The sequence below is a fragment of the Alkalimonas mucilaginosa genome (assembly GCF_036327005.1).
GTDB lineage: Bacteria > Pseudomonadota > Gammaproteobacteria > Enterobacterales > Alteromonadaceae > Alkalimonas > Alkalimonas mucilaginosa.
This window is the reverse complement of record NZ_JAUGZK010000001.1, coordinates 173,015-230,685: the sequence shown is the minus strand read 5'-3', so window position 1 is coordinate 230,685 and position 57,671 is coordinate 173,015. Positions and strand designations below refer to the sequence as shown.

Sequence of the window (57,671 nt, the reverse complement as noted above, 5' to 3'; positions counted from 1 at the left end):
CAACGACTGGCAAGATACAGCTAAAGATGCCTGGATTGTTGGTAAAGCCGAAACAACCTTGCTGCTAAACAGCAATTTAAATTCCTTTAAAATCAATACCAATGTCGAAGACGGGAACGTTATCTTAACCGGTCAGGTTGCCACTGAAGTGGATAAAGCCCTGGCTGGCGAACTGGTTGAAAATCTGGAAGGAGTAAAATCCGTCGACAATCAGTTAACCGTCATGCCAGCCGACCGGGCGCGCAGTGACGATGAACAGGATAGCAACAGACTAACGGATGCCAAAATTGCCACCGTGGTAAAAACCCGCCTGCTGCTCGAATCCGAAGTCAGCGGCACCGCCATCAAGGTTGATGTCAGTAATGGCGTTGTGACCCTGCAAGGTGAGGTAGATTCAGCTTCCGAACGCGACCTGGCTGAAGCCCTGGCCAAAAAGTCAAAAGATGTCACTCGGGTAGATAATCAACTGCGAGTAGCCAGTTCCTGATTTATCCGCACAACTTAATTTCGGTAAAACTATCTGGCCGGCTTGGCAACAAGCCGGCTTTATTTTAGTTGAAAAAGATTGATCTGCATCAAATCTTACTTATAATACTTTCAGAAATTTCTGAATACTCAAAAAGAGGCACCCATGCGGATGACACCGATGATCGAGTCTTTTGTATTTCATTTTGGCGAAATGGGCAGTCGCTGGGGCTTTAACCGCACTGTTGGTCAAATCTACGCGCTGCTGGTGATAAGCGAACAACCACTGAGTGCCAATGATATCGGCGAAATGCTGGGGATTTCCCGTGGCAATGTCAGCATGGGTCTAAAAGAGCTACACAGTTGGCAACTGGTGCACACCACCCACCGCCCCGGCGATCGCAAAGATTACTACCAAAGCCGTGGCAGTATTTGGGATATGGCCAACCGGGTGTTTGAAGAGCGCCGCAAACGCGAAATGGACCCAACACTGTCACTGCTGCGCGATATTCTGCTGGATGAAGCAGGCAATGCCGAAGAGGCTTATGCCCAGGAGCGCATCGCCGAAATTCACGACTTACTGGAAAACATCACCGAATGGACGCAAAGCCTGCAGTCCTTGTCGCCGGAAAAGCTCAATACCTTAATGAAGCTGGGCTCCGGTGTAGGCAAGGTGCTGGAATTTAAAGACAAACTGATGGCAAAAAAAGCCGACTAACGAGGTCATTATGTTGGACACTCTTATCCTGTCGCGGATCCAGTTTGCCGCCAATATCAGCTTTCATATCCTGTTCCCCACCATCACCATTGCGCTGGGCTGGTTGCTGTTTTACTTCAAAGTCCGCTTTGATATCTCCAAACACCCGGTCTGGATGCGGGCCTACCGCTTTTGGGTGAAAGTCTTTGCCCTGAGTTTTGCCCTGGGCGTGGTCAGCGGCATTACCATGTCGTTTCAGTTCGGCACCAACTGGCCCGGTTTTATGGAAACCGTCGGCAATATTGCCGGCCCTTTGCTGGCCTATGAAATCCTGACCGCTTTCTTTTTAGAAGCCACTTTGCTTGGCATTATGCTGTTTGGCTTTCAGCGGGTGCCGGGCTGGGCTCATACCGGCGCCACCTTTTTGGTGGCGCTGGCCACCACCTTGTCGGCCTTTTGGATCCTGGCGCTCAATTCCTGGATGCAAACGCCAGTCGGCTTCGAAATGCGCGATGGCGTGGCACATGCCACCGACTGGCTGGCGATTATCTTTAACCCCTCTTTCCCCTATCGGCTGGGTCATATGCTATTGGCTTCGGCATTGACGGTCTGTTTTTTGGTGGCTGGCCTGTCAGCTTATCGCCTTTTGCGCGGGGACAGCAAAAAAGCACCGCAACTCACCTTAAAAACCGCCTTGTTCAGTGCTGCCTTGCTGGTTCCACTGCAAGCCTTGGTAGGTGACTTGCATGGTCTGAATACGCTGGAGCATCAACCACAAAAAGTAGCTGCAATGGAGGGGCTTTGGCAAACCCAGCAAGGCGCCCCTTTTGTCCTCTTTGCCATTCCAGATGAAGACAGCCGCCAAAACCGCTTTGCGCTGGAAATACCCAAACTGGCCAGCCTGATTTTAACCCATGAACTCAATGGCGAGCTGCAAGGCTTAGATGACTTTGTCGGCAAACACCCACCGGTTGCACCGGTTTTCTTTAGCTTTCGTATTATGGTGGGCATCGGCCTGTTAATGCTGGCCATCGCCTGGTGGTGCAGCGCCCGTTTGTACCGCCATGGCAACCTGACACAGCTGCAACTCAAACTGCTTGTCGGTATGACCTTTTCTGGCTGGATTGCCACTCTGGCAGGATGGTATGTAACCGAAATTGGCCGCCAGCCATACCTGGTGTATGGCGTACTGAAAACCCGCGATGCAGTCACTACCATCGCCAGTGAGCAGGTGGCCATTACCCTTACGTTGTACCTGCTGCTGTATGCGGTGCTGCTGTTTGCCTACATCAAAACCCTCTTTGTACTGGCCAAACGGGCGGTTGATGTCGAAGAGTATGATCTAACTCAGCCTGGCCTGCCCGAGCGCAAAGCCTGTGCACCAGCAGAAGGAGCCTCCGCATGAGCTGGTTAACCGCAGACAATCTGGCACTGGCCTTTGCGGCTTTCACTGCCTTGTCGTTGTTGCTGTATGGAATATTGGATGGCTACGATCTGGGGGTAGGCATTACCCTGCCGATGGAAAATGAAGCCTGGCGCGATACCGCCATTGCGTCGATCGGTCCCTTCTGGGACGCCAACGAAACCTGGCTGGTAATGGCAGTTGGCTTGCTACTGGTGGCCTTTCCTGCGGCCCATAGTGCTATTTTAAAAGCCATGTACTTACCCGCAGCCTTTTTGCTGATTGGTTTGATCCTGCGCGGTGTGGCCTTTGACTTTCGTGCTAAAGTCAAACCAGCGCAAAAACGTAACTGGGACTGGACCTTCAAAGCCGGCTCCTTGCTGGCCACCTTCAGTCAGGGTTTTATGCTGGGCATTTACGTGATGGGCTTGAACTACCAACTGAGCAGTGTGCTCTTTGCCAGCTTCAGTGGCTTGTGCGTCACCGCCGCCTACGCCATGATTGGCAATGCCTGGCTGATTGGCAAAACCAGCGGTGAGCTGCAACGCCACGCCATCGCCACCTGCAAAAAAGCCGGCGTACTGACCTTTGGCGGTATTCTGGCAGTCAGTATGATTAATCCCCTGGTCAATGCCAATGTCTATGCCGTCTGGACCGAGCCACCATTGGCGTATTTTTATGCTGCCATCCCACTGCTCTGCTTTGGTATGTTTGCTTTGGGCTATCTGGTGTTAAAACGCCTGCCACTGCCGGATGACAAAGGCGCCTGGCTACCCTTTTGGCTAACACTGATTATTTTTATCTGCTGCTTTGCCGGCCTGGCACTTAGCTTCTACCCCTTTGTAGTGCCAAACGAAATGACGCTGTACGAAGCTGCCAGCTCGAAAGAATCCTTGCAGATTATTTTCTTTGGTGCTGTATTCGTATTGCCATTTTTGTTGGCTTACACGGCTGTGGCCTATTACGCCTTTCGTGGCAAGGCCGATGATTTGAAATACTACTGAGCTGACGTAGCTCCGAGTTTAACCGGGCGCTGCCATAAATTTTGATGCAGCGCCCATTCACCAATGTTATGATTCAGCCAATCAATGTCCAACCAAATAAGCATTGAACGGATGAATATCAACAAAGTCGATTTAAACCTGCTGGTCTATCTGGATGTGTTGTTGCGGGAGAAAAACGTCACCCGCGCTGCCAACCAGCTCAACATCACTCAGCCGGCGATGAGCAATGGCTTAAAGCGCTTACGCGATTTGCTAAACGATCCTATTTTGGTCCGTACCTCCGAGGGCATGGTGCCCACCGAGCGTGCTAAAGAGCTGGCACCCATTGTACGCGGTGTACTGCTGACGCTGGAAGAAAGCCTGCAGCCACACAAGGATTTTGACCCCAGCCAGAGCAGCCGGGTGTTTCGCATTATGGCCAGCGATTACGCAGCCTCCACTCTGATCCCGGCTCTGCTGAAAAAAATGCGCGAGCAGGCACCGGCCACCACGCTGGATATTATGACGCCGTCCGATGTCACTTTTCACGATGTGGAAAACGGCAAGGTGGATATGGCGATTAACCGCTTCGATCAACTGCCGCAGTCATTCCATCAGAAAACCGTCTGGCGCGACAGTTTTGCCTGTCTGGTCAACCGGCAGAACCCGGTATTAAAGCAGTTTAATCTGGAAAGCTACCTGAAAAGCCGTCATATCTGGGTTAGTAAAACCGGTTTTGGCGTTGGGGTTGGCATGGATCCCAAAGACATTCAAAAGCTCGGCTGGGTCGATGAAGCCCTGGCCAAGCTGGGCAAACAGCGCACCATCAGCGTTTTTACCCGTAATTACCATGTCGCCATGCATCTGGCGGTGGAAATGGACTTAATCGCCACCCTGCCGCTGCGGGCGGCCCGGCTGTACGAAAACGACGACAGCATGGCGATTTTAGACCCGCCCTTTGCCATCCCATCCATCGAGCTGAAAATGATCTGGAGCCCGTTGCTGCATCAGGATGCCAGCCATATCTGGCTGCGCCGGCTCATCACTGAAACAGCGGATGAGATTAACGCCTGAAAGAATACAATAGAACCAATAAGCGTCTACACACCCTCAAAAGATCCAAGGAGAATATCGTATGATCGAAGTGTCTTATTCACACAACAAGGACGGCACAGGTGAACTGGTTGAAAAAACAACTCAGGTTACAACCTATCAGGAGTTGTGCGACCTTATTGATGCTTACCCATGGGATACTGAGATCGCGTTATTTGAAAAATCAGGCGTAGGTGGTGGTATCACAGTGGTCAGCGGGGATGTCAAACAGCAATGTGCCAGCTATTTGCTGATCCCTGTTGAGACTGGCAAAGCTTTGCTCAATTTAGACATCCTTTTAAAGCCTGGCTTTTTGGCGATCTTCGGTCGCAAGGCAACAAGTACCGATTTTGGTGAAATGACCATTAAGGAGGCTAAACTCAAACTGAAAGAGCTGTTTGATCACTCCATCGCATCGCTTTATCAGAAGTATAAGTAGCGGCGACTGCTAACAAGAACCGATGTTCAGGTTATGTCACGGCTCTGCATTGGTTAGATCCAGACAAACCTCCTGCTTAAGCCGATAACACCAGCCTTGCGTTGTATACTCGGCTAATGCACCGTTGTATGGGTTTACTGGAAAATTTTCTGGCTTCAGCGCTTGCATCGCCGAATGATCGATCAGCAATAGGGTCTGAAGTATATACAGTTTACTATCCAATCGAATGCGATCATACAGGCTCCGATCAGGGAAGGATGCAAACAGCTCGACCAAGTGCCCTCCCAGATAATTTCGGTAGTAGCGTTTTAGCATCTCAACACTGCCCAACGAGACATAGTGCTGATCGGGCTGTTCATCCAACCATTGTTGGTACAACATCGCTTTACTGGACACCTGACTTGCATCGGCAATGCCACTGCGCAGGTACATTGCATTGAGCGTCATCTTGGGTTTGTAAAAAGTATTGCGGGTTGATTGAGTCAATATATCCGGGTCGATATGACTTAACAACTGGATCTGGTTGGTCAGTTCCGCCTTTTTCGCTGGTAAATTTGTCACTTCCGCCAACGAGAGCGGCTGCAATGCATCCACGAGTTGGGTTAAAGGTTCTGACTGCACTTTCTTGAGCGCCCATACCAAAGGCAGTACATGGTTATACCAATCGACATGGATCTGCATACTCTGCAGTAAGTCTGTAGGCTGCTGCAATTGCCGTCTTGTCAGGCGAATGTAGTCAGCGAGTCGCAGCTCCGCTTCAGCATGCCGCTGCTGCAAAATCAGTTGATAGATTGAAATGGCATACAACTGTTGCAGCGAACTAAGCTGCCTCCAGTTTAAAGACAAAGAGCCGCTTTTAAGTGGGGTAAGCTCCGTACTGCTGTGCAAGGCCTGATAAGAACTCAGCAAATCAGTATAAGACTGCAGTAGCAAGCCCAACTCTGTACTGTGTTGCTGCAATAGTTGCTGACATGCGGTTTCAGCAATCGAACACCAGAGTTCATGCTGATGGATATCTTCCAACTCAAACAGCCGCGGCAAACGTTCCGTTGAGAGATCATGCTGCCCTTGTTGATAGAGCCGCCACACCTTGGCCGGGTCCCCCCCTGATTCGGGCAACGACATCAGCTGAATGTAAAAATTATCCTGACGGACTTGCCGCTCAGACAGCTCTGCTATCAACGGCGGAATCCCAGGGTTTATTGGATCATCAGTAAGAAGCTTGTAACCTAAATAAGCGGCCAGTGGCGCAATAATGACATAACAAATAGCTCCGAAGACCACTAGGTACCGAGCGTACAACGGCATAACTCACTCAAGATGTGATGAAAACCCTACAATAATCACATACGGCAACAAAATCAATGTAATTGCAACAGTTTCGATAAAATTCAGCCGCTGCCAACATCAGCAAGATCAGCAGCGGCTGCAGTGGCTCCCAGCATCCCAGGTTAGGAAGAGCCAAAGTTTTTAAAGGTGTTTGGTGTTACGGCAGTAAGTCGTAAGCCGGTAAGGTTAAAAAGTCCACCAGTTCATCGGCGGTGGTAATATCCAGCAGCAGGCTTTTGGCCCGCTCAAAGTTCTGGCTGGCCCAGGCGTCGCTGCCCACCTCCCCTTTCACTACCTCCGCTTCTTCATCCAGCATACGGGCAAACAACTGCTTGGTGACCAGTTGGCCATTGCTCAGCGTTTTGCCATGCTGGATCCACTGCCAAATGGAGGCACGCGAAATTTCAGCGGTGGCGGCATCTTCCATCAGGCCATAAATCGGCACACAGCCTTTACCGCTGATCCAGGCCGCCAGGTACTGCAGCGCCACCCGAATATTGGTGCGCATCCCGGCTTCGGTGCGTTCGCCCTCGCACGGCGCCAGCAAGTCGGCAGCCGTGACCGGCGCGTCCTGCTCGCGCAGCACCTGCAATTGATTGGGTTTGTCCCCCAAGTGCTTGTTCAGCACAGCGCCAGCTGTCGCAGCCAGGCCTGGGTGCGCTATCCAGGTGCCATCGTGACCATTGCTGGCTTCAAGCTCTTTGTCAGCGGTGACTTTGGCCAAAATGGCTTTATTTTGCTCCGGATCTTTCGCAGGAATTAATGCGGCCATGCCGCCCATCGCCAAGGCACCGCGCTTGTGACAGGTTTTGATCAGCAAACGCGAATAAGCGCTTAAAAACGGCTTATCCATGGTGACCACCTGCCGATCAGGCAGCACCCGATCCGGGTGGTTTTTCAAGGTTTTAATGTAGCTGAAAATATAATCCCAACGGCCACAGTTCAGCGCTACGATGTGATCGCGCAGGCTATAAAGGATTTCATCCATCTCGAACACGGCGGGCAGGGTTTCAATCAATACGGTAGCGCGAATGGTACCGACCGGCACACCAAATTTTTGTTCAGTGTAACGAAACACATCATCCCACCATTTGGCTTCCTGGTGGCTTTGCAGCTTCGGCAGGTAAAAATAGACGCCGGTGCCCATCTTCTGACGCTGTGACAGATTGTGAATAAAGTACAGGGCAAAATCCATCAGCGCGCCCGGTATCACTTCGCCATCAACCTGCAGGTGCTTCTCCCAAAGATGCAGGCCCCGTACCCGGGCAATCAGCAAGGCAGGGTTTTCTTGCAGCGCATACTGCTTGCCACTGTGCGGATCGGTATAGCTGATGGTCCCCAGGTTGGCATCGCGCAAATTTATCTGGCCTTCGACCACCCCCTGCCAGGTCGGCGACTGCGCATCTTCAAAGTCGGCCATAAAGACTTTCACATCGGCATTGAGTGCATTGATCACCATTTTGCGATCAACCGGGCCGGTAATTTCCAGCCGGCGATCCTGCAGATCGGCTGGAATAGCAGCCACCTGCCAGACATCTTCCCGAATGGCCTTGGTCTCTGGTAAAAAATCTGGCAAAGCACCAGCATCAAAGCGCGCCTGCTTTTTCCCACGCTCGGTCAATAACTGCTGCAAACGGGGCCTAAACTCACGCGTTAGCTCCACCAGCAAAGCACAAGCCTCCTCCGTAAAAACCTGCTCCAATTGTTGTTGAAAGCCAGCATCGGCCGGATTGGTTTGAATAGACAGGTTTTGGCGTTCAATCATTGTGGTCGTCATGGGCGTCTCCTGCTCGGCCAGCAACACTGGCCAGATGATTAGTTTCTATCCTGAAATAAAGACTCAGGCGGCAACTTGTTAGCAATACCCCACTATAGGCTGCGGCACATCATAATTAAAATCAATGAGCGATATACTTGCGATTCATTTAGGAAATACACAGTACAAACAAAGCCATTAATGTTGGCACGCCTTATGCTTTATTCCGGTCAGAACAGGAAAGCACTTGTGTTTACGTCAATTTCTTGTCGGAGGAATCATGGAGTTTGTCTTGCTATTGCTGGTTGCCTTGGTGGTGGTTGCTGCACTTGTTGCCAGTCGCTTTGTTGAGCAGGGTAATCCATTCCCGTTTCAAAAGCGTGGGCCCATTTTCACTTCGGTAGAGCGCGGTTTTCTGCGTATGCTTGAACAGGCAGTAGACAACGAGTACAAAGTTTTAAGCCGGGTAAAGCTAGCCGATGTGCTGGAATTTAAGAAAAACACCAGCTCGAAAACCAGGCGCACAGCTTTGCTGAAAATGAACAACAAGTACCTGGATTTTGTGCTCTGTGATCCGAACGACATGAGCATTGTGGCGGTCATAGATTTGGTGAATCAGCACTCCAAACAGGGCCACAAAGCCAGCCACGACTGGTATGTCAGTGGAGCTCTGGAGGCGGCTGGTTTGCCATATCTACGGATGAAAATCAAACAAGGCTACAGTATTGGGGATATCCAGCAATGCCTGATTAGTCGCCTGGGTGCCACTATTAAAAAGACTGAGCCACTGATTAAAGGCCGGTTTAAAAAAGGCCCAACCCGTCCGGTCCGCCCCATGCGGCCAGTGATGCCTGCAGCCAATCCATCGGATACCATAGCAGCTCTGCCTTTAAAGCCAACCATGGCTCGAATTACTCCAGGTTTATCGCAGTCGCAAATTAAAGCGCAGTCGACGGCCCTGGTACAAGCTTCTTAACGCATTGGAGAAATGAGTCACTCCTGCGATAAGTCGGATGCCGCCTGCTGCAACAGGCGGCATCATTTTTCCTTTCATAACACCGAAACCGGCAAAAAAGTGCTAAAGTCACACTCCGGGCTGCCGATAACCTGATGACGTTTGACCCAACCCAAGGAGGTTTTATGAGTCAATCTGTTGGCGCTACGGCTTCGGCCCAGGCGTTTGAAGTACTGGGAGCTGTGATGGCAAAGAAGCAGCAAAACCAGGAAGCACAAATGGCGACTTTGTTGGTAGAAAGTGCGATGCAGACCAGCGCTGCAGTTCAAAGCCCTTCGCCTGTTGGCAATCTGGGGATGAACATCAACATCAAAGTCTGATGTGGCAAAGGCAGTTCAGTAACGTCCCTTCCGGGCCATACTGGCTGCCTTTTTTATGGCAGAATTATGGTAAAGCACTATACTGGAAATGCAGTGGTTTTATTGATATTCTATTAACACAGCAGCACAGCAAAAGGAAATTGCGATGGACACCAACACAGCTCTGATCATTGATGACAATGCCACCATTCGTGAATTGCTGCGCCAAACCCTGAAATTACTTGGTTTCTCACACATCGTGGATGCAGACACAGGTCATCAGGGATTGCTGCAACTTGAAAATCAAAACTATGATGTGATCTTTCTTGATCTTGAACTGCCAGATATTCATGGCACCAAGCTGCTGCACCAACTGAAAGCGCAAGCACCGACCAGCCCTGTGGTTGTGGTCACCGCCCATAATACCGTAGAAAACCTGAAGTTTAGTGTACAGGCAGGGGCCGCTGGCTTTATCGCCAAACCCTTTTCTGCCGGTAAAATTCAAAGCATTCTGCAAAAAAACCTCAGCAATACTCCGCGTCCGGCTACTGCTAAGGGCTTTGGCTGGGCCAGCCGTAGTTAATGCCGCACTGGCCGCTTACCGGTGAAGGCATGCACCAAGTGCTCACTGGCACCAATAATCAATAAATACAGCACAGGAACCAGTAATAAAGTCAGCAACATCGCTCCAAGCAAACCGCCAATCACGCTGATTGCAAGTGGCTGCATGATCTCGGCACCTTCACCCAACCCTATCGCCAGAGGGGTCATCCCCAGCACAGTGGTGAGCGTGGTCATCAAAATAGGCCGCAACCTGATTTGACCTGCTTCAACAATGGCTTGCTGCATGCCCTTACCTTCAGCACGACCAAACTCAATGTACTCTACCAGCAAGATGGCATTGTTCACGACAATGCCAATCAAGAGTACTACCCCAATCAGCACCGGGGCCGACAGCAAACTACCGGTCAGCCATAAAGCCAGCACCACGCCCATGAGTGACATAGGTGCCGCAGTAATTATCACCAGTGGATTACTCAGCTTTTCGTACTGCACCGCCAACACCACAAAGACCAGAAAAATTGACAGCACTATCACCAGGCCAAGCTCTCGCTGGGTTTCCTGCATGGTTTCCCATTGCCCCCCTAAAATCAGGCTAAACTGATCCGGCAACTCCAAGCTTTCCAGCCGCCGTTCCACTTCAGCCATCAGGCTGGCAACATCCGACTCGGCAGTGTTGATATCGGCATTCATCCGAAGTAAGCGACTTTGATTCTCACGCTCAATATGAGCCGGGCCATCGGTTAGCTCAAACTGGGCCAAATCGCGTAAAAACACCGTTTGCCCCTGTTTACGGAACAACAACAAATTACCCAGTTGCTCGGCATCCCGCACCTGAGAGCGGGGCAATTGCACCCGAATATCGTATTCACGGGTTTGATCGACAAAACGTGATGGCACAGCGCCATGCACCGCCTGTCGAATGGCCTGACCAACCTCTGCCACACCCAAACCAAAATCTGCTGCCCGCTCACGATCCACCCGGATTTGCAACAAGGGACTTTGCTCTTCACGGGCGGTTTCCAGCCCCTGCAACCCTGGCACATCCTGCAATAAAGCAGCGATTTGATTGGAGACACGGTGCAGGCCGGCTAAATCCTCGCCGACGATAGCCACAGAAAAGTCGGCCCCGGCCCGGCCAAAACGCAAACCACGGATGCTGGGTGGACGCACACTGATGCGGGCACCGGGCAAAGACAGCTGCTGCAATGCCTGCTGGGTATGACTCACCCACTGCCCTGCCGTCATCTCAGGTCGCTGACTGGCCAGGGTGAGCTGCATACGGAAGTTCGCCACCCCAGGGCGCTCATTGACAATGCCACCGCTTAAGTGCCCGCCGACTAAAGCAAACAAGGTTTCTACATGCGGCATGGAGGCCAGCAATGTTTCAACTTCACGACTTATGGCCTCTGTTTCCTGTGGTGGGGTCCCGGGCGGCAATGCAATACGTACTGACACACTGCCATCGTCAACCGGTGGTAAGAATTCGCCACCCAGTTGCTGAAACAGCTGGTAACTGCCCACAAAAGCCACAGCAGTAGCCGCCAGCACCCACCACCGTGCTTTAAGCACCCAGCCAAGCAGACGACCGTAGCTCAACCTGAGTGTGTCCAGTAATCGATGAAAGCTACGCACGGGCAGACTCTTGCTCAACCCACTTTGCCAACGCACCTTGCCCAGCAAAGCCGCCAACATCGGCACCAGCGTCAGGGCAGCAACTAAAGTAGCCAGGATCGCAAAGGAGATGGTCAAAATCATTTCCCGGAACACCAATGCCGCCATACCGGTGATCAACAGAAAAGGCACCACAGCCGCCAGATTGGTCATGGTTCCGGCAATCACTGCCGAGGCGACTTCCGCCGAGCCATCTTTAGCCGCCTGGTTTGGTGCTTTATGCAACTGCTCGTTATGACGAAAAATGTTCTCCAGCATCACAATGGCATTGTCCAGCAATAAGCCTATACCCAGCGCCAGACCGCCCAGACTGATGATGTTGATGGTCAACCCGCCTTGTCCCATCAGGGCAAAAGTCGCCATCAATGCAATCGGAATGGATAAGCCGATAACAAAGCTTTTGCGCAAACTGCCCAAAAACAGCCAGACCACCAGCATCGCCAGACTGCCGCCTAAAAGGGCGGCGCTGGAGACACTGGCGATGGCTCCGCGGATAAAAAAGGCCGGATCATTGATGGCCTGAACGGCCATATCCGCCGGAATAAACCCCGAGCGATCCAGCTGCGCGATAGCACTTTGTACTTGCTCAACCACTTCAACCGTATTGGCTTCCGGCAATTTAAAAACCGACAACTGCACCGCTGGTACGCCATTTAATCGGCTGAAGACCCGCTGCTCGCGAAAGCTATCGGAAACCGTTGCTACTTCACGCAAACGGATCCGATGGTCAGAGCCAGGCAGTGGCAGCATCAGTTGCTTAATGTCTTCAACGCTGCGAAAGCGGCCTTCGGTTTTGGACATCACATCAAAGCGATCCGAGGTGACCCAGCCGCCAGCGATATCGACATTTTCTGCGGCCAGCTGCTGTACCACATCCTGCATAGTCAGCTGATAAGCAGCCAATCGATGCTGATCCAGCACCACCTGCACTTCCCGCTCCAAACCGCCAGCGGCCTCAACCGAGGACACCCCTTCGATGGCGATCAAATGCGGTGTCAGGCGATTTTCTATCCAATCACGTACTTCAACTTCGGTTCGAATGGGTGAGCTAAAACCAGCCTGCCATATAGGGGCCTGGGAGGGATCAAACTTATACAGCCGGGGTGGCTCGATATCACGAGGTAACTGGGTGCGCGCCAGCTCCAGTGCCCGGGATGCATTTTGTAAGGCGACATCCAGATTGGTGCCATAACTAAAATGCAAATTAACATTGGTTCGCCCTTCCGATGCCCGGCTGTCGATATGCACCAGATTTTCAACCGAAGCCAGGTTGCGTTCCAGCACCCGGGTCACCTGCTCCTCCATCACCTCCGGCGCTACCCCGGAGTAATTCACCGTAACCCGAATTTGTGGGTACTCAATGTGCGGCAATAAATCCACCGGCAAGCGCTGAATGAAAAACAGCCCCAGCACCAAAATAACCGATGCCAGTGCTAGCGTGCCAACCGGGCGGTCAATGGCCCAACTGGTAATTGCGGACGTGCTGCTGGCTGTTGTTTTGCGCATAGGACTTACCCCCGCCAACCAACGATACGAACACGCTGGCCTTCGGTCATTTCACTGGCCAGCGCTGCCAATACCACTTCGCCAGCTTCAACCCCCTCGGTAATTTCCAGCCACTGACCGCGCTGCACCCCGGTTTGCACTGCACGTTTCTCCAGGCGTTCATTGGCAATGACCATCATAAAAGCACCTTCTTCCTGCTGTACCACAGCCGTGACGGGCACTGCCAAGGCATCCTGCCTGGGATCTATCATCAGATTCACCCGCCCCAGGAAGCCTGGCCGAACCCCTTGCTGCCAGGCCTCTTTAGGCAAAGCCACTTCCACAGTGATAAAACGACTGCTAAGTTCAGCCGTTGGGAAAATCCGGCGGATCTGAGCGGTCAGGCTGCGCCCCGGCATCGCATCCAACTGCACCTCAACCTGTTGCCCCAGGGTCAGATAAGCCACATCGAGTTCAGACACACCCAGGTGCAGTACCAGTTGCGATACATCGGTTAGCTCCAGCAAAGGGTCCTGTTCGCGAATGCTTTCACCAAGTTCAACCCAGCGCCGGCTCACCACTGCATCACGCGGTGCCAACACAGTGCCAAAAGCCACCCGAGTTTGCCACAATTGGTATTCGCTTTCAGCGACCCGCAAGGCCGCCGCCTGTGCCTGATACTCCGAAGAGCTTGTCAGCTCACGCTGATAAAGCTCGGCCTGACGCCGATACGCTAATCGTGCTTGCTCCAGCAAGGCCTCTGCCCGCGCCAGCTCAGCCCGTTGCTCTGCCTGATCCAGGCTAAGCAGCAATTGGCCACTGCGAACGTGATCGCCTTCTTCAACCAACAATTGCCGGACAATTCCGCGGGTTTGCGCTGAAATACGCACGGTTTCAAGCGGCCGAACGGTAGCAGAAAGCAGCAATCGACGGGACAAGTCCCGATGCTGTACTTCAGCGGCAGCCACCGCAATGGTCCTGGCTTCGGATGTGACACTGGATGAGCTGCCCACTTGCTCAGCAGATTCACAGCCAGTCAAGAGCATAAATAGCAGCAGCAATCCCCCTTGTTTCCAACCGGTGGCTCTGTGTAGCTTCACATCTTTCCCCTTCGAATCACGCTTCAATGACGGACTATCTACCCATAGGGTTACTGATAAACTATACCAGTGGTTTTTTACCAAGCAGACTGCTATCGGTTCTTTCCCCTTTCAAATACGACAGAACACAATAAAATTGTTCAAAAAACACTCAAGCCATCCCCCCCTTCAGCCGATAACCAGATATCATCCCCCAGCCGGAGCCTGTTATGGAACTTATGACAGCAACGCAACAACTCCGGGCGACGGAAGTCAGTGCAGTGTTTCAGGGTCGCCAGGAGCAACGAAGCCAAGTGCCTGCCAACCGGGCAGTTACACCTGTATTGCCTGCGCAAGCAACAGAGCGGGCGCAACAGGCACTGCAACGCAACCGCATTGAGCCAGCAGCAGAAGCCGTTGATAACCAACCGGCTGACGAAGAGCAAGCACTGGAAGAAAAAGCCTTCAATGCCTATCAGACTGTTGGCATGGTCAAGCGTATTCTGGAGCAGCTATCCAACCGCCAGATTGAACTCTACCAGCTCAGTCCAACTGGAGAAACACCTCAGATCAGAGCTGCAGAGCCAACCGGCAACGATGAGCTGATCCGCATTACCGAATGGGAGTTTGGCTATCAGGCAGTCTCTGCCAGTTTCAGTGGCTCGGCACAATTGGCTGATGGCCAGCAAATCAACTGGGACTTTTCGTTTCAGATGGAATACAGCTGGGCTACCATCAGCAGCCGTACTCTGCTGGCCAGCGAGCTGCAGGATCCTATCGTCATTAGCCTGAATGGCATGCCAGCGCAACTAAGCGGCGATACTTTTAGTTTTGATCTCTTTAATACCGGTGTGCCGGTGCAACTGCCCAACCTGGCAGCGCAGCAGTTTTATCTGGGGCTGGATAAAACCGGCAATGGCAGAATTGAGTCCGGTGCCGAACTCTTTGGCCCCAGCACCGGTGAAGGTTTTGCCGAACTAGCTGCTTACGACCTGGATGGCAATGGCTTTATCGACCAGCAAGATGCCATCTGGCAAGACCTGTACCTGTGGCGGCCGGATGGTCAGCAACTGAGTATGGCAGAGGCGCAAATCGGTGCCGTCTCGGTGCAGTCGGTCCCCACCCGGATGCCGCTGTTTTTTGACAACAGCGACCAGCTTGCTGGCATGCTGCAACGCAGTAGTGTCTTTTTAAACACCACAGGTAAAGCTGGACTGGTCCAACAAATCGACTTGCTGGTGTAAAACCAGCAAGGTGCCTTGCCATTCACTGCGCTACCAAGATGAGCTCTTGCTGGTAACACCGCTGCAGCTCGGTCAACGCATAAAAGAAACGTGTTCCCGGGTATGGCTGACAGCTGGCTTTAAAAGCTGTTTCAGCTTCATGATGCAGCATTCGGACCAGCAACTGGCCGGCAGCATTCTGGTAAATATCCCATTGCACATTGGCGGCCATTGGGGATACCAGCGCCGCACGCCAGGGATTGTTCTGATAGCTGTACAGCACTGTCTCAGGCATTTGCTGCGTTGCGCCAGCCACTCCAAGTAAAGTCGCAAAAGGGATCATCACTTGCGCATGGGTAAAACGCAGTTCCATCATGTACGGCTGCTCACCACGCTGCAGGGCCGCCACACTATCCAGCATGTCCAGCATCAACCTGGCTGCCATTTGAAAGGTCACATTCTCGCCAGCAAAAGCCGGGCCGCGCTGATAGAATGACTCCGCATCATCCAGATAAGCCATAAACTTTACTGCTTCTGGCTCCATAAAGTCGTGCAAGGTCCAGTCGCCTTCATAACTCAGGTTGGATGCGGTGACATACAGGCTGAACAAGGCCTGAGCTGCATCCATCACGCTGCGAAGCTCGGCATCATCCTCGCGGGCCTGAAAGCGATAATGACCCGCCGCCAACCGGGCGATGAAATCCTCCTGATAGACAGTAGCCAGTAACTGCCGGGCTTGCTGCTGTGCCTGTGGTGACTGATGCAAGCGCTCCAGCACCAAAGCCAGTCTCGGATCCGACTTACGGTAGGCACTGTAGGCTTCACTGCCAGCCGATTTATGAAAATACAGACTATCCGTTGCAACGGCCGGTGCATCCAATAAAGCTTCAAGCTCTGGTACCAGCTCAAGCAAACGATCCGCAAATGCCAGAGCACTATCGACCGCCCGCTCCCGGCCTGAGTGCTGTAAACGCACACGACGTTGTTGCGCCTTTCCCTCTGCCAGCAAAGCAGGATGGCGCTGAAGCAAACGCTCAGCCATCTGCCGATGCTCTTCTATCCCTAATGCCGACAAATTGCCATAGCCCAATTGGGCATTGGCCTGCTGGAAACGCCTGAGTTGCTCACCCAACTGCTGCCCCTTTGCGGTCAGTTGCTGCTCCTGCTGTGCCTGCTGCCACAACTGCAAGCTGAGATCATCATCATCCGGGCTGGATAAACCCCGCGAGCCATGCCGCGCCACATGCTGCACCATGACAGCAGTAAACCCTGCGGGCGCCACTTCGTAGCTTTGCCAATGCTGGCGCGGCTGATAGGGTGCTTTGCTGCCATATAGCTGCCACTGCTCACCCCAGGGCTCCCCCCATAATGTTACACTGCTGAGCGCACTGCTTTGCACAGTCGCCATGCATAGAGCGCTGCTGACACCAAGGACACACCCCAGGGCGAACCGTCTGGCCGCTGCTCCGGGCGCAACAAATTTCTTAAGTACCTGCATGTTATTCTCCTGCGCCAAACGCATCGCCCTGCCAGCAACGGCCGGCCTCTCTGGTGGCTTGATCCGGGTTTTCACAAAAACGTGGCGCAACCAAGGATGAACCTGGTTGCAAAATTTTACTGCCATCGGCCTGACGCTGCAGACTGAATGCATCGTACAAACGTCCGGTTGCAGTCAGCGCCTGATAGTGCAATTGGTTTTCTTCGACCGAGATCACCTGGAATAACTGAGTATCTTCAGCAACCGGCTGCATCTGCCGTTTGGCATCATCGGAAACCAGATACATCTTGGGGCCAGCTACCGACACCAGATAGACGGTGCCAGCCTGATGTGCATTCTTGCCTTCGCTGACATTGCGACCATAGACATGATCATGGCCCTGCAGCACCAGATCCACGCCATAGCGGGCAAACAGTGGCTGCCAATAGTGGCGCAGTCGTTCATTATCGCGCCCTTTTGATACAGAAAACATCGGGTGATGGTAGGTGACAACAGTCCAGCGGGCTTGATTCTGCTGCAGCACCTGCTCCAGCCATTCGGCCTGCAGCCTGGCCATCGCCTCGTTCATCAAGGCTTCGGTCGAATTCAAAGAAATAAAGCGCACGCCCTGATAGTCCACGTAAAAGACGGTATCCTGCAATGGGGTCGGGCCATTGCCGGGCACCGAAAACTGGGCAGGAAACTGTGGCACTAAAGTACGGCTATCCGATGCCGGGTCCAGCTGCACGTATTCATGGTTACCGGTCGTCACCAATTGATTGATCATCCTGGCCTGCCAGCCGCTGGCGTCAAACCACTCCCCCCACTCGTTATCCAGAATACCGTAGCGTGAATTGACCAGATCACCGGCATGCAGCATCAAGCTGGCATTCGGTGCCTGCAGCAATGCGGCCCGGGCGACTCTGGAAAAATGTGATTTCAACGCATTTTGTGCATCCCCAAAATAAATAAACTGAAAGGGCACAAAGTCTGCGTGCGCAGTGCGAAACTGCAACCATTCACTCCAGGTATGCTGCCCCCGAACCCTGTAAGCATAGAGCGTATCGGGCTGAAGGCCTGTGACCAGCACCTGATGGTGATGTGCCAGCCCATTGTCGGTTTGCAACGCCTGAGTATTGCCTTCAAAGCGTACAGCTGTTTGGTGCAGGCCCGGGCCATCCACCGCCTCGGTCAGTTCCAGCTCAGCAAGCACCACCGCATGATTGGTTCGCCAGTTGATAAATTGACTGTGCGCCGGTGTCTGAGTGGGCGTCAGTACAATACGATCGGGGAAGGCCGTGGCCTGATAGCGGCTTACTCCTGCCGGAACTAATGTATTTTGTGCCTGAACCAGGCCAGATACTAACAGCGCAAAAACTGCAACATATTGTCGTAACATCATTAATTTTTTTCCTGTCAAAAAAAGGCTTTCCTGGCAACGACTGACGGCCAGAATCTGACTGGCCGCAGAGGCTTTAGCTGGTCATCTTTATGCCAGCCAGAGTTCAGAACTGGCCTCGTACACCAAGTAGCCAGGTTCGTCCAAATTGCTCATGCTCATACACCCGACTCCGATCGCCCTGAAAACGTACAGCTTTGCTGTTCGTCAAGTTACTGGCTTCAACATAGGCGGTTAGCTTTGGCATCAAGCGGTAGCTTACCGATCCGTCGAGCGTGGCACGGCCATCCCACCAGATAGAAAAGTCAGGTTGCAGGGTGTTGAGTGAATCGATAAATTCAGAGCGATAGTTGTAAGCCAGCTGGCTGGAAAATGCCCCACGATCGTAACTTAAAGCCAGGTTGTAACTGGTGCGGCTGGTCCCCGGCAGTCTGGTTTTCACATCGGAATCCGGTAGCCTTGCTGCTGAGTCGGTCAGGGTCAGGTTGGCCAGTAAGCCAACCCCTGGCAGGGCAGTCAGTTGCTGCTGCCAGTTGAGTTCCAGTCCCAGCAGATAGCCTGAGCGGCCATTCTCCTGCTGCGAAGCGATAAAGCCGCTAAAGTCACCTTCGGTGATCAGACTGCGAGCGGTAAAAATAGGTTGGCGGATATGTTTGTAAAATAAACCAGCAGACACCAACCCCAAAGGTTCCATATAGTATTCAGCCATGGCATCCAGATTGTAGGCATAGGCTGGCTTGACCGACATATTGCCCTGGCTCAGGCGGCCGCCGGAGACGCCCCGCTCTTCAATCACCAGATAAGGCACCAACTCTTCAAAGTTAGGCCGGTTTAATCCGGTACTGAACGCAGAGCGTAACACCAGGCCAGAATCCAGCTCATAGCGCAGGTGCACACTTGGAAACAGCTGTTGCTGTCGGCGACTGGCCTGCTGCAACTCTGCCTCTTCGGTCTCGCTGTCAAAGCGAACAGCCTCGCCCCGGGTGTAGGAGTGCTCCAGTCGCACTCCATACAACAAGGTCAACTGCTCCCATTCCAGGGTATTCATGGCATAGACGGCATAAATATCTTCTGACACCTGGTAATCATTCACCAAAGAGGCTTCGATACGCTGTTGGTAGTCCATACCTTCCAGTGCAGCGCCATGCAAGGCCACAAAGTCACGCTCAAGCTTGGCGCCATTGTGGTAACGGCCGCCAAATGGTAAAGATTGCTCAGTACGAACCACGTCGGCATAGCCCGGAGCCAGCGAGGCATTGCTGTTACGAAAGCGATCTTCATCATTCCTTTTGTCTTTCAGGCGGGCTTTCAAGCCAAACGACAAAGTGCTGTATGCTTGCCCCCAATTTAGAGGTACCTCCAGATCCAACCCATAGGATTGCTCTTTCTCTTCCGACGCACCAAAGCGGCGCTCATAACGACGGAATCCCCAGTCATCACCCAGTAGATCAAAACGATTGACAGCCTGCACACTGCCATCCTGGATCAGGTGGTACGATGGCAAATCGGTATCGCTGAAGTCATAGTGCAAGGCCGGCCGCTCATTCGCCCGGTACAGCAAGTAGTCCCTGTTCGGGTAGGTCTGGGTCGCTTTAGACCAGGAGGCATGGTAATTCAGGTTAAAGCGCTCAAAGACGGAGTGTCCGCCAAACTGAGTCGCATCGATGGTGTTGACCACGGTACGGTGACGTAATTCCTTTTCAAAGGTTGCGCGACCGGCTTCGCCCTGCACCGCATTGGCGTCATCGTCAAAACGCTCCAGGCTTATCACCAGCGCGTCACGGTATTCGTCATCTTTGAAACGTGAATGATTGTGCAGCAGGTACAGGTGATGTTCAGGCGCAGGCCGCCAGTCCAGCCGGGCTGACAAACCATGACGGGTTCTGGTTAGCTGGTAATCTTTAAACACCGTTTCATCCACCAGGAAGCGACCATCGGGTAACACAATCCAGTCATGCTCGATGTTGTTGGTTACCCGCTCTGTCGTACTGTGACTGGCAGAAATCAAGACACCCGCCTGCTGCTGGCTACCAAAGCGGCTCCCCAGCGTCAGGCCGCCGCGATAGAGATCACCATTCCCAAGCTGGTTCTTACCGGCAGCCAGTTGGTAGCGGGCAATGCGTTCCAGGCTGTCCAAAGCACCCTGCGTGACGATATTGATGGTGCCGGCAATAGCATCAGCGTCCATTGCGGGTGTCAGTGCTTTGGTTAACTCGAGCGTGGCTATCACATCCGCCGGAATGGTATCCAGTTCAATCGCGCGGGTCCCACTGTCTGGCGATGGCAACGACATGCCATTTAAGGTGACATTGGCAAACTCCACCGGAGCGCCACGAACATTGACATAGCGGCCTTCCCCCTGATCCCGTTGAATGGATGCGCCTGGAAGGCGCTGCACCGATTCCGCCACATTGTTGTCTGGAAAGCGTCCCAGTACATCCGCAGAAATCACCGACTTGATGTTATCCGAAGCACGCTGCATGTTCAGTGCACGCGATTGGCCACTGCGACTTCCAAGCACCTGCATCACTTCGGTATCATCCCGTTGCAACCGTACCTGCAATAAGGTTCCCTGCTCCGCACTCAGTTCCACAGAGAGTTGATGCCGGCCATAGCCCAGATAACTGATTTCCAGTTGGTAGACCCCAGGCGTAAGTCCATCAAAGCGAAAACGTCCTTCACGATCTGTGCTGGTTTCCCGGTTTGTGCCCAGCACCCGCACTTGAGCGCCCTGTAAAAAAGAGTTTTGGCCATTTTGCAACTGACCACGCAAACCAGTTTGCGGAATTGGCGAAACAGCGACCTGTAACCGGCCATCGGCCACAACCTCGGCTTGAGCTGGCCCCATAGTGGCGCACAAGATCCCAATGGCCAGGGCGCTGAGCCGAAACTGAAAACGAGTGAGCATTCGCTGTTTTTTTATCGGTGTGCTGATCATGACATATCCTGTTGTAGAGACATTGAGTGACGTTTGAAAGTGGTATTGAATGGCGCTGAGTATGAGGCAGTTTTATGACAGCTCATGGTCAGGAAATGCAGCCAGTTGCTCCCAAATGACCCGGGTCCGGGCCGTTCACTTCAGCGGTGTTTGTGTCATTTTTTTGCAATAAATCTTTGCGACCATCATGCTTTTGCATCGGAACTCAACGCATGTGGCGTCTGCATCAAATCAAACTTGCACTGACAAGCCTCAGCCTGGTTATAGGAGCCTGGCTGGCGGTATGGCTCGGGCAGCCAAAACCAGCAGCCATCATTGACTGGTTCGATGTATTAGGCGAAGGGACCACCTTGCTGGTCTGCCTTGGCTGGTTACTGCTCATCGTCAGCCGCAGACCGAAAAGCCAGGTCACCAACTGGCTGTTTCTTGGCTGCAGCCTGCTGACATTTTCCTACCTGCTGGATGTGCTGGATGAGTTTTTCCGCTACCCGGAACACCTGCGGCTGATGAGCTGGCTGGAATCCATCCCAGCCCCCTTTGGCATGCTGGCGCTGACTCTGGGGGTACTTGGCTGGTTAAAAGAGCAGCGGGTGATTGAACGGCAGTTGCAAAGCCGAGAGCAGGTACTGCGTGAGCACCAATGGATAGATCCCCTTACCCAACTCTACAGTGCCGCCTACCTGCAGGCATTACTGCAGAGGGAGCAAGCTGCGCAGCAGCAGCTAAACCTGTTGGTGCTTGATTTAAAAGGTTTTAGCCATTACAACCGGCAACATGGTGTTGCCGCTGGTGATACCCTGCTGCGACACCTCAGTGAGCTGAGCCTGAGCCTGCTGCGACCAGCAGATGTACTATGCCGCTTCGCCGGCGATCGTTTTGTCGCCTTATTGCCAGCTACCGGGCCTACAGCAGCCGAACTGCTGGCTTTGCATCTGAAACATCAGTTGGATAAACACCTGACAACAGGCAGCGCAGTCCAACTGCAATATGCCGTGCTGCCCGTCTCGCCTTCCGAGCGGATAGATACCATCTTTACCAGGATTGAGCAGGTCCGCTTTCAGCCGTCTCAGCCGTCACCAGTCACGCAGCCAGCCTGATGCACTATTTTCTGCAGGATGATCCTTGCCTGCCAGCCCGCAGCAGCCTGATGGAATTATTGGCCCTGTGTGAGCGCCGTGGCCTGGCTGCGAATGAATTACTCTCCGGTACCTCCTTGTTTGCAGCAGATCTGCACAAACCCAATGCCAGATTGTCGCCCCGGCAACTGGATAAAGTCATCCAGCGCGCTTCGCGCATCAACTATGGCGACACCCTGCCATTGCTGCTGGCCAGTGCAACCTTGTACCAACAGGACTTGCCACTTGGCAAATTACTGTTGCAACAAAAAAATCTCGGCAAAGCACTCGCCTGTCTGTATTTTTTCCGTCAGCAGTTACAGCCCCTAGTATCGCTAAGTGTGCTATGCCATCAAGACCGTTTAAGCCTGTATTTCAGCGACAGCATCGGACTGGCACCATTGCACCAATTTACCATTGAACACAGCATCAGCCTGCTGTTGGTGCTGTTTAGTCACTATGGCCTTGATGCCAACAGCTGTCGTAAGCACGTGAGAATTGAACTGTGCCGGCCAGCCCCTGCACTGCTGCATGACTACCGGCATCACTGGCCAGCGGATATTCATTTTATGCAACGCCATAACCGGCTGAGCTTTCCGCTGGCCTTTTTACAGCAACCGGGCAGTACTGCAACAACAAAGGAAGTGCTCTGGCTGTGTCGCTTACAGCGCCATTACAGCCCCTCCGGCATGGGTCTGCTAAGTTACAGCCGGCGTTTCCTGCAGCGTTGCCTGCCGGTACAACCTACACCGGAACAACTGGCCAACGAACTTGGCTTAAGTCCTGCACAGCTAAAACGCCTGCTGCGCCAGCATCATAGCCACTTCAGCCAATTACTGGATGAAGCCAGGCAGCAACATGCTTTGCAGCTGATGCTAAAACCGAAACAGTCCAACCGCCAATTGGCATCCGAGCTGGGTTATTCCGACGAGCATAACTTCCGCCGGGCTTTTAAGCGCTGGACGGGTCTGCAACCAAGTGTTATCAAAGACTGGTTTCTGATCTGAAGACACTTTGGAGTTGCTTCAATACCACTCAAGCTAGCCAAGACTTTTCATTCAGTGCCGGATCCGGCCAGTATGGTCCTGATAAGTTGGTATACTGCATGTAATTTGATGATTGCAGGTGCCTGTGATGCTAAGTGCTGATGTATGCCAACAAGCCCGCCAAAGCCGCGACCCACGCTTTGATGGTGCCTTTTTTACCGCGGTAAAATCCACCGGCATTTTTTGCCGCTCTATCTGCCCAGCCAAAACACCGCTGGAAAGCAATGTCGAGTACTTTGCCAGTGCAGCTGCAGCCAGCGTGGCGGGCTATCGTCCTTGCCTGCGCTGCCGGCCGGACAGCGCGCCGGGCTCTCCGGCCTGGCAAGGCAGCCACACCAGCTTACAGCGGGCACTGCGCTTAATTGATGAGGGCGCCTTGCAACAAAGCAATCAGGCCCAATTGGCAGAGCGACTTGGCATCAGCGAGCGCTACTTACGGCGCTTGTTTCAACAACATCTGGGGATTGCCCCCAAGCAGTATGCGCTCCATCAGCAGGTACTGTTCGCCAAAAAGTTGCTGCACGAAACCCAGCTTCCGATCCAACACATTGCGGTAATGGCTGGTTTTCACAGCATTCGCCGTTTTAATGATGCTTTTGTCAAGCAGTTGCAGCTAAGTCCCAGCCAGATAAGGCGCAGCACTGTGCCAACATCAGATGGTTTACTCACGCTGGAGCTTAGTTACCGCCCGCCTTTGGCCTGGCCATCCTTGCTGGCGTTCTGGCAAGCACGAGCGCTGGACAAAGTAGAATGGTGCACGGCTACCGGCTATGGCCGCAGCTTTCACTGGCAAGGTCATACTGGTAGTTTTTATGTTGAGCCTGGCACGGCCAACCAGCTTCGACTGCAACTCCACTATCCGGCTGGCCACGAAATCTGGTCGCTTATCCGGCATATTCGGCGGCTACTCGATCTGGATGCCGACTGCACCCTGATTGAGCAGCAACTGCGTCAACATCCCTGGTTTCAACAGCACCTGATCAGCGGTCTGCGCATCCCTGGCGTCTGGAGTCTGTGGGAGGCCGGAATTAGGGCCATATTAGGCCAGCAAATCAGTGTTGCTGCCGCCAGAACCCAATTAAATCGATTGGTGGCAGCGCTGGGCGAGCCATTACCAGAACAACCGGATAAGCGCTTGTTCCCAACACCAGCCGCGGTCGCAGACAGTGAGCTACTAATGCTAAAACTGCCTCAGTCCCGCCGTCAGACGTTGCGTGATTTTGCCAGCCTGATGCTACAGCAACCAGAAGCCCCCCCTGAGCAATGGCTTGCGATCAAAGGCATAGGACCCTGGACCTGCCACTACGCCAGTCTGCGTGGTCTGCAAGACAGTGATATCTGGTTAGGGGGCGATTTAGGCATCAAAAAAGCCCTGCAACAACACGACAACGATATGAGCCACCAACAGTTAGCTCCCTGGCGCAGTTATGCCACCTTGCAACTTTGGTTTCAAACAGCGACGGTTGCAAACAACAGCCCCCAGACAGGACAACGCCATGATTGAATGCATGATCCAAGGCCCATTTGGTGCCATCTCAATCCGTACCAATCAGCAAGGGATCAGCGCCATCCACTTTATTAAGGAGGAAGCAGCTCTGATTGCCCCAACATCAGCCCTGCACAATGAAGCTGCCCGGCAGTTGACGCGTTACTTTGATGGCTCACTGCAAAGGTTCAGCCTGCCGCTCGCGCCAGCCGGCACCGCATTCCAACAAGCAGTCTGGCAAGCACTTCAGCAAATTCCCTTTGGTGAAACCCGCAGCTACCAGCAGATTGCCAATGCCATAGGTAACCCTAAAGCCGTCCGAGCCGTTGGTATGGCCAACAGCCGCAATCCGGTTGCGATAGTGATTCCGTGCCATAGAGTAATCGGTGCCAATGGGCATTTGACCGGTTACGCAGGCGGACTGGAAAAAAAAGCCTGGTTGCTGCAGCATGAACAACAACCAGGCCAGACGCGCTGCTGAAGGATGGGCAGCAGCACAGAACGAGGTGAAGTATCAGAACTGGTAAGATACACCCAGGCGAAACTCATTGGAGCGATTGCCACTGTTCAAAGCAACACTGGTCCGGGCTGCCCAATCCGGGCTAAAGTAAAAAGCAAGACCACCACCAAGGCTGGTATAATCACGACCAATAGTGTGGTAGCTCAGCTCAGTAAACCATTCCACTTCCGGCGTCAGCTTGTCGGTGATACCGACACCAGCATAAATACCGGTATCACTGGCATCTTCAAAAGCATGCTGCAGCCCACCGCGAATATAGGTTTGAATGGATGGTGCAAAATCCAGTTTAAATTCTGTGAGATAGTTGGCTCCCAAAGAAAACTGACTAACATCGACCGAGCGCTTCGACACCCGCTCTAAATCGGCACGCACTACCCAACGAGGCTCCAACTGATGGCTCAGGTTCAGGTAGGCACCAGAGCCAAAATGATCCACATAACCAACGCCAACATAATCCCAGTTCACAGCCGCAGCCTGCGCTGCAGCCATTGATAATGCTAACGCACAACTTATCCGGGTCAATTTTTTCATCTTAGATCCTCCTGGTCACTGCCTTGAAAATACCACCGTAATTCCGGCAGTTATTGATTTGTCTGATCTCAAGCTAACAAAAGCCAGCTTAACCAAGCCTGAACCCATACCATTCAATAAAATAGATTTATACATGCCAATATATGCAATTTTCTTTCGAATGATCTTGGTGTTTAATGCTACTACTTTCTCCTTAAGGAACACGCCATGAGCATTCGTACATTGCAACAACTGATCCCCGCCCGGCAGGTTTCCGATGGTGCCGGCGTGAAAATTAAACGCAGCCTGGGTCTGAGCCAACAGCTGCGGCTGGACCCATTTCTGATGCTGGATTGCTTTGGCTCAGACGAAGCGAGCGATTACATTGCCGGCTTTCCAGCTCACCCACACCGTGGCTTTGAAACCGTAACCTACATGCTGCATGGTCATATGTTGCATCAAGACCATATGGGCAATAAAGGCCACCTGAAAAGTGGAGGTGTGCAATGGATGACCGCAGGCCGTGGGATTATTCACTCGGAAATGCCGCAGCAGGAATCCGGTTTGATGCAAGGTTTTCAGCTGTGGCTGAATCTTCCTGCGGCAGAGAAGATGAAAGCAGCCGCCTATGTGGATATCGCCCCCGAGCTGATCCCGCATGCCGCCTTACCCGATGGTGGTGAGGTCAAAGTAATTGCTGGTCGTTTCCAAACAGCTGGGCTCAAACTGGATGGCGCCATTCGGGGCCTGAGCACGGATCCCCAGTTTTACGATTTACACTTGCTTGCTGGTCAGTCCATCGCGGTGCAGTTGCCGACAGAGCACAATGCCTTGCTGTATGTCTACGAAGGCAGTGTAGAACTGCCCGCAGGCCCGCAACCGGCAACCATCGGCCTTCACCATGCCGCCGTTCTTGGCCAGGGGGATGAAGTGCATGTCACAGCCCTGGTCGATACCAAGGTGATTGTGCTTGCTGGCAAGCCGATTGGTGAACCGATTGCGCAATACGGACCTTTCGTGATGAATACACCCGATGAAATTGAACAGGCCATACGCGATTATCAGGCTGGCAAACTGACCGGAGATCAACCCTTGCAAGCCATTCAAATCTGACAGGAAAAGCAGTATACCTAAGTAACTTCAAGATGCAGGATTCAGCGGGAGATAAAAGCACTTTAGGCAAGGCGGCTGTTGGAAGCTTTGGTGGTTCCAAAGCAAGAACAGCAAACGCGGCATAAAGTGCTTTTAGCCCCGCCCTACGGGAGCCGCTGGGCACTTCCACTGCGGTGTTACCCTGGCTAGCAAGGTGGTCGACATTGCGTCGCCAGTGTGCCTTGCATTGAAAGCGCCCAGCGACTCTGAAACTCGCATCTTGAAGTTACTTAGGTATATACTGCGGCTTTCCCCTTCAAGAAGACAAATGACGATGCAGCGGATTGGAATCATTGGTGCCATGGAACCAGAAGTGGCGCTGTTAAAACAGCAACTGACCGACGCCAGTACAGAACAACTTGGGCCGTATCAGTTTTATTGTGGTCAGTTGGCTGGCATGGCGGTAGTGCTGGTGCAATCAGGTATAGGCAAAGTCGCTTCGGCACTGGCAACCAGCCTGATGATTCAGCATTTTCAGGTCGATGCCGTGATCAATACGGGCTCGGCTGGTGGCTTTGATCCTGAATTACATGTTGGCGATATCGTGATTGGTACTGAGCTGTGCCATCACGATGTTGATGTGACGGCCTTTGGTTATGCGCCAGGCCAGGTTCCGCAAATGCCAGCGACCTTTAGCAGCGATACCCGCCTGGTAAAAGCAGCAGAACAGAGCATCCACCAATTGGGTTTTTGCCAGACCAAGCAAGGCCTGATTGCCACTGGTGACAGTTTCATGTGCGATCCGGTCCGGATTGAGCAAACCCGTCAAACCTTTCCCACCATGTTGGCGGTTGAAATGGAAGGCGCAGCCATTGCTCAGGTCTGTTACCAAATGCAGGTGCCCTGCGTGGTGATCCGCAGCCTGAGTGACATTGCAGGTAAGGAATCGCCGGACTCGTTTGAGGCCTATCTGGCAGTAGCATCGAAGAACAGCTCTGCCATGGTGGTGGGCTTGCTGCACCAGCTTAACGCCTGATACCTATGCCGGAGTTTGAGCTACTGCTATCTGGTCCGGTGTTGTTCTGGCTGACTCTGCTGATGGCAGCTTTGCTGCCACTGCCACAAAGTTATCAGCCACTGACCTTCTACCGTTTTTTTGCACAGAAACTGGCGCACAAGGTCAATCCCGATCCCAATCGCAGCAAGCAACAGCTCCGCTTATCCGGCACTCTGGCATTATTACTGGCTGTGGTGCCTTTTATTATCATTCTGGCTGCTTTTTCCTGGCTGATGGCCTGGCCGGAAGTGTATCAATTACTGCTGTTGTATCTGTGTCTTGATTTTGGTCCTGTGCGGCATCGCATCAGCCGACTGCAACAAGCACTACAAGGCCGGCAACTCAGTCTCGCCAAAGATCTGGCCAGCCATGTTTTGCTGCGCCAAACCCAGCCATTATCGGCAGTAGGCCTGAGCAAGGCTGGTATTGAAAGCCTGTGGTTGCAGTTTGCCCAAATCTGGCTAACGACCTTGTTCTGGTACCTGATAGGTGGCATCTGGCTGGCCATCACCATTCGACTGCTGTTAATCCTGCAGCAAGAGTGGAGCCCGAAATTAGAGCACAATCGTCACTTTGGTGCTACTACAGCCATCTTAGCTCGCTACCTGCTCTGGCCTGGCTACTGGCTGTGTTTTGCCCTGGTTTGTATTCGTTTGCGTTGCCGAAGTACCCTAAGCCACTTTCGTCACAGCCGAACTACCTACTTTGATATCGCGCAACGTGCTTGCCTAATCAGTGCCTGCACTAGCCTGCGCTGTCGCTTGGGAGGCCCGGCTATGTACAGCACCACTAACAAAATCAACCGGGATAAGCTGGCACCAGAGTACCCAGAGCCCAATCACTCACATTTACTGCATGCCCTGAGCGCACAACAACAATTGCTGCATTTTATGCTGGCTATTTTGCTGCTCTTTACCGCTGGCTGGTGGTTATTCACCATCTGAACTTGTTTCGCTTTAGAGGCTGGACTTATTTCTGCAGCTTAGTATAGTGAATGCCTGCTTGATTTACAGCAACAATGAGTGCGCGCAGATGGTTCAGCATAAAACAATAACAAGACTGTGGACTGAGGGGCGGCGGTGAATCTATTTAGCGTGGCTCTTGCCTTCGTTGTATGCCTGCTAGCTGGCATGCAAACAATACAGGCCCGGCCAGTGCTCCAGCCGTTAACACCTGAACATGGCCTGTCTCAGGGTACAGTGCCACATATGATGCTGGATGCTAAAGGTTTTTTATGGCTGGCCACCGACGGTGGTTTGAACCGTTTTGACAGTGCACGTATCAGCCAGTTAACCGATCCCCAGCAAACACTGCAAGATACCTACTTCTCCAAAACCGTGCAACTGACCGATGGCTCCATTTGGGCGGCAACACCAAGAGCCGGCATCTATCGTTATGATGCCACAGCTGGGGTGCTGGAACCCTACTTTTCACTGCCTGGCTTACATGAAGTCACCTCCTTGCAATATCTGACGGATCTGATTGAGCTGCCACAGCAACAACTGCTGGCATCAACTAATCTTGGTGTTTTTATACTGGATATCGAAAGCAAACAAAGTTCCTTGCTGTATCAGTTACCAGCAGCATCACATGCCAATGAGTTCATTCGAACCCTGCATCCTTATCGGGACTGGTTATTTATTGGAACCAACCGGCAATTGCTGTTGTTGGATCTTAGCAGCAGTCAGGTGCACTCTTTACCCTATTTGCCAGGCAATGCCAATGAGGACCAACGCCATGTCAAATTTTTCTCCATCCAGCAACAACAGCTTTGGGTTGGCACCGTAGAAGGCCTTTATTCGCTGCCGCTGGCTGGGATAGAAGCCTTTATCCGGCAAGGGACCACTTTAGCTGGCACTGTCCGTATTCAGGATCGCAATATCTGGCACCTTGAGTGGCAGCAAGATCATGCCCTGGTTGCCACGGAGCAAGGCTTGTTTCATTTTGAGCCCGAGCAAAACAGGCTGGAATTACTATGGCGCTTTAGTGACAGCGAGCATCAGCTAACAGATAACAACATCATCAGCATGGTCGCCGATCAGCATGGCGGTTTCTGGCTTGGTAGCCGTTTTGATGGCGCTTATTACTGGCATCCACGTACTCTGGCATTTCGCCATCTTGGCGCTGAGCCCGGAACCACAGAACAATTAAGCAGTATCCGGGTTCAGGTGGTGGCCGAAGAAAACCCCGAAACGCTCTGGATAGGCACCAACAATGGCCTCAATCGTTTAAACCTGCAAGATGGTAGTATGCAAGCTTACCTGCAAAACCCGGATCCAAAAGCAGTTTGGCATGACAGTACCATTTTGAATATTTTCCCGGATCCACAGTTCGGAATATTTTTTAGCTCCGCCACCGGACTGCACTTATTTGACCCACAGACAGAGCGATTATTAGCCTTGCCATTGAGCGAAGATGCGGACCCAAGCTTGCTAAAAGGAGGTGCCAGGCATTTTTGGCGCGATCAGCAAGGCACTTTCTGGTTTGTTACCAACCGCAGCTTTTATCATTATCAGCCAGCAAACGGCAGTATCCGGCCTGTGACCGCATTGAATCAGTTAGCTCTTGATCGTTTTGGTGGCTTTTTAGGGTATCTGCCAGGCTCGAACGAGCAGCTGCTTTTAACGACAGCTGATCGACTCTGGCTTTATCACCAAACGTCAGAGCAGCTGGAGCAGGTGTTCCATGCCGAACACCATAGCCCGGGTTTATTACGTATCGCTGAGAATACTTTACAAGATCAGTTTGGCCGGCTGTGGGTTGCTTTCAATGGCGTTGGCATTCTGGTATTTGATCAAAACTTTCAGCTGTTACAGCATTTTGATCAACGCAACGGCTTACTTAGTAATCTGGTATTCAGCCTGCAACAAGATCGTTATGGTTATATCTGGTTTGCTAATCACCACGGTTTGTTCCGTATGCATCCACAAAGCTTTCACCTGGAGCGTTTTAGCCGGGCCGATGGTTTGCTGACCCACGAGTACAATGGCAGAGCAGGAATCCGCTTAAGCGATGGCAGATTGGCTTATGGCAGCATGCGCGGCCTGACGTTAATTCAACCTGAACACTTGCAGGGCCACAGCGAAGAGAGCAGAGCCGTAATCACCGAGTTCAGTTTATTGGATGGCCGCTTTGCCACTCCCTATAGCCATCTGAATGACCAACATATTCAATTGCCGCACAATGCAGAAGGCTTAAAGCTTAACTTTAGCAGCATGAATTTTCGTGACAGTAAGAAAATGACCTTTCAGGTCTGGTTGGAAGGCAAACAAGCGTTTCGCTTTCCCAGACAGTCTGATCACCAACTAATTATCCCCAAATTGCCGGCTGGCGATTACATTTTTAATGTGGTGTCCATCTCGCCCTTAACAGGGGAAGAAAGTGAGCCTGCCAGGCTTTTCATCAGCATCGCAACCCCCTGGTGGGCCTCTGGCTGGGCCTATCTGGGTTACACGCTGTTTCTATTGCTGATGTTACTGCTCTGGCGCAACAATCGAAGACAGCATCAGCGGATATTAGCGCAAGCTCATAGCAAATTAAAAGCCAGTGAACAACGAATGAAGCAAGCTCTGGCCGCGGTCGATAGCGGAGCCTGGGAATGGCATGCCAGTAAAAACAGCCTGTTTGCCTCACGTATTCACAGCATGCTGGGCTATCGCGAGTCACTCAACCCGCTGACGCTGGAACAGCACCTGTCGTTGATCCACCCACAAGATAAAACACAATTTGAGCAAAAGTGGCAGCAGTTTATTGCCCAAAAAACGGGCAGCTTTGATCACACTTACCGCCTGCAACACAAAAACGGCCACTGGCTGTGGTTTCGCGATATTGGCAAGATCGCAGAGCTGGATGATGAGCAAGAAGTGATACGGGTGATGGGCACCTTTAGCAATATCACCGAAACCCGCGCCAGCCAGGAAAAAGCACGGCTCTTTGGTGAAGCTTTCCAGAAAACCCGTGACTGGGTGGTAATTCTGGACGAACAGCAACGTATGATTGCAGCCAACCAATCCTTTGCCGATGCTTTTGGTCCGGTCGAGCACTATCTTAGTAACCCGCAAACCCATCATCTGGGTATCAGTTTGGATCGGCGCCGTTATTACAGCAATTTATTGCGCGAATTTCGTATCAACCAACATTGGCAAGGTGAAGAGCTTGTTATCACTCCGGACGGACGAGAACGCCCTACCCTGATCAACATCAGTGCTGTCGGGGAGCAGGATAAAGTCGGTTTCTTCGTGCTGGTATTTACCGACATTACAGATCAAAAGCTGGCTGAAGACGAACTGCGCTATCTGGCCAATTACGATGCTCTGACCGGTTTGCCAAACCGGGCCTTGCTGATGGATCGTATTCATCACGGTATTGAAAATGCAAAACGCAGCAAACGCTCTCTGGCCTTGTGTTTTTTAGATTTGGATAAATTTAAACAGATCAACGACTCCCTGGGCCATGATATTGGCGATCTGCTATTAAGAGAAGTCGCCAGACGCCTCAACCTGGCCTTGCGTGAAAGCGATACCGTCGCACGTCTCGGCGGTGATGAGTTTGTCGTCCTGCTGGAGGGCTATAAAAGCAGCGACAATATCAGCCATGTGGCTCGGAAAATGTTGCAAATTATCGGTGAGCCAATGCAACTTGGGCCTCATACGGTTGGAGTCTCCCCCAGTATCGGCATTGCGGTCTATCCAAGCGACGCCTATACAGCCTTTGAGCTGATGAAGCATGCGGATGTCGCCATGTACCATGCCAAGGAAGCTGGCCGGAATAACTTCCAGTTTTTCACCAGGGAGATGAATGAAAAAGCTCACATGCAGCTGGCGCGTGAAACCCGGCTACGTAAAGCCTTTCAGCAACAGGAGTTTGTCAATTACTACCAACCCATTATCGACAGCGAACACAAATGCATGGTGGGTGCTGAAGTATTGCTGCGCTGGTACAGCAGCGACGGCGTGGTATCACCGGTAGAGTTTATTCCGCTGGCAGAAGATCTCAGTCTGATTATTCCAATGACCCAACAGTTATTAGAGCGGGCCCTGGCAGATCTGCAAGGCTGGCATCAGGCTGGGTATCCACTGTATCTTTCCGTCAACTTATCGGCCCGTCACCTGGAACATGACAACCTGGCCGAACAGGTAGAGCAGATGCTAAGAAAGTATCAGTTGCCACCACACTGTCTGCGTTTTGAAGTGACAGAAAGTGCCCTGATGCGCGATCATAGCAGTGCCATTGCTACCATGCATGCATTGAGTAAACTGGGCATTAAACTGGCGTTGGATGACTTTGGTACTGGCTACTCCTCATTGAAATATTTAAAAGAACTGCCGATTGATGCCATAAAGATCGATCGAAGTTTTGTCAAAGACATCGGCATAGACCAAAACGACGAAGCCATCATCGAAACCATGCTCAGCATGGCAGCCAGTCTGAGCATGTACTGTGTGGCCGAAGGGGTTGAGACAGAACAACAACTGCACTTCTTTACCGAGCGGCGCTGCACTTTGATTCAGGGCTACTTTTTTGCTCAGCCGATGCCTGCTAATCAGCTCAGGCAACTGTTAGAAAGCAAACGGTTTGCGACCTGCGGTACCACTGAACCGGAATCGTTGTAAAACAGCCTCAAGCTCCCCTGCACAAGCTTACAATCTGCTACAATGCCGGCTTTTGTAGACCGGGCCCATCATGCGAAATCCTCTCCTGCAAGGTGCTTTACTACTGTTATTGGCAGAAGCCTGTTTTGCTGGCATCGGTGCTTTGGTGAAATACAGCAGCGGCATGGCCACCGAGGCTCAGGTGGTATTTTTCCGCAATGCCTTTGCGTTGGTATTGATGTTGCCATTTTTGTACAGCAAAGGCTGGAGCCTGCTGAAAACAGAACGTTGGTACCTGCATGCCTTTCGTGCATTAACTGGCCTGGTATCCATGTACTGCTTTTTTTATGTGCTGGGCCAGCTGCCACTGGCACAAGCAATGGCGGTGCTGCTGCTCACTCCCTTTATCATCCCGGTTATTGCTCGTATCTGGTTAAAAGAGCGTCCCAGTCAGCTTACGCTGATTGCGATTGCGCTGGGCTTTGTAGGCGTCTTGCTAGCTCTGCCAGCACCGGCACCAGGCATGACTCTGGTCCTTTTGGTGGCACTGGCTGCAGCCACCTTGGTAGCTATCACCAAGACCACCATCCGTTATATGTCGAGTACTGAACCTGCCGTTCGTACGGTGTTTTATTTTTCCTTACTGACAGCGGTGTTTTCGGTCATTCCGCTACCGTTTTACTGGCAACCACTGCCACACGAAGCCTGGTTGGCTTTTATCGGCATGGGCATCCTGGCAGCCATCGGCCAGTTGGCAATGACCCGGGCCTATGCACTGGCACCTGCCAGCGCCATTGGTATCTGGACTTACAGTAGCGTTATCTTCGCCGGCCTCTTTGGCTACCTGTTCTGGCAGGAACCGGTCACCATGAGCTGGCTGGCCGGCGTGCTGGTGATTTTTTATGCCGGCTACGTCACTACCCGGCAACGTTTGCTTTAAGCAAACACCCAGCCGACAGGGCTGGCACTTCCGGTCTGGCTGGGCTAAAATATGCGCCCTTTATGCGCAGTAACGACACAGGGTCCATCAAAGCATGAGCAAAAAGCTACACATCAAAACCTGGGGCTGTCAGATGAATGAGTACGATTCGTCGAAAATGGCAGACCTGCTGGATGCCACCCATGGCTACAGCCTCACCGAACACGCTGAGGAAGCCGATGTGATCCTGCTGAACACCTGCTCAATTCGTGAAAAAGCGCAGGAAAAAGTCTTCCATCAGTTAGGTCGTTGGCGGCCACTGAAAGCCAAAAACCCCAATCTGGTGATTGGCGTGGGTGGCTGTGTCGCCTCGCAGGAAGGTGCTGCTATCCGTGAGCGTGCGCCCTATGTCGATATTGTCTTTGGTCCACAAACCCTGCACCGCCTGCCTGAAATGATCAAAGCGGTTACTGGCGATCGGGCGCCTGTGGTCGATGTATCCTTCCCGGAAATCGAAAAATTCGACCGTTTGCCAGAGCCCAAAGCCGATGGCCCAACGGCTTTTGTTTCCATTATGGAAGGCTGCTCCAAATACTGCAGCTTTTGTGTGGTACCTTATACCCGCGGCGAAGAAGTCAGCCGGCCGCTGGATGATGTATTGTTTGAAATCGCCCAACTGGCGGAGCAAGGCGTACGGGAAGTCAATTTGCTGGGCCAGAATGTCAATGCTTACCGTGGCAGCATGCACGACGGCAGTATTTGCAGCTTTGCTGAATTGCTGCGGCTGGTGGCCGCTATTGATGGCATCGATCGCATACGCTACACCACCTCGCATCCGGTTGAGTTTACCGACGACATCATTGAAGCCTATCGCGATATTCCGGAGCTGGTTGATCACCTGCACCTGCCGGTGCAATCCGGCTCGGATCGCATTTTAACCCTGATGAAGCGTGGCCATACAGCACTCGAGTTTAAATCGCAAATCCGTAAGCTGAAAAAAATCCGGCCCAATTTAAGCATGTCATCCGATTTTATCATCGGCTTTCCAGGCGAGACAGCCGAGGACTTTGCTGCCACCATGACCTTAATCCAGGCCATTGACTTTGATATGAGCTTTAGCTTTATCTACAGTGCCCGGCCAGGCACCCCAGCTGCCGACTTGCCGGATGATGTCAGCGAAGATGAAAAGAAACAACGACTCTATATTCTGCAGGATCGTATCAACCAGCAAGCACTGCGGATTGCCCGCGGTATGCTGAATACGGAGCAACGCATTCTGGTGGAAGGCCCATCGAAAAAGAACCTGATGGAGCTGTGCGGCCGCACGGAAAACAACCGGGTGGTCAATTTTGAGGGCGATCCAAAACTGATTGGTCAGTTTGTCGATGTGCTGATCACCGATGTCTATGCCAACTCCTTAAAAGGCACCTTAATCCGGACCGAACAGGATATGGGATTGCGCCGGGCGGTATCGCCGCAGCAAATTCTGGCGCGCCAACCCAAAGCCGATGAGCTGGGAGTGGCTCAGTTTGCCCCCTAAGCTCCCCTTCTTGCCAACAGGCTGGCGCTGCCAGCCTGAGCCATTGAGAATTTGCCATTGAGCACTGCAACCAGCCAGAAAACCTTTACCGCAGTCCCGGCCGAGCAGCAACGTCTGCTGTCTTTGTGCGGCCCTTTTGATGAGCACCTGCGTCTGCTTGAGCAACGTCTGCAGCTGAACATAGCGCATCGCGATGAAGTCTTTAAACTCAGTGGCTCTGCCAGTGCGGTGCAAGCGGGTCATTTTGTGCTGGATCAACTCTACCGTGAGACGTCACAACAAGGTAAAGTGATAGAACTTAGCATTGAGCAGGTGCATTTAATGATCCAACAGGCGCAAAATGCCAGTACCGACCAAGAGACCGCAGCGGACTTTAGCCTGAAAACCAAAAAAGGCTTGCTGACCCCGCGCAACCCGCATCAAAAGGCCTACGTCAAACATGTGCTGAAGCACGATGTGATCTTTGGCATAGGCCCGGCCGGTACCGGTAAAACCTACTTAGCCGTCGCGTGCGCCGTCGATGCGCTGGAAAAAAACCTGGTACGGCGTATCGTGCTGACCCGCCCGGCAGTGGAAGCCGGTGAAAAGCTGGGCTTTTTACCAGGCGATTTGTCGCAAAAAGTCGACCCTTACCTGCGCCCTTTGTACGACGCCCTGTTTGAGATGCTTGGCTACGACAAAGTAGAAAAGTACCTGGAACGCGGCATTATTGAAATTGCCCCGCTGGCTTACATGCGTGGCCGCACTTTAAATGATGCCTTTATTATTCTGGATGAAGGCCAGAACACCACCGTCGAACAGATGAAAATGTTCCTGACCCGCATCGGCTTTAACTCCAAAGCGGTGATCACCGGTGATGTCACCCAGGTCGACCTGCCACGCGGCCAGTATTCTGGCCTCAAGCATGCCATCGATGTGCTGTCCAATGTCGATGCCATCAGCATGAACTTTTTTGATGCCAAAGATGTGGTGCGTCACCCCATCGTGCAAAAAATTGTCCTGGCTTACGAAGCACACGAAGCCGAAAAACTGGCTGCCGAAGCCGACGCAACACCGGCAGAAAAACGCCCGCGCAGGCCCAACGCATGAAGCTGGAACTGGATCTGCAGCAAGCCAGCACGGCTTCCGACTTACCGACTGAAACGCAGTTTGCTCAGTGGGCAGAACTGGCATTGGCGGCTTATCGCAGTGAAGCGGAACTCACCATTCGCCTGGTCGATAGCCATGAAAGCCAGCAATTGAATTTGCAGTACCGCGGCAAAGATAAGCCAACCAATGTGCTGAGTTTTCCCTTTCAGTGCCCACCCGGCCTGAGCCTGCCTTTACTCGGCGACCTGGTGATTTGCAGCCAGGTGGTTGCTGAAGAAGCCAGCCTGCAAGGAAAAACACTACAGGCTCACTGGGCCCATATGGTGATCCATGGATGCTTGCATTTAGTGGGATTTGACCATATAAAGGAAGACGAAGCCGAGCAGATGGAGCAGCTGGAAATAGCGCTGCTGGCAGAGCTGGGTTTTACCAACCCTTACCTGACGGATGCAGAGTAAGATACCGATGATTAGCTGGAGCATACAGTTCATTAATGAGTGACGATAACCCCCACTCTAGCCGCGGCTCTGCGCCGAAATCCTGGCTGGATCGCATTGCCGGAATATTTAACGCAGAGCCCCAAGATGTCTCGGAACTTGAAAACGTGATCAGCGAGGCTGCCAATAACCTGCTGATCGACGAAGATACCAAAGGCATGCTGCATGGTGTGCTGGATGTATCCAAGATGCGCGCCAGGGATATTATGATCCCACGTTCACAAATGGCGACGCTGGATGTCGAACAATCCATTGCCGACATTCTGCCCATTTTATTGGAAAACAACCACAGCCGATATCCGGTGGTCAATGAAGACAAAGACCACATCGAAGGCATTCTGCTGGTAAAAGATCTGCTTAAATTCGCTTTTCAGCCCGATGCACCTCCATGTCATCTGCGTGATATCATGCGACCAGCGGTGATTATTCCCGAAAGCAAACGGGTGGACGCGCTGCTGAAGGAGTTTCGCCAAAAACGCTATCATATGGCGATGGTGGTCGATGAGTATGGCGGTGTTTCAGGCTTAGTCACCATAGAAGATATTCTGGAGCAAATCGTCGGTGAAATTGAAGATGAACACGATGATGCCGAAGATGCCGATATCAAAAAAATGGCCAGCAATGTGTTTCAGGTCAGTGCGCTGACGCCGCTGGATGAATTCAACAACCACTTTGGCAGCCACTTCAACGAAGAAGAAGCCGATACCATCGGTGGCATTGTGTTGCATGCTTTTGGTCATATGCCGGAGCGTGGTGAAACCATTGAGCTGGATGGGCTGTTGTTTAAAGTCAGTAAAGCCAACAGCCGGCGGTTATTGCAACTGCAAGTGATTAATGGCAAAGCACCGGTTAGTAGCGAGTCCGATTGAGGTGTTCAATCCGCCACAGCTGACAAGGGTGTTTGACTCACGCTGGCTTAGTGCCTGCTTGATGGCACTGACCGGTGCCATTAGCACCTTTGCCTTTGCGCCCTATAGCTTCACCTTACTCCCTGTGCTCACCATCGCCATACTGTGTTATGCCGCCTGTTGCAGCAGCCGCTGGCAGCAAGCCGCCTGGCTGGGTTTTAGCTGGGGGCTGGGTTACTTTGCGGCAGGCCTGAACTGGGTGCATATTCCGATTGAGCAATTCGGTGGTTTGCCCTTGCTGCTTAGCCTGGCGCTGCTGCTGCTGTTAAGTGCCTATCTGGCACTCTATCCCTTGCTGTTTGCCCTGCTGGCTTTTCGGCTGAAAGCACATTCGATGTTACCGCTTTATCTGGCCGCAGCCTGGATGCTGCTGGAGGCCCTGCGCTCCTGGTTTCTGACCGGCTTTCCCTGGCTCTCGCCGGGCTACAGCCAAACGGACAGCATTCTCAGGCACTGGGCCCCGCTGATTGGTGAAACCGGCCTGACCTTTGTTTTGGTGCTGAGTGCTGCTGCGCTGATGCAACTGCTTGCTAAGCGCCAGTTTTGGCCCACTGCACTGGCAGTACTGCTCTGGCTAAGCGCCCCATTGGTAAGTCACTGGCATGGGTGGCAAACTACCGGTGAAACGCTGGATGTTGCGCTGGTTCAGGGCAATATCAAACAAGAGCTACGCTGGGATCCGGCCCTTGAAGTCAGCACCATGCGCCTTTACCTGGAATTAACTCAGCCGCACCTGGGCACTCCCCTGATCATCTGGCCGGAAGCGGCTATCCCCAGGGTAGAAATTCTGGCAGAACCTTACTTATTTGAGCTCGATGCCATTCTGGCAGAGCATGGCAGCAGCCTGGTCACCGGTATCATCGAGTACAACTTTTACACGGAAGAGGCCTGGAACAGCCTGATCACCCTGGGGAAGCGCCGGCAAAGCGATGCTGGTGGCCATTATCAACCCAGACACAGCAACCGCTTTGAAAAGCATCACTTACTGCCCATTGGTGAATTTGTCCCTTTTGAAGACCTGCTGCGCCCCTTGGCACCGATTTTTGATTTGCCGATGAGCTCTTTTAGCCGGGGCAGCTTTGCGCAGCACAATCTGCTGGCCAATGATCACAAGTTACTGCCGGCCATTTGTTTTGAAATTGCTTTTCCACGGCAGCTGGCAGCGAATTTCCAGCAGGATACCGGCCTACTGCTTACCGTTAGCAACGATGCCTGGTTTGGTGACAGCATAGGGCCGCACCAGCACCTGCAAATCGCCCGGATGCGGGCACTGGAGTTTGGCCGGCCCTTGCTGCGCGCCACCAACAATGGCATTACCGCTACCATTGCGGCCAATGGCCGCATTCAACAGCAATTACCGCAGTTTGAAGCGGGTGTTTTGACCGACCAGATGCAACTTACCACTGGCCAAACGCCCTACAGCCGTTACCGGGATTGGCCGCTGTGGTATTGCTCTTTATTATTGTTACTGCTGGCAGGCTGGCAAAGCCGGCGCAAACCAGCTTAACGGATCACCCGGGTACCGACTTCCAGCTCCACCGGCTGAGCCAGCTTTTGCTCAATCAGGCTTTTGATGTCATCCATCTGGGTTTCATTAATGGTAGAGCGTGATACCAGCGTCAGCGAGATGCGGATTGGGTTGCCTGGCCTAACCTGCACCTGACGCAGCTGAATATCCTCCAGCACAATGCCTTCCAATTGCTGTTTAATGCGCCCTTCCTGCACCATATGGGAGAAACTAAGCGCCAGTGGAATACTCAGCAACACCACCAGCCCAAAGGTCAGGGCCAGGCCACGACGGGCACGGTGAAACGGGCTGTAGCCGAGGAACAAAAAGGTCAGCACAGCGGCTAAGATAATACCCACCAGGTTGGTCAGATAAAGCAAAAACGCGCCCCAAAACACGGTGAAATCGGCCCAGCCCAGGCCAATGCCTGCCACTGCCAGCGGCGGCACCAATGCCACGGCGATAGCCACCCCAGCTAAGCTTTTGGCCACTTCCGCCCTGGCATGGGCATAGGCACCGGCAATACCAGAAACCACCGCTACGCCTAAATCCAGTAAGGTGGGGCTGATACGGGCAGCAATCTCACTGTTGATGGTATTGAGCGGAATAAGCCAGGTGGCGATCACCGCGCAACTGATGGCTAACGCTGTGCCTACGCCGATACTGCGGGCACTGGTTAGCATCAGGCCTTCATCCTGTCGCAGGGTGCCAAGCGCCATCGAAATAATTGGCCCCATCAATGGAGCCAGGATCATGGCGCCAATAATCACCGGGGTGGAGTTGGCAAACAGGCCAAAAGTTGCCAGCAAAGTCGCCAACAGCATCAGCATCAAATACGACGGCGTAGCTTTGGCACTTTCCCGAAGCGCCAAAAATAAATCCTTAAACTCTTCGGTCGCAGCGTGATGGATCCAGGGCAGTGGATAGGTCACCAACTCGGTTTTTGCTTTACCGGCCGGCAAAGGCTGGGTTTTAAAGACTTCTTTTTGCTCGGGCAGTTTCTCCTCAACCGCCAGGTAACGGCCCGGCACCATCGTCAGACAACGCGGCTCGACCCTGAGCACCAGTTCTTTGCTTTTTTCAATCAAGCCATCGTGGGTGTAGCTGATGGTTTTCGGGCTTTGGATGCGTAAACTGCTGGTTTTTAAGTGCCCGACAAACGATGGGGTCCCTTTGTTCCAGTAATCCCGTAAAAACAAGGCGGCAAATAAAAAGCGCAACATCTCAAACACACTGCGTGGTACCAGCACCAGCGCATGCAGCATACCATCATTAGCGCTGGAGTCGGCTACCAGCCGACGCGATAGCACCGAGCTGCGGCCATGCTCTACCGCAACAATGCCAAGGGCTGCGGTATCCAGCTCTTTGCCTTTCTGGGTAGTCAGTTTAAAGGCACTGAAGGTGACCTGGCCCACTTTACTCAGCAAACGGAAAAAGCGCTTTAATCGCAATGCAAAACGCTCGGCCAGTGCTTCGCCCGGGATCAGTGAAAAGGTATCGCCCACTACTACCGAGTTAAATACCGGTGTTTCGTTGCACAACATCAGATCCAGCTGCTCAGCCTCGCGATAGATAGCATCTTCCAGCGCCGAGGCCAAATCACCACTGATACCAAAGCCATAGCGAGCATGGCGCATCTCCGGGTGCGGCAACAAGGCAAGCTGCCAGTGGTTTTGCCGTGCCTGCTGCACCAGTTCACGCAAGGCCTCATCGGGTAAATAGCAGAGCAAGCGTTGCTCTGCACTAAACAAATGGCTGAGCTTGCCAGTCCAGAGCAACAGCTCAGCTTGCTGGCCATGTTCATCAATAAGAGGCAGAATGTGCTGACGCACAAACTGCTCATCCATCGGCTGGCACAAGAGGACCAGTTGCATACTTACCGGCTGATTAGTCATCATCGCTGCAACCATTGACAATTTCGGCAATCTCCGCCAGGCGTTTCAATACCATCGCATTCAGCGTTTTCTTCGGGTAAGCCCCTCGTTTTGAGGGCTCACCAGCTTCAATGCCGGTCAGTAAATACAAGGCTTCATCGACATTTTTTACTACATAAATATGAAATTCACCGCGGCTTACCGCCTGCCGCACTTCCTCATTCAACACCAGGTTCAACTGATTGCTTGCCGGGATCACTACGCCCTGACTACCAGTCAAACCTCGCAGCTGACAAAGCCGGAAAAAACCCTCAATTTTTTCATTCACACCACCGATGGCCTGCACTTCACCATGCTGGTTGATGGAACCCGTCACTGCCAGACTTTGCTTAATCGGTACCTGGGTGATGGCTGAAATCAGCGCACAAATCTCTGCCAGCGAGGCACTGTCACCATCAATATGACCATAGGATTGCTCCATGGCAATATTGGCCGATAAGGTCAGAGGGAAGTCCAGCGCATAACGTGCTCCTAAAAAGCCGTTTAAAATCAATACGCCCTTTGAGTGAATGGCTTTACCAAGCTCGACTTCCCGCTCAATATCCACCACACCGGAAGCACCGGCAAACACCGTCGCACTGATGCGGGCCGGGGTACCGAAGGTGGTATCGCCAATTTCCAGCACCGTCAGGCCATTGACCTTACCGACCGCCAGCCCATCGCTGTCGATCAGAATCTGCCCTTGCTGGATGTCCTCCAAAAAGCTTTCACTAATGCGACCGGTTCGGTACTGCTTGCCAGCCAATGCCTGACGGACATGCTCAGCAGTCAGGCTATCGCTGCCAGCCTGAGTGGCGTAATAACACGCTTCACGCACCAGCTCCAGCACATCGGCAAAACGAGCCGACAATTTGTGTTGGTGCTCGGCCTGACGAAAACTAAACTGCAACAGCCGTTCAAAACCGCACTCGGATAGCTGCTCCAGCCCCAGCTCGCGCATTTGCAGACGAATTTGCCGCACCATGTAATTCATGGTTTGTTGCTGATACGGCAGGTAGTGTTCAAAATCCGCCAATACCCGAAACAGCTCATTAAACTCTTCATCCACTTCCTGGATCAGATAATACAGATCGCGTGAGCCCATCAGGATCACTTTGACCTGCAATGGCACGGCTTTGGGCGTAATGATGGTGGAGTTGGTAACGGCATGGTCACTGAGAGTATCTATCACCAGCTCGTTGCTTTTAAGCGCCTGCTTCAACGCTTCCCAAACCTGCGCCTGCGGCAGCAGTTTGTCCGCATCCAGAATCAAGTAGCCACCATTGGCACGATGCAAAGCACCCGGACGGATCATGCGATGATTGGTGTACAAGGATCCGCCGCTGGTAGCGTACTCGACCCGGCCAAATAAGTTCCCGTAAGTAGGTAGCGGTTCAAACACTACGGGTGCTCCATCCATAGCGGCATGATGCACCAGCACATTGGGCACAAACTCTTCAATAAATAAAGTCCGGATATCCAGCTCTTCGGCTTTTTCCGGTTCAGTTTCTTCCGGCAGCAGTTCCAATACCAGTTTTACCAGATGCGGCCGCATATCACGCAGATAACGCAGCACACCCAGCTCAGCCACATAATGATGCTCCAGCGCTTTAAACAGCGGCTTAAACACCTGCTCGATGGTGGCTTTTCTTAGCTCACGTAGTTGCTCAGACACCTCACGCTTCCACTGTGGCAATTCAATCAACTGCTCGTTTAAAATGGTTTCCAGCTCGCCGACCAGATCGTAGAAATACTGCCGCTCTTCGTCACTCAGCTTGTTAAACTCGCTGTCATCCAGTGGTTTGCCATCGATCAGTGGGGCGAAGGTAACGGTGCCGTTTTCTTCGTACAGCACCACTTTTTTCTCCAGCGCCTTTTGTTCAACCGCCTCTAATGCTGCTTCGTAGCGGGTATCAAAGGTACGCTGAATGGCTTTTTTCTGCCGCTGGTAACCAGGGTTATCAAACGCAGCCGGAAAGGTATCCAGCACTTCGTCCACCAAATCTTCGATACGTTTCGCCAGCGCTCTGCCCTCACCAGGCAAAAGCCGCAAGGTGGTTGGCAGGCGCTCATCATCAAAGTTTCTCAGGTAACACCACTCGTCTGGGGTCGCTTTTTCGGCCGCTGCATGCTGCAGAATGTCCTGCACCAAGGTAAAGCGCCCCAGCGCAGGCTCCCCCATCACATAGAGGTTGTAACCCGGCATGTCCATACCAATAGCAAACTGCAGGGCCGCTTTCGCACGCTCCTGACCAATAAAAGCTGGGGTTAACTCGGTTTGTGAGATGCTGTGTTTCAGCCAGTCATTGCGCAGTTGCGGCGCCAGTTGGTGAGGGGCAAGCGCCAGAGTCTCGAGAGTTTGGGTCATGAAGTTCCTTGCAATCCATGGGGCTCATGTTGAATGAAGGGTATTATACGCACAGACAGAATGCAGCGACCAGTGAATTACTGGCCGCTTCGAGCCTTGGTTATTTCAACTTTAATCGAGTGGTACCCCTTCCCGGTTAAAACTCACCCCACCACAGTTGGTGCAGGCCAGTAATTCCGCCGGATGGTAATAATTGGCCCGCTCGCCACAGTGTTCACAGCGATAGCAACCCATACCAACTCGCTCGCCCTGAAAATAAACGCCTTTGTGCCGGAAGTCTTCCAGAATTTCCTGCCACTCCACCTGGCTGCGATCGGTGATTTGTGCCAGCTCATACCACAAGGCCTCTGGCCACAAGGATGGCTGCTCTTCAGCATCTGTCTCGGTATCCTGCCACTGGCGTTTTAAGGTTTCGACAAAAAGCCGGGTTTCATGGGCGGTTAAGTCTTTACCCGCCTGAAAATAAGCGCGGACTTGCTTATTCAACGCCATCAACTGGTCGACCGAGTCTTTCTCAGCATTGCTGACCATATCCGCCAACTGCGTTAACCAAGCCTGGTATTTCTTTTTTAGTTCCATCGATACTCCTGCTGGCTGCATTTGACTTCAGTATAGCAAAGCTGTTTTCAAGTTGTTGTAAGTCAGTGGCTGCGGTATCCTATAGCGAATTTTTCGCGCCCTCGAAAAGCTGCACTTTTTGCAGCAGAGAGCCCTTCGTTGATGCTTAGTTTGGAAGACCTTAATGCACGAACAGTACAATCCGCACCAGATAGAAACTGCCTTGCAGCAGCAGTGGGACAACGACCAGGTTTTTAAAGTGGTTGAAGATGACAGTAAAGAAAAATTCTACTGTCTCTCCATGTTTCCTTATCCAAGCGGACGTCTGCATATGGGCCATGTCCGCAACTACACCATTGGCGATGTGATCAGCCGCTTTCAGCGTATGCAGGGCAAAAATGTGATGCAGCCGATGGGCTGGGATGCCTTTGGTTTGCCGGCAGAAAATGCCGCCATTAACCACAAAACGGCTCCTGCCAAATGGACCTACGAAAACATCGACTACATGCGCACCCAGTTAAAGCGCCTTGGCTTTGGTTACGATTGGTCGCGCGAACTGGCCACCTGCAAGCCCGAGTATTACCGCTGGGAGCAGTGGTTCTTTACCAAGCTGTACGAAAAAGGCCTGGTGTACAAAAAAATGTCGACGGTGAACTGGGATCCGATCGATCAGTGCGTTCTGGCCAACGAACAAGTGATTGATGGCCGCGGCTGGCGCTCTGGTGCCCTGGTCGAACAACGCGAGCTGGCGCAGTGGTTCATTAAAATCACCGATTACGCTGAAGAGTTGCTGGCCGACCTGGATCAACTGGACGAATGGCCAGAGCAGGTTCGCACCATGCAGAAAAACTGGATTGGCCGCTCGGAAGGGGTGGAAATCACCTTTGATGTGGCTGACTCTGATCAGCAGGTCTCGGTGTTCACTACCCGGCCAGATACGCTGTATGGTGTCACCTATATGGCAGTGGCTGCCCAGCACCCGCTGGCGCTGCAAGCCGCGGCAAACAATCCGGCGCTGGCTGCCTTTATCGAAGAATGCAAAGGCGGCAAGGTAGCCGAAGCCGAGCTTGCCACTATGGAGAAAAAAGGCATGGCAACCGGCATCTACGCGGTGCATCCGCTGACCGGAGCTAAACTGCCTATTTGGGTCGCTAACTTTGTATTGATGGATTATGGCTCTGGTGCCGTGATGTCGGTACCAGCCCATGACCAGCGCGACTACGAATTTGCCGGCAAGTACCAGTTGCCTATTCAGCAGGTGATAGCCCCGCTCGATGACAGCACAACACTGGATTTAACCAAAGCCGCTTTTACTGACAAAGGCAAACTGGTGAACTCGGCCGAGTTCAACGGTCTGGATTTTACGGCTGCCTTTAACGCCATTGCCGAAAAACTAGCAGCACTTGGCCGCGGTCAAGTGCGGGTCAACTACCGGCTGCGCGACTGGGGTGTGTCCCGTCAGCGTTACTGGGGTACCCCTATTCCAATGCTCACCCTGGAAGATGGCTCTCAGGTGCCGGTGCCGGCTGAGCAATTGCCGGTACGACTGCCGGAAGATGTAGTGATGGACGGCGTACAATCGCCAATCAAAGCGGATCCTGAATGGGCCAAAACCAGCTATCAGGGCCAGCCTGCTTTTCATGAAACCGATACCTTCGATACCTTTATGGAGTCGTCCTGGTACTATGCCCGCTACACCTGCCCGAACAACGACAGCAGCATGCTGGATCCGGCCAAGGCCAATTACTGGCTGCCGGTCGATCAGTACATAGGGGGCATTGAACACGCCATTTTGCATTTGCTGTATTCCCGCTTCTTCCATAAGCTGTTGCGTGACGTTGGTCTGGTGCAATCGGATGAACCCTTTAAACGCTTGCTGTGCCAGGGCATGGTGCTGGCCGAAACTTTCTACCGTGAACACGACAATGGCAGCAAGAGCTGGTTCTCACCGCAGGATGTCAGCGTCGAACGTGATGACAAAGGCCGCATCCTAAGTGCCACCTTAAATAGCGATGGTCAGCCGGTGTTGTCGGCGGGCATGAGCAAGATGTCAAAATCAAAAAATAATGGCATCGATCCGCAGCAAGTCATCGAGCAGTTTGGCGCGGATACCGTGCGGCTCTTTATGATGTTTACCGCGCCACCAGAGCAAACACTGGAGTGGTCGGACTCAGCTGTAGAGGGCGCTCACCGCTTCCTGAAACGGATTTATGCGCTGGTACATAACTACAGCCAGTATCAGGCAACCACAGCTTTGGATCTGGCTGCACTTACCAATGAACAAAAAGTGCTACGGCGTGAACTGCACAAAACCATTGCCAAAGTAACTGATGACCTGGCACGGCGTTATACCTTCAATACCGCCATTGCCGCCATTATGGAGCTAAGCAACAAACTGCAAAAAGCGCCGTTGGAGACTGAACAGGATAAAGCCGTAATGCAGGAGGCCGTGCTGGCCTTGCTGCAAATGCTGAATCCGATTACACCGCACCTTTGTCAATTCCTGTGGCGTGAGCTGGGTCAGCAAACCGCTTTGGAAGATGGCAACTGGCCACAAGTTGACAACAGCGCTCTGGTGGAAGACGAAAAGCTGATTGTAGTGCAGGTCAACGGCAAAGTGCGTGCCAAACTGACCGTCGCCGCCGATGCCAACCAGGAGCAGGTGCTGGAGCAAGCCAAAGCCGATGACAATGTGCAGCGCTACCTGGAAGGTGTCAGCATTCGCAAGGCTATTTATGTGCCGGGCAAACTGCTGAACCTGGTGGTGGGTTAAGTGAACACTACCAAAGCGCTACGACTACTGTTGTTCGTAGTACTGGCCTGGCAACTGACCGGCTGCGGCTTTCAGCTGCGTGGCCAGTTGCCATTGCAATTGTTTGATGGCGTCTATTTGCAGGCAGAGCGCCACTCAGAGCTGGCGACCATTTTGCGCCAGCGCCTGCAAAGCCATCAGATTGTGTTGCTGAACCAACCCGAGCAAGACAGCCCCAGTGTCTACTTGCTGCACGACTCGCTGGAGCGCCGCACCCTGTCGCTTTTCCCCAATGGACAAGTGGCGGAGTACGAGCTGATTTATCAGGTGCGCTACAGCATTCAGACACCGGGCGCAGAAGCTCAGGTATTTGAGTTTGAATTGTTCCGTGATTACCAGGACGATCCAAACCGGGCGCTGGCCAAAGCACGGGAGCTGGAACTGATGCTGGCCGAGCTGCGTGAGCAGGCCGCGCAGCGCATCCTACGTCAGTTAGGGCGTATTGGTACATGAATAAGCTGTATGCCAACCAGCTGTCGCAGTATCTGCAACAGCAACTGGCTGGCTGTTATCTGTTGTTTGGTGAAGAACCGCTGCAAAAACAAGAGGGCCTGGATCTAATTCGGGCCAAAGCACGCCAGCAAGGCTTTGATGAACGTCAGCAATTTCGTCTGGAAGCTCAGTTTGACTGGGAGCCGTTGTACAGCGCCATCCAGAGCTTGTCGTTATTTAGCCAACGGAAGATCATAGAGCTGGATTTTCAGAACCAGAAATTAACCGCAGCCATTGGCAAAGAGTTGAAACAGCTGCTGGGCCTACTGCACCCAGACGTCCTGTTGCTGCTGCACGGTGAACGCAGCCCGGCAGAAATCAACAAATTAAGCTGGGTTAAAGCCTTGCCCAAAGACAGTGTATTTGTCAGTATTTATCCACTGGATGACCAGCAGTTTCAGAAGTGGTTGCAACAGCAATTGCGCCAAAACGGACTGCAACTTACCCCAGATGCCTGTCAGCTGTTTTTGCACCATTGCAGCGGTAACCTGCTGGCAGCAAAACAAAACCTGGACAAGCTGCTGTTGACCTTTGGCCGCGGCAGCCTGGATGAACATGCACTGGCCGAGTTTTTATCGGACCAATCCAGCTTCTCGGTGTTTCAACTGTGCGATGCCTTGCTGGCAGGTCAGAGGCAGCAGGCATTTCACCGGCTAGAGCGACTGCTTGGCCAAGATGAAGAACCAACGTTGCTGTGCTGGCAATTGCATCGTGAAGTACAGCACTTAGTGCAGCTGCAACAAGCCTCATCTACAGAGCGGACTGGGCTATTCAAACAATTGGGTATTTGGCCGAAACGTCAACCACTGTACCAGCAAGCCATGCAACGCTTGCCATTGAACTGGTTGCACTACCTGTTGCAAGAGCTGGCCAGCTTTGATCGTCAATACAAAGGTGGTCAATTAACTCAATTGCCACTGGCCTTAACCCACTTGTGTAGTCTGTTTTTAGCACCCGTCCCCAAAACTTTTTCGTTGCAGCGCCATGAACACTACTAATCCCCTGCTTGGCATCTTTGGTGGCACCTTCGATCCCATTCATTACGGCCATCTGCGCACAGCACTGCATGTACAGCAAACCTGCCAATTGGAGCAGGTGCGACTGATGCCGTGCCATCTGCCAGCACACCGCGCTAGCCCGGGTGTGAGTGCTGTGCAACGCGCAGAGATGGTTCAATTAGCCATTGCACCCTACCCTCAACTGGCATTGGAGCCACTGGAGCTCAGGCAACACCGTCCCTCCTACAGTGCTATCAGCCTGGCACAGCTGAAGCAACAATACCCAAAGCATCAACTGGCATTTATACTGGGAATGGATGCCTTTAATCAGTTTACCCGCTGGCATCGCTGGCAACAGATCTTGCAACTGGCCGATTTGATTGTCTGCCAACGCCCCGACTATGAACAACTTTCTGCTGAAAGTCAGGCCTTGCTGGTAAAACGGCAACTGCAGCAGCCCCAGGATCTGCAACAACGCGGTCAGGGAAGGATTTTGGTACTGGAAAATCCATTGCTGGCTGTTTCGGCCAGTCAGTTGCGTGCAGAGCTGCCCAAGCTGGCAAGCTGCCCGGAGTGGTTACCATCAGCTGTATGGAACTATATCCGCCAGCATGAACTCTATACTAGCAGGGTAACCTCACAGCCATAAAGCTCACAGCTTGAGGCTATTTGGCTATAGTTACAGAGCCTGGAAGAAAGAGTCGGCTAAAGAGAGTACAAGTCGCGTTAAAAAGTGATAAAATTTAGTTTTTACCCCGTGATAAAGGAAAACAGGTGCAAAGTAGCGAATTACTTAGTTTTGTGCAGCAAAAAGTTGAAGATATGAAAGGCCGCGATATTGTCACACTGGATGTTCGCGGAAAATCCAGTATTACTGATTTCATGGTCATTTGTTCCGGTACCTCCAACCGCCATACCAAATCCATCGCCGATCATGTGGCTCTTGAAAGCAAGCAAGCTGGCATAGACATTATGGGTATTGAAGGCGACAAAGCCGGTGAATGGGTTCTGCTGGATTTAGGCGATGTGGTGGTGCATGTCATGCTGGACGATACCCGCAGCTTTTATCAGTTGGAAAAGCTCTGGAGCGCTTAAAAACCATGCAGATTAACGCTTTGCCACAGCAGGACTAGCACCAGCATGAAGCTGATACTGATTGCTGTGGGTAGCAAAATGCCAGCCTGGGTACAAAGTGGGTATCAGGAATATGCCCGGCGTTTTCCGCGTGATCTGCCATTGGAGCTGATTGAAATCCCTGCACAAAAACGCGGCAAAAATGCCGATATCAAACGTATTTTGCAGCAAGAAGGGGAAAAAATGCTGGCTGCTGTACCTAAAGGAGCTCGCATTGTCACACTGGAAGTAACCGGTAAGAACTGGGATAGCCCTACCCTGGCCAGCCAGCTTACCCAGTGGCAGCTGGATGGCCGCGATGTTTGTCTGCTGATCGGAGGCCCTGAAGGCTTGGCCCCCGAATGCATGGCAGCCAGTGAGGCCAAGTGGTCGCTATCGGCTCTGACCCTACCGCATCCCCTGGTGCGGGTAGTACTGGCTGAAAGCTTGTACCGGGCCTGGAGTATTTGTACCAATCACCCCTACCATCGCGAGTGACTATGCGCCGACAGCGAGAAGCCATCCAGGATCATGCCGCCGAAGCCTTGTTGTTCAAACGTCGCGCTTTGGTGGCTTTTTCCATCGTGGTGTTATCCTTCATGGTGGTGTTATTCAATCAGTATCATTTACAGATACGTTCGTACCATGAGTATCAAACCCGCTCAGAGGGGAACCGCATCAAGGTGGTGCCGGTAGCTCCCAATCGAGGGCTAATTTACGACAGAAACGGCATTTTGCTGGCGGAAAATACCCCGGTACATTCACTGGAGATCATCCCGGAGCAAGTGGCTGATATAGAGCAAACACTGGCGGAACTAGCTAAGCTCATTGATATCAGCCCGGAGCTGCAAGAAAGCTTTCTGCAGGATGTGCGTCGTCAACGCCGCTTCAATAGCATCGCTTTAAAAGAGCAACTCAGTGAGCAGGAAGTAGCCATCCTCGCCGTTAATCAACACCGCTTTCCAGGGGTTACTTTAGAGGCCCGTCTAAGCCGCACCTACCCTTTTGGTGATCTGTTCACCCACTCGATAGGTTACATTGGCCGTATCAATAGCAATGACCTGCAACGGCTTCGCGAGCAGGAGCTGGCGGCGAACTATGCTGCCAGCCGTCATATTGGCAAAATTGGCCTGGAGCGCTATTACGAGCGATTGCTGCACGGCAGTGTTGGTTATCAGGAAGTCGAAGTCAACAATCGTGGTCGGGTCATTCGTACCCTGCGCTCGGATCCAGCCATTTCAGGTCAGGATCTGATATTGAGTCTGGATGTTGGCTTGCAGTTGACCGCACAGCAGGCACTGGAAGGTCTGCGAGGTGCCGTGGTCGCACTGGATCCACGTACCGGAGCAGTGTTGGCTTTTTACAGCAACCCGGGTTACGATCCCAATTTGTTTGTACATGGTATCAGTAGTACCAACTACAACGCTCTGCTCAACTCTTTTGATCGGCCATTGATTAACCGGGTGACGCAAGGTATTTATCCCCCCGCATCGACCATTAAACCCCATCTGGCTTTAATTGGTTTGGATCAGGGCATCATCACGCCAAGCAGCCGCATCTGGGATCCTGGCTATTATCAGCTCCCAAACTATTCACGTCGCTTTCGTAATTGGCGCCGACATGGCCAAGGTTGGGTCAATGTGTACGGCGCCATTATCCAAAGTAATGACACCTACTTTTACGATATGGCTGTCCGGTTAGGTATTGATGCCATTTCGGATTCGATGAAGCAATTTGGTTTTGGCCAGCGCACTGGTATTGATATCCACGAAGAGTCTGCCGCCATTATGCCATCTCGTGGTTGGAAACGAGCTCGCTATAATCAGCCTTGGTTTCCCGGTGATACCGTCTCACTGGGAATTGGCCAGAGCTATTGGACTGCTACCCCACTGCAGTTAGCCACCAGTACCGCCATCCTGGTCAACCGTGGTGACAGTGTAGTGCCAACTTTATTGCAGGGCACGCGCTTTCAAGGCGAGTTTGAAGCTGTCTCCTATCAACGTGAGCAGGCGGTTCGTATCCAGGACCCACAGCATTGGCAAGTAATTCTGGATGCCATGGAACAAACGGTAAACACCAGAGAGGGCACCGCGTTTCGCGCTTTTCAGAGGACTAATTACAGCTCCGGTGGGAAAACAGGAACAGCCCAGATAGTAGGCATTGCCCAAGATGCTAAATACGATGCGGATGCCTTGCAGGAGCAGCACCGGGATAATGCCATGTATATTGGTTATGCGCCGGCAGAAGATCCCACCATTGTGGTTGCCATAGTGGTAGAAAATACCGGTGGTGGTGGCAGCACCGCAGCCCCTGTCGCCCGCCAACTTTTTGACTACTATTTCAGCGCTGGGGTGAATCAGTGAATGATGTAATCAGCGAATCTCAGCGGCCACGCGGCCTGGCTATTTTTCATATCGATGCACCTTTACTGCTCGGCTTATTGGCGTTGATGGGTTTTGGTCTGGTGGTATTGTACAGTGCCAGTGGCCAAAGCCAGGCGATGATGCAGGCACAACTGATCCGGCTTGGTTTGGCTTTAGCGGTGATGGTGGTGTTTGCCCAAATCAGTCCGTTAACCTATAAACGCTGGGGCTTGCCGGTTTTTATCCTCGGTTTATTGATGCTGATCGCCGTCTTGCTGGTTGGAGAAGTAGGCAAAGGTGCTCAGCGCTGGCTAAACCTTGGTTTTATCCGTTTTCAGCCATCTGAACTCATGAAGCTGGCCGTACCGCTGGCCATTGCCTGGTTTATTTCCAATCATAACCTGCCGCCCAAAATTTGGCGTTTACTGGTAGGCTTTGTGATGTGTGTGGTTCCCACCTTACTAATTGCCAAACAACCCGATCTGGGAACTGCGCTGCTGATAGCCACTTCAGGTATTATGGTGCTGTTTTTAGCCGGCATGAGCTGGCGCCTGATCGCATTTATCGGGCTGTTAATTTCTTCGTTTTTACCCGTCATGTGGTTTTTTGTGATGCATGACTACCAAAAGCGCCGGGTACTGACCTTTTTAAATCCGGAAACCGACCCGCTCGGCTCGGGCTATCACATCATTCAATCCAAAATTGCCATTGGCTCTGGTGGCTTGCAAGGTAAAGGCTGGTTGCAAGGCACTCAGTCCCAACTTGAGTTTTTGCCAGAGCGTCATACCGATTTTATTTTTTCCGTGTTAAGCGAAGAATTCGGCCTGATGGGAGTGGTCCTGCTGGTGAGCCTGTATCTGTTTGTGATTGGCCGCTGCATGCTGTTGGCTATCCGGGCACAGGACAGTTTTTCCAAGCTAGTCGCAGGTAGCTTAACCATGACCTTTTTTGTCTATGTATTTGTTAACATTGGTATGGTATCCGGGCTCTTACCGGTGGTTGGTGTGCCACTGCCCCTGATCAGCTACGGCGGTACCTCCATGGTTACATTGCTGGCGGCTTTTGGTATTCTGATGTCAATCAGTACTCACAAGCGTATTTTAGCATCCTCATAAACAGGAGTTTTTGTGATGCATCTTCGTTGTCTGACTCTGTCGCTTTGTTTACTCACCCTGGCTGCTTGTAGCCATCGCCCGGCAAATAATGACCATGTGTCTCCCAATGCCGGCCGCTATCAGTTTGAACAAGACCATAAACCGGATCGCTTGCCTTCACTGCTGGAAATGACCGATCCTGAACCCAGCATTCAACCACTAAGTCGGGGTGGAAATCACGCCTACCGGATTTTTGGTGTTGATTACCAGCCGAAAACTGATTTGACCGAGTACAAAGCAACTGGCATCGCCTCCTGGTATGGCATGAAGTTTCATGGCCATAAAACCTCTAATGGGGAGGTGTATGATATGTTCAGCATGAGTGCGGCCCATAAAACACTGCCCTTGCCCTCCTATGTCCGGGTCACGAACCTGGTCAACCAGCAAAGCGCCATCGTCCGGGTGAACGATCGCGGCCCTTTTCATCAGGAGCGTATTATTGATTTATCCTACGCCGCTGCCCATAAATTAGGCATGCTACAACAAGGTACAGCGCCAGTTCAGGTTGAGCTGATAGCATCGCCGGCAATGGTGAACCAAAGTGCTGATTCCGAAGTGTTGGTAGCTGCTGCCCGGCCAGAGTTTACTGAAAACCTGGTTGCTATCGAACCCGTAACGGCAACCACAGCACCAGCACAAGTTGCCGGCTCTTGCTACATTCAGGTCTTTGCCAGTCAAAACGACCAAAGAGCCAGTGAGCTCGGCCAGCAAATAGAGCAGCAACTGGCTTTTACCACCAAAATAAGTCACCATAACGGAATTTTCCGTTTGCTGGTGGGTCCTATTGCTGATCGCTCTCAGGCCCAGGACTGGTTGCAACAACTGCAAGCAGAGCTGTATCCATCGGCTTATTTTACCGACAGTCGCCTTTGCGGCTGATTCAGACAAGTTCCACTGTTAATAAAAGAAAAGGTGCTATGAAAACTGTTACCCGTTGTATTGCATTGATCATTGTTGCGCTGGCCTGTTCCCAGGTTCAGGCTGTATCCGTAGTGCCTGCACCTCCAGAAATCAATGCAAAAGGACATATTCTGCTGGACTATGATACCGGTAAAGTTCTATCAGAACACAATGCAGACATGTTGTTATCGCCGGCCAGTCTGACCAAAATGATGACTGCCTACATCATCGGCTCTGAACTAAAAAGTGGCAACATCGCCGATACCGATATGGTTACTATCAGTGAGCGAGCCTGGGCGCGAAACTTTCCGGGCTCTTCCCTGATGTTTATTGAGGTTGGCACCCAGGTAGCCGTGGCCGATCTCAATCGTGGTATTATGGTGCAATCAGGTAATGATGCCTGTGTCGCCATGGCAGAGCATATCGCCGGTAGCGAGAGTGCTTTTGTTGATTTGATGAATGCTCATGCTCAGCGCTTGGGCATGCACAGCACCACCTTTGGTAACAGCCATGGTCTGCAGCATCCGGACCAGCGCACCACCCCCCGCGATATGGCCATTTTATCCAAAGCCTTGATTCGCGATGTACCGGATATGTATGCACTCTATTCCGAACGTGAGTTTAGTTACAACAATATCCGCCAATACAACCGCAACTCGCTGTTATGGGACCGCAACCTGGCCGTGGATGGCATTAAAACCGGCTTCACCTCAGAGGCTGGCTATAGCCTGATTACTTCGGCAACCCGTGATGATATGCGACTGATATCGGTTGTTATGGGCTCACCAAGTGAACAGATCCGTGCCCAGGAAAACCGAAAGTTACTGAATTATGGCTTTCGCTTCTTTGAAACCATCACACCTTTTCCTGCCAGCCAGGTCTTTGCAGAGCCCCGTGTCTGGCAAGGTGAAGCCGATAGCGTTCGCTTAGGTGTTGGTCAGCAAAGCCTTATCACTATTCCTCGTGGTCAGCAGCGTAATTTGCACACTGAAGTAAAACTGGAGCAGTCATTGGTGGCGCCGATTGAGCGTGGCCAGGTCGTTGGCCGCCTGCAGCTTAGCCTGGACGGCGAAGCTATTGCCGAATACCCGTTGGTCACTCTGGATGCGGTAGAGCGCGGTGGCTTTTTCAAGCGCATGATGGATTACCTGAAGATGCAGTTTAACTGATTCCATCCGCTCGACCAGCTGCCTCTGTTACAACCCGGCGAAATGCAGTAAAATAGCCGGGTTGTTTGATCTGGAGGCCTGGCATGGTTACCCCTGTAAAAAATACCAACTTTGATGCACTGCTTGATTTCCCTTGCACCGTTCAGTTTCGTGTGATGGGTGTGGCTCATGAACGCCTGGTGGACGACATCATTGGTGTGCTGCAACAACACGCCGAAGCCGCTGATTACAGCCCCAGCGTCAAACCAAGTACCAAAGGCAACTATCACTCCGTATCCATCGGCGTACGTGTCGTCGACAAAGACCACATAGAGTTACTTTATACCGAATTAAGTAAACTGGAACTGGTGCGCTACGTACTCTAATGACAACAACCACCAATGCCCTGATCATCCGTCAGCTCGGTATTCAGCCGTACCTGCCGATTTGGCAGGCCATGCAAGCCTTTACCGATGAACGCAATGAGCATAGCCTGGATGAGCTATGGTTTTTACAGCATCAGCCGGTCTTTACCCAGGGTCAGGCTGGCAAAGCTGAGCATATTCTGGCCACTGGAGATATCCCGGTGGTACAGGTTGATCGGGGCGGACAGGTCACTTACCATGGCCCCGGTCAGCAAATGGTGTATGTGCTGCTGGATTTAAAGCGACGGAAAATCGGGGTTCGCGAGCTGGTGACCTTACTGGAGCAAGTACTGATTGATACTTTAGCCAGCTTTCAGATCCAGGCATACGCCAAGCCAGATGCACCTGGAGTGTATGTAGACAACAAAAAAATTGCCTCGCTTGGGCTGCGCATTCGTAAAGGCTGCAGCTTTCATGGCCTGGCACTGAATGTTGATATGGATTTATCGCCATTTTCCCGCATTAATCCCTGTGGTTATGCCGGCATGGAGATGATTCAATGCCGTGATTTTGGCCCTATGACTATCAACACCATTGAGCAACAACTGATTCAGCAGTTCAGCCAAAAGCTTGGTTGTGATGAACTGCGTTACCATACAGGATTGGACAGGCAGCATGACTAAAACCGCACGTATGCAACCCGGTGTCAAACTTCGCGACGCCGACAAGATGGCGCTGATCCCGATCAAGGTGTTACCAACCGAGCGCGACCAGATGCTGCGCAAACCGGACTGGCTGAAAATCAAACTGCCAAAAAGCTCCGAGCGCATTGACGAAATCAAAGGCGCGATGCGTAAGCACGGTTTGCATTCGGTCTGTGAAGAAGCCGCCTGCCCTAACCTGCCGGAATGCTTTAACCATGGCACCGCTACCTTTATGATTTTAGGGGCCATTTGCACCCGGCGTTGCCCGTTTTGCGATGTGGCCCATGGCCGGCCGTTGCCGCCAAGTGCTGAAGAGCCAGAAAAACTGGCGCTCACCATCCGGGATATGAAGCTAAAATATGTGGTCATCACCTCGGTAGACCGGGATGACTTGCGCGACGGTGGCGCTCAGCACTTTGCCGATTGCATCCGCGAAATTCGTGTGCACAGCCCGGACATTAAAATTGAAGTGCTGGTGCCGGATTTCCGTGGCCGCATGGATACCGCGCTGGATATTCTGACGCAGACACCGCCGGATGTGTTTAACCACAACCTGGAAACAGCCCCTCGCCTGTACAAACTGGCGCGGCCGG

General features: G+C 52.4%; 48 protein-coding genes (2 of these 48 running past the window's edge). 37 read left to right on the top strand and 11 right to left on the bottom strand.

Annotated features, from left to right (window positions below):
- From QWF21_RS01005 to QWF21_RS00980, 6 genes are all read left to right on the top strand, one after another.
- On the top strand, nucleotides 1-487 hold the 3' portion of the coding sequence (locus QWF21_RS01005; protein WP_330086168.1) for a BON domain-containing protein. It extends 68 nt beyond the left edge of the window; 487 of the gene's 555 nt are visible here — the last part of the coding sequence; its start codon lies beyond the left edge, outside the window; its stop codon occupies nucleotides 485-487.
- Between the two features lie 144 nt (nucleotides 488-631).
- Entirely contained in the window at nucleotides 632-1,183 is a 552-nt protein-coding gene (locus tag QWF21_RS01000) for a GbsR/MarR family transcriptional regulator (protein WP_330086167.1), read from the top strand.
- A 10-nt stretch (nucleotides 1,184-1,193) separates the two neighbouring features.
- On the top strand, nucleotides 1,194-2,567 hold the full coding sequence (locus tag QWF21_RS00995) for a cytochrome ubiquinol oxidase subunit I (RefSeq protein ID WP_330086166.1): 1,374 nt from the start codon (nucleotides 1,194-1,196) through the stop codon (nucleotides 2,565-2,567).
- A complete protein-coding gene (gene cydB / locus QWF21_RS00990; RefSeq protein ID WP_330086165.1) occupies nucleotides 2,564-3,568 on the top strand; it encodes a cytochrome d ubiquinol oxidase subunit II in 1,005 nt (334 codons plus the stop codon). Before QWF21_RS00995 ends, cydB begins: the two co-directional genes overlap by 4 nt.
- A 111-nt stretch (nucleotides 3,569-3,679) precedes the next feature.
- Nucleotides 3,680-4,621, top strand: coding sequence for a LysR family transcriptional regulator (locus tag QWF21_RS00985; protein ID WP_330086399.1), 942 nt, complete (start codon nucleotides 3,680-3,682; stop codon nucleotides 4,619-4,621).
- A 61-nt stretch (nucleotides 4,622-4,682) separates the two neighbouring features.
- Entirely contained in the window at nucleotides 4,683-5,078 is a 396-nt protein-coding gene (locus QWF21_RS00980) for a hypothetical protein (RefSeq protein WP_330086164.1), read from the top strand.
- Between the two features lie 36 nt (nucleotides 5,079-5,114).
- On the opposite strand, the gene QWF21_RS00975 is transcribed toward QWF21_RS00980, so the two are convergent.
- Nucleotides 5,115-6,386 carry a hypothetical protein gene (locus QWF21_RS00975; protein ID WP_330086163.1) on the bottom strand — a complete coding sequence of 424 codons (1,272 nt, stop codon included), beginning with the start codon at nucleotides 6,384-6,386 and terminating at the stop codon, nucleotides 5,115-5,117.
- A gap of 178 nt (nucleotides 6,387-6,564) precedes the next feature.
- On the bottom strand, nucleotides 6,565-8,184 hold the full coding sequence (gene aceB, locus QWF21_RS00970; protein ID WP_330086162.1) for a malate synthase A: 1,620 nt from the start codon (nucleotides 8,182-8,184) through the stop codon (nucleotides 6,565-6,567).
- A 259-nt stretch (nucleotides 8,185-8,443) separates the two neighbouring features.
- On the opposite strand from aceB, the gene QWF21_RS00965 reads away from it, so the two are divergent.
- From QWF21_RS00965 to QWF21_RS00955, 3 genes are all read left to right on the top strand, one after another.
- Nucleotides 8,444-9,139 (top strand): DUF2726 domain-containing protein, encoded by a 696-nt coding sequence (locus QWF21_RS00965; protein WP_330086161.1) that lies wholly within the window; start codon nucleotides 8,444-8,446, stop codon nucleotides 9,137-9,139.
- Between the two features lie 164 nt (nucleotides 9,140-9,303).
- On the top strand, nucleotides 9,304-9,498 hold the full coding sequence (locus tag QWF21_RS00960) for a hypothetical protein (RefSeq protein ID WP_330086160.1): 195 nt from the start codon (nucleotides 9,304-9,306) through the stop codon (nucleotides 9,496-9,498).
- 145 nt (nucleotides 9,499-9,643) lie between these two features.
- Complete coding sequence (locus QWF21_RS00955; RefSeq protein WP_330086159.1) at nucleotides 9,644-10,060, top strand: response regulator; 417 nt, start codon at nucleotides 9,644-9,646, stop codon at nucleotides 10,058-10,060.
- On the opposite strand, the gene QWF21_RS00950 is transcribed toward QWF21_RS00955, so the two are convergent.
- Together QWF21_RS00950 and QWF21_RS00945 are read right to left on the bottom strand one after the other, a co-directional pair.
- Nucleotides 10,057-13,218, bottom strand: coding sequence for an efflux RND transporter permease subunit (locus QWF21_RS00950; protein ID WP_330086158.1), 3,162 nt, complete (start codon nucleotides 13,216-13,218; stop codon nucleotides 10,057-10,059). The genes QWF21_RS00955 and QWF21_RS00950 overlap by 4 nt on opposite strands.
- A 5-nt stretch (nucleotides 13,219-13,223) precedes the next feature.
- Nucleotides 13,224-14,243 carry an efflux RND transporter periplasmic adaptor subunit gene (locus QWF21_RS00945; RefSeq protein ID WP_407935250.1) on the bottom strand — a complete coding sequence of 340 codons (1,020 nt, stop codon included), beginning with the start codon at nucleotides 14,241-14,243 and terminating at the stop codon, nucleotides 13,224-13,226.
- Nucleotides 14,244-14,506: 263 nt separating this feature from the next.
- On the opposite strand from QWF21_RS00945, the gene QWF21_RS00940 reads away from it, so the two are divergent.
- Entirely contained in the window at nucleotides 14,507-15,520 is a 1,014-nt protein-coding gene (locus QWF21_RS00940) for a hypothetical protein (protein ID WP_330086156.1), read from the top strand.
- Nucleotides 15,521-15,542: 22 nt separating this feature from the next.
- Here the strand turns inward: QWF21_RS00940 and QWF21_RS00935 are convergent, their stop codons facing one another.
- From QWF21_RS00935 to QWF21_RS00925, 3 genes are all read right to left on the bottom strand, one after another.
- Nucleotides 15,543-16,997, bottom strand: coding sequence for a histidine-type phosphatase (locus tag QWF21_RS00935; protein ID WP_330086155.1), 1,455 nt, complete (start codon nucleotides 16,995-16,997; stop codon nucleotides 15,543-15,545).
- Nucleotide 16,998: 1 nt separating this feature from the next.
- The gene (locus tag QWF21_RS00930) at nucleotides 16,999-18,378 is read right to left on the bottom strand and encodes a metallophosphoesterase family protein (RefSeq protein ID WP_330086154.1); all 1,380 of its coding nucleotides are present in this window, start codon (nucleotides 18,376-18,378) and stop codon (nucleotides 16,999-17,001) included.
- Nucleotides 18,379-18,481: 103 nt separating this feature from the next.
- Nucleotides 18,482-21,313, bottom strand: a complete 2,832-nt coding sequence (locus tag QWF21_RS00925; RefSeq protein ID WP_330086153.1) for a TonB-dependent receptor — start codon at nucleotides 21,311-21,313, stop codon at nucleotides 18,482-18,484.
- Between the two features lie 212 nt (nucleotides 21,314-21,525).
- Between QWF21_RS00925 and QWF21_RS00920 the strand changes: the two genes are divergently transcribed.
- The 4 genes from QWF21_RS00920 to QWF21_RS00905 all read left to right on the top strand — a co-directional run bounded on the left by QWF21_RS00920 (nucleotide 21,526) and on the right by QWF21_RS00905 (nucleotide 25,441).
- Nucleotides 21,526-22,410 carry a GGDEF domain-containing protein gene (locus QWF21_RS00920; RefSeq protein WP_330086152.1) on the top strand — a complete coding sequence of 295 codons (885 nt, stop codon included), beginning with the start codon at nucleotides 21,526-21,528 and terminating at the stop codon, nucleotides 22,408-22,410.
- Nucleotides 22,410-23,435 (top strand): helix-turn-helix domain-containing protein, encoded by a 1,026-nt coding sequence (locus tag QWF21_RS00915; protein ID WP_330086151.1) that lies wholly within the window; start codon nucleotides 22,410-22,412, stop codon nucleotides 23,433-23,435. Before QWF21_RS00920 ends, QWF21_RS00915 begins: the two co-directional genes overlap by 1 nt.
- 127 nt (nucleotides 23,436-23,562) lie before the next feature.
- Nucleotides 23,563-24,978: an AlkA N-terminal domain-containing protein gene (locus QWF21_RS00910; RefSeq protein WP_330086150.1), complete on the top strand. Its 1,416-nt coding sequence runs from the start codon at nucleotides 23,563-23,565 to the stop codon at nucleotides 24,976-24,978.
- Nucleotides 24,971-25,441 carry a methylated-DNA--[protein]-cysteine S-methyltransferase gene (locus QWF21_RS00905; RefSeq protein WP_330086149.1) on the top strand — a complete coding sequence of 157 codons (471 nt, stop codon included), beginning with the start codon at nucleotides 24,971-24,973 and terminating at the stop codon, nucleotides 25,439-25,441. Before QWF21_RS00910 ends, QWF21_RS00905 begins: the two co-directional genes overlap by 8 nt.
- Nucleotides 25,442-25,474: 33 nt before the next feature.
- On the opposite strand, the gene QWF21_RS00900 is transcribed toward QWF21_RS00905, so the two are convergent.
- Nucleotides 25,475-26,011 (bottom strand): hypothetical protein, encoded by a 537-nt coding sequence (locus QWF21_RS00900; RefSeq protein ID WP_330086148.1) that lies wholly within the window; start codon nucleotides 26,009-26,011, stop codon nucleotides 25,475-25,477.
- Nucleotides 26,012-26,218: 207 nt separating this feature from the next.
- Here QWF21_RS00900 and QWF21_RS00895 point away from each other — a divergent pair, with 207 nt between their 5' ends.
- From QWF21_RS00895 to lnt, 10 genes are all read left to right on the top strand, one after another.
- Nucleotides 26,219-27,103, top strand: a complete 885-nt coding sequence (locus QWF21_RS00895) for a pirin family protein (RefSeq protein WP_330086147.1) — start codon at nucleotides 26,219-26,221, stop codon at nucleotides 27,101-27,103.
- Nucleotides 27,104-27,416: 313 nt separating this feature from the next.
- Nucleotides 27,417-28,118 carry a 5'-methylthioadenosine/adenosylhomocysteine nucleosidase gene (locus tag QWF21_RS00890; protein WP_330086146.1) on the top strand — a complete coding sequence of 234 codons (702 nt, stop codon included), beginning with the start codon at nucleotides 27,417-27,419 and terminating at the stop codon, nucleotides 28,116-28,118.
- Between the two features lie 5 nt (nucleotides 28,119-28,123).
- Nucleotides 28,124-29,083 (top strand): cobalamin biosynthesis protein, encoded by a 960-nt coding sequence (locus QWF21_RS00885; protein WP_330086145.1) that lies wholly within the window; start codon nucleotides 28,124-28,126, stop codon nucleotides 29,081-29,083.
- A 186-nt stretch (nucleotides 29,084-29,269) separates the two neighbouring features.
- Entirely contained in the window at nucleotides 29,270-33,751 is a 4,482-nt protein-coding gene (locus tag QWF21_RS00880; RefSeq protein WP_330086144.1) for an EAL domain-containing protein, read from the top strand.
- A gap of 70 nt (nucleotides 33,752-33,821) precedes the next feature.
- Complete coding sequence (locus tag QWF21_RS00875; protein WP_330086143.1) at nucleotides 33,822-34,670, top strand: DMT family transporter; 849 nt, start codon at nucleotides 33,822-33,824, stop codon at nucleotides 34,668-34,670.
- Nucleotides 34,671-34,764: 94 nt separating this feature from the next.
- The gene (miaB, locus tag QWF21_RS00870) at nucleotides 34,765-36,189 is read left to right on the top strand and encodes a tRNA (N6-isopentenyl adenosine(37)-C2)-methylthiotransferase MiaB (protein ID WP_330086142.1); all 1,425 of its coding nucleotides are present in this window, start codon (nucleotides 34,765-34,767) and stop codon (nucleotides 36,187-36,189) included.
- A 57-nt stretch (nucleotides 36,190-36,246) separates the two neighbouring features.
- On the top strand, nucleotides 36,247-37,278 hold the full coding sequence (locus tag QWF21_RS00865) for a PhoH family protein (protein ID WP_330086141.1): 1,032 nt from the start codon (nucleotides 36,247-36,249) through the stop codon (nucleotides 37,276-37,278).
- Complete coding sequence (gene ybeY, locus QWF21_RS00860) at nucleotides 37,275-37,736, top strand: rRNA maturation RNase YbeY (RefSeq protein WP_330086140.1); 462 nt, start codon at nucleotides 37,275-37,277, stop codon at nucleotides 37,734-37,736. Before QWF21_RS00865 ends, ybeY begins: the two co-directional genes overlap by 4 nt.
- A gap of 35 nt (nucleotides 37,737-37,771) precedes the next feature.
- Complete coding sequence (locus QWF21_RS00855; protein WP_330086139.1) at nucleotides 37,772-38,644, top strand: HlyC/CorC family transporter; 873 nt, start codon at nucleotides 37,772-37,774, stop codon at nucleotides 38,642-38,644.
- 61 nt (nucleotides 38,645-38,705) lie between these two features.
- Nucleotides 38,706-40,190, top strand: coding sequence for an apolipoprotein N-acyltransferase (gene lnt / locus QWF21_RS00850; protein WP_407935249.1), 1,485 nt, complete (start codon nucleotides 38,706-38,708; stop codon nucleotides 40,188-40,190).
- On the opposite strand, the gene QWF21_RS00845 is transcribed toward lnt, so the two are convergent.
- The 3 genes from QWF21_RS00845 to QWF21_RS00835 form a co-directional block, all read right to left on the bottom strand.
- Entirely contained in the window at nucleotides 40,187-42,088 is a 1,902-nt protein-coding gene (locus QWF21_RS00845; RefSeq protein ID WP_330086137.1) for a TIGR00341 family protein, read from the bottom strand. The two genes, lnt and QWF21_RS00845, sit on opposite strands and share 4 nt — an antisense overlap.
- Nucleotides 42,078-44,471, bottom strand: a complete 2,394-nt coding sequence (locus tag QWF21_RS00840; protein ID WP_330086136.1) for a Lon protease family protein — start codon at nucleotides 44,469-44,471, stop codon at nucleotides 42,078-42,080. Before QWF21_RS00840 ends, QWF21_RS00845 begins: the two co-directional genes overlap by 11 nt.
- A gap of 111 nt (nucleotides 44,472-44,582) precedes the next feature.
- Nucleotides 44,583-45,050 (bottom strand): zinc ribbon-containing protein, encoded by a 468-nt coding sequence (locus QWF21_RS00835; RefSeq protein WP_330086135.1) that lies wholly within the window; start codon nucleotides 45,048-45,050, stop codon nucleotides 44,583-44,585.
- Between the two features lie 163 nt (nucleotides 45,051-45,213).
- Between QWF21_RS00835 and leuS the strand changes: the two genes are divergently transcribed.
- From leuS to lipA, 13 genes are all read left to right on the top strand, one after another.
- Nucleotides 45,214-47,802, top strand: coding sequence for a leucine--tRNA ligase (gene leuS, locus QWF21_RS00830; protein WP_330086134.1), 2,589 nt, complete (start codon nucleotides 45,214-45,216; stop codon nucleotides 47,800-47,802).
- Nucleotides 47,803-48,294 carry an LPS-assembly lipoprotein LptE gene (locus QWF21_RS00825; protein ID WP_330086133.1) on the top strand — a complete coding sequence of 164 codons (492 nt, stop codon included), beginning with the start codon at nucleotides 47,803-47,805 and terminating at the stop codon, nucleotides 48,292-48,294. It begins immediately after the preceding gene.
- On the top strand, nucleotides 48,291-49,331 hold the full coding sequence (gene holA / locus QWF21_RS00820; RefSeq protein WP_330086132.1) for a DNA polymerase III subunit delta: 1,041 nt from the start codon (nucleotides 48,291-48,293) through the stop codon (nucleotides 49,329-49,331). The genes QWF21_RS00825 and holA overlap by 4 nt, the downstream gene beginning before the upstream one ends.
- Nucleotides 49,318-49,980, top strand: a complete 663-nt coding sequence (gene nadD / locus QWF21_RS00815; protein ID WP_330086131.1) for a nicotinate-nucleotide adenylyltransferase — start codon at nucleotides 49,318-49,320, stop codon at nucleotides 49,978-49,980. The genes holA and nadD overlap by 14 nt, the downstream gene beginning before the upstream one ends.
- A gap of 125 nt (nucleotides 49,981-50,105) precedes the next feature.
- Nucleotides 50,106-50,426 (top strand): ribosome silencing factor, encoded by a 321-nt coding sequence (gene rsfS, locus QWF21_RS00810; protein ID WP_330086130.1) that lies wholly within the window; start codon nucleotides 50,106-50,108, stop codon nucleotides 50,424-50,426.
- 45 nt (nucleotides 50,427-50,471) lie between these two features.
- Nucleotides 50,472-50,942, top strand: coding sequence for a 23S rRNA (pseudouridine(1915)-N(3))-methyltransferase RlmH (gene rlmH / locus QWF21_RS00805; protein WP_330086129.1), 471 nt, complete (start codon nucleotides 50,472-50,474; stop codon nucleotides 50,940-50,942).
- Nucleotides 50,943-50,944: 2 nt separating this feature from the next.
- Nucleotides 50,945-52,807 (top strand): penicillin-binding protein 2, encoded by a 1,863-nt coding sequence (mrdA, locus tag QWF21_RS00800; RefSeq protein ID WP_330086128.1) that lies wholly within the window; start codon nucleotides 50,945-50,947, stop codon nucleotides 52,805-52,807.
- Nucleotides 52,804-53,922 carry a rod shape-determining protein RodA gene (gene rodA, locus QWF21_RS00795; RefSeq protein ID WP_330086127.1) on the top strand — a complete coding sequence of 373 codons (1,119 nt, stop codon included), beginning with the start codon at nucleotides 52,804-52,806 and terminating at the stop codon, nucleotides 53,920-53,922. Before mrdA ends, rodA begins: the two co-directional genes overlap by 4 nt.
- A gap of 15 nt (nucleotides 53,923-53,937) precedes the next feature.
- Nucleotides 53,938-54,840, top strand: a complete 903-nt coding sequence (locus QWF21_RS00790; RefSeq protein ID WP_330086398.1) for a septal ring lytic transglycosylase RlpA family protein — start codon at nucleotides 53,938-53,940, stop codon at nucleotides 54,838-54,840.
- Nucleotides 54,841-54,878: 38 nt separating this feature from the next.
- Entirely contained in the window at nucleotides 54,879-56,030 is a 1,152-nt protein-coding gene (locus tag QWF21_RS00785) for a serine hydrolase (RefSeq protein WP_330086126.1), read from the top strand.
- A gap of 83 nt (nucleotides 56,031-56,113) precedes the next feature.
- The gene (gene ybeD / locus QWF21_RS00780; protein ID WP_330086125.1) at nucleotides 56,114-56,395 is read left to right on the top strand and encodes a DUF493 family protein YbeD; all 282 of its coding nucleotides are present in this window, start codon (nucleotides 56,114-56,116) and stop codon (nucleotides 56,393-56,395) included.
- Nucleotides 56,395-57,057, top strand: coding sequence for a lipoyl(octanoyl) transferase LipB (gene lipB, locus QWF21_RS00775; RefSeq protein WP_330086124.1), 663 nt, complete (start codon nucleotides 56,395-56,397; stop codon nucleotides 57,055-57,057). Before ybeD ends, lipB begins: the two co-directional genes overlap by 1 nt.
- Nucleotides 57,050-57,671, top strand: the 5' portion of a protein-coding gene (gene lipA / locus QWF21_RS00770; protein WP_330086123.1) for a lipoyl synthase. Its footprint extends 362 nt past the window's final position; 622 of the gene's 984 nt are visible here — the first part of the coding sequence; it begins with the start codon at nucleotides 57,050-57,052; its stop codon lies off the right edge, out of view. The genes lipB and lipA overlap by 8 nt, the downstream gene beginning before the upstream one ends.

Bases quoted from the DNA above. Each gene is read 5' to 3' on its own strand.
- QWF21_RS01000 (WP_330086167.1), top strand. From the start codon at position 632: ATGCGGATGACACCGATGATCGAGTCTTTTGTATTTCATTTTGGCGAA.
- QWF21_RS00995 (WP_330086166.1), top strand. From the start codon at position 1,194: ATGTTGGACACTCTTATCCTGTCGCGGATCCAGTTTGCCGCCAATATC.
- cydB (WP_330086165.1), top strand. From the start codon at position 2,564: ATGAGCTGGTTAACCGCAGACAATCTGGCACTGGCCTTTGCGGCTTTC.
- QWF21_RS00985 (WP_330086399.1), top strand. From the start codon at position 3,680: ATGAATATCAACAAAGTCGATTTAAACCTGCTGGTCTATCTGGATGTG.
- QWF21_RS00980 (WP_330086164.1), top strand. From the start codon at position 4,683: ATGATCGAAGTGTCTTATTCACACAACAAGGACGGCACAGGTGAACTG.
- QWF21_RS00975 (WP_330086163.1), bottom strand. From the start codon at position 6,386: ATGCCGTTGTACGCTCGGTACCTAGTGGTCTTCGGAGCTATTTGTTAT.
- aceB (WP_330086162.1), bottom strand. From the start codon at position 8,184: ATGACGACCACAATGATTGAACGCCAAAACCTGTCTATTCAAACCAAT.
- QWF21_RS00965 (WP_330086161.1), top strand. From the start codon at position 8,444: ATGGAGTTTGTCTTGCTATTGCTGGTTGCCTTGGTGGTGGTTGCTGCA.
- QWF21_RS00960 (WP_330086160.1), top strand. From the start codon at position 9,304: ATGAGTCAATCTGTTGGCGCTACGGCTTCGGCCCAGGCGTTTGAAGTA.
- QWF21_RS00955 (WP_330086159.1), top strand. From the start codon at position 9,644: ATGGACACCAACACAGCTCTGATCATTGATGACAATGCCACCATTCGT.
- QWF21_RS00950 (WP_330086158.1), bottom strand. From the start codon at position 13,218: ATGCGCAAAACAACAGCCAGCAGCACGTCCGCAATTACCAGTTGGGCC.
- QWF21_RS00945 (WP_407935250.1), bottom strand. From the start codon at position 14,243: ATGCTCTTGACTGGCTGTGAATCTGCTGAGCAAGTGGGCAGCTCATCC.
- QWF21_RS00940 (WP_330086156.1), top strand. From the start codon at position 14,507: ATGGAACTTATGACAGCAACGCAACAACTCCGGGCGACGGAAGTCAGT.
- QWF21_RS00935 (WP_330086155.1), bottom strand. From the start codon at position 16,997: ATGCAGGTACTTAAGAAATTTGTTGCGCCCGGAGCAGCGGCCAGACGG.
- QWF21_RS00930 (WP_330086154.1), bottom strand. From the start codon at position 18,378: ATGATGTTACGACAATATGTTGCAGTTTTTGCGCTGTTAGTATCTGGC.
- QWF21_RS00925 (WP_330086153.1), bottom strand. From the start codon at position 21,313: ATGATCAGCACACCGATAAAAAAACAGCGAATGCTCACTCGTTTTCAG.
- QWF21_RS00920 (WP_330086152.1), top strand. From the start codon at position 21,526: ATGTGGCGTCTGCATCAAATCAAACTTGCACTGACAAGCCTCAGCCTG.
- QWF21_RS00915 (WP_330086151.1), top strand. From the start codon at position 22,410: ATGCACTATTTTCTGCAGGATGATCCTTGCCTGCCAGCCCGCAGCAGC.
- QWF21_RS00910 (WP_330086150.1), top strand. From the start codon at position 23,563: ATGCTAAGTGCTGATGTATGCCAACAAGCCCGCCAAAGCCGCGACCCA.
- QWF21_RS00905 (WP_330086149.1), top strand. From the start codon at position 24,971: ATGATTGAATGCATGATCCAAGGCCCATTTGGTGCCATCTCAATCCGT.
- QWF21_RS00900 (WP_330086148.1), bottom strand. From the start codon at position 26,011: ATGAAAAAATTGACCCGGATAAGTTGTGCGTTAGCATTATCAATGGCT.
- QWF21_RS00895 (WP_330086147.1), top strand. From the start codon at position 26,219: ATGAGCATTCGTACATTGCAACAACTGATCCCCGCCCGGCAGGTTTCC.
- QWF21_RS00890 (WP_330086146.1), top strand. From the start codon at position 27,417: ATGCAGCGGATTGGAATCATTGGTGCCATGGAACCAGAAGTGGCGCTG.
- QWF21_RS00885 (WP_330086145.1), top strand. From the start codon at position 28,124: ATGCCGGAGTTTGAGCTACTGCTATCTGGTCCGGTGTTGTTCTGGCTG.
- QWF21_RS00880 (WP_330086144.1), top strand. From the start codon at position 29,270: ATGCAAACAATACAGGCCCGGCCAGTGCTCCAGCCGTTAACACCTGAA.
- QWF21_RS00875 (WP_330086143.1), top strand. From the start codon at position 33,822: ATGCGAAATCCTCTCCTGCAAGGTGCTTTACTACTGTTATTGGCAGAA.
- miaB (WP_330086142.1), top strand. From the start codon at position 34,765: ATGAGCAAAAAGCTACACATCAAAACCTGGGGCTGTCAGATGAATGAG.
- ybeY (WP_330086140.1), top strand. From the start codon at position 37,275: ATGAAGCTGGAACTGGATCTGCAGCAAGCCAGCACGGCTTCCGACTTA.
- QWF21_RS00855 (WP_330086139.1), top strand. From the start codon at position 37,772: ATGAGTGACGATAACCCCCACTCTAGCCGCGGCTCTGCGCCGAAATCC.
- lnt (WP_407935249.1), top strand. From the start codon at position 38,706: ATGGCACTGACCGGTGCCATTAGCACCTTTGCCTTTGCGCCCTATAGC.
- QWF21_RS00845 (WP_330086137.1), bottom strand. From the start codon at position 42,088: ATGATGACTAATCAGCCGGTAAGTATGCAACTGGTCCTCTTGTGCCAG.
- QWF21_RS00840 (WP_330086136.1), bottom strand. From the start codon at position 44,471: ATGACCCAAACTCTCGAGACTCTGGCGCTTGCCCCTCACCAACTGGCG.
- QWF21_RS00835 (WP_330086135.1), bottom strand. From the start codon at position 45,050: ATGGAACTAAAAAAGAAATACCAGGCTTGGTTAACGCAGTTGGCGGAT.
- leuS (WP_330086134.1), top strand. From the start codon at position 45,214: ATGCACGAACAGTACAATCCGCACCAGATAGAAACTGCCTTGCAGCAG.
- holA (WP_330086132.1), top strand. From the start codon at position 48,291: ATGAATAAGCTGTATGCCAACCAGCTGTCGCAGTATCTGCAACAGCAA.
- nadD (WP_330086131.1), top strand. From the start codon at position 49,318: ATGAACACTACTAATCCCCTGCTTGGCATCTTTGGTGGCACCTTCGAT.
- rlmH (WP_330086129.1), top strand. From the start codon at position 50,472: ATGAAGCTGATACTGATTGCTGTGGGTAGCAAAATGCCAGCCTGGGTA.
- mrdA (WP_330086128.1), top strand. From the start codon at position 50,945: ATGCGCCGACAGCGAGAAGCCATCCAGGATCATGCCGCCGAAGCCTTG.
- QWF21_RS00790 (WP_330086398.1), top strand. From the start codon at position 53,938: ATGCATCTTCGTTGTCTGACTCTGTCGCTTTGTTTACTCACCCTGGCT.
- QWF21_RS00785 (WP_330086126.1), top strand. From the start codon at position 54,879: ATGAAAACTGTTACCCGTTGTATTGCATTGATCATTGTTGCGCTGGCC.
- ybeD (WP_330086125.1), top strand. From the start codon at position 56,114: ATGGTTACCCCTGTAAAAAATACCAACTTTGATGCACTGCTTGATTTC.
- lipB (WP_330086124.1), top strand. From the start codon at position 56,395: ATGACAACAACCACCAATGCCCTGATCATCCGTCAGCTCGGTATTCAG.